Origin of the sequence: Streptomyces viridiviolaceus, from assembly GCF_014650995.1 — a bacterium.
Taxonomy (GTDB): Bacteria; Actinomycetota; Actinomycetes; order Streptomycetales; family Streptomycetaceae; genus Streptomyces; species Streptomyces viridiviolaceus.
This window is the reverse complement of the sequence record NZ_BMWA01000032.1, coordinates 60,688-103,444: the sequence shown is the minus strand read 5'-3', so window position 1 is coordinate 103,444 and position 42,757 is coordinate 60,688. Positions and strand designations below refer to the sequence as shown.

At 71.0% G+C, this 42,757-nt stretch carries 41 protein-coding genes (1 of these 41 cut by a window edge); 14 read left to right on the top strand and 27 right to left on the bottom strand.

Annotated features, from left to right (window positions below):
* Nucleotides 1–76: 76 nt before the first annotated feature.
* A complete protein-coding gene (locus tag IE260_RS34730) occupies nt 77–457 on the bottom strand; it encodes a WhiB family transcriptional regulator (protein WP_189879249.1) in 381 nt (126 codons plus the stop codon).
* Between the two features lie 128 nt (nt 458–585).
* The gene (locus IE260_RS34725) at nt 586–1,287 is read right to left on the bottom strand and encodes a DUF1707 SHOCT-like domain-containing protein (RefSeq protein WP_189879247.1); all 702 of its coding nucleotides are present in this window, start codon (nt 1,285–1,287) and stop codon (nt 586–588) included.
* Between the two features lie 180 nt (nt 1,288–1,467).
* Here IE260_RS34725 and IE260_RS34720 point away from each other — a divergent pair, with 180 nt between their 5' ends.
* The 4 genes from IE260_RS34720 (at nt 1,468) to IE260_RS34705 (ending at nt 7,826) form a co-directional block, all read left to right on the top strand.
* A complete protein-coding gene (locus tag IE260_RS34720; RefSeq protein WP_308434722.1) occupies nt 1,468–3,144 on the top strand; it encodes a fumarate hydratase in 1,677 nt (558 codons plus the stop codon).
* Nucleotides 3,145–3,339: 195 nt separating this feature from the next.
* Nucleotides 3,340–4,725 (top strand): class II fumarate hydratase, encoded by a 1,386-nt coding sequence (locus tag IE260_RS34715; RefSeq protein WP_189879243.1) that lies wholly within the window; start codon nt 3,340–3,342, stop codon nt 4,723–4,725.
* A gap of 46 nt (nt 4,726–4,771) precedes the next feature.
* Entirely contained in the window at nt 4,772–5,482 is a 711-nt protein-coding gene (fomD, locus tag IE260_RS34710; protein ID WP_229881601.1) for a cytidylyl-2-hydroxypropylphosphonate hydrolase, read from the top strand.
* Between the two features lie 280 nt (nt 5,483–5,762).
* Nucleotides 5,763–7,826: a SpoIIE family protein phosphatase gene (locus IE260_RS34705; protein ID WP_189879241.1), complete on the top strand. Its 2,064-nt coding sequence runs from the start codon at nt 5,763–5,765 to the stop codon at nt 7,824–7,826.
* Between the two features lie 60 nt (nt 7,827–7,886).
* Here the strand turns inward: IE260_RS34705 and IE260_RS34700 are convergent, their stop codons facing one another.
* Nucleotides 7,887–10,199 carry a transglycosylase domain-containing protein gene (locus IE260_RS34700; protein WP_189879239.1) on the bottom strand — a complete coding sequence of 771 codons (2,313 nt, stop codon included), beginning with the start codon at nt 10,197–10,199 and terminating at the stop codon, nt 7,887–7,889.
* Between the two features lie 246 nt (nt 10,200–10,445).
* Between IE260_RS34700 and IE260_RS34695 the strand changes: the two genes are divergently transcribed.
* The 5 genes from IE260_RS34695 (at nt 10,446) to IE260_RS34675 (ending at nt 15,350) form a co-directional block, all read left to right on the top strand.
* Entirely contained in the window at nt 10,446–11,384 is a 939-nt protein-coding gene (locus tag IE260_RS34695; RefSeq protein WP_189879237.1) for an SPFH domain-containing protein, read from the top strand.
* Complete coding sequence (locus IE260_RS34690; RefSeq protein ID WP_189879235.1) at nt 11,381–11,635, top strand: type II toxin-antitoxin system antitoxin; 255 nt, start codon at nt 11,381–11,383, stop codon at nt 11,633–11,635. The genes IE260_RS34695 and IE260_RS34690 overlap by 4 nt, the downstream gene beginning before the upstream one ends.
* 168 nt (nt 11,636–11,803) lie before the next feature.
* Nucleotides 11,804–12,331 (top strand): PadR family transcriptional regulator, encoded by a 528-nt coding sequence (locus IE260_RS34685; protein ID WP_188183884.1) that lies wholly within the window; start codon nt 11,804–11,806, stop codon nt 12,329–12,331.
* Nucleotides 12,328–13,017 carry an ABC transporter ATP-binding protein gene (locus tag IE260_RS34680; protein ID WP_189879233.1) on the top strand — a complete coding sequence of 230 codons (690 nt, stop codon included), beginning with the start codon at nt 12,328–12,330 and terminating at the stop codon, nt 13,015–13,017. The genes IE260_RS34685 and IE260_RS34680 overlap by 4 nt, the downstream gene beginning before the upstream one ends.
* A complete protein-coding gene (locus IE260_RS34675; protein WP_189879231.1) occupies nt 13,014–15,350 on the top strand; it encodes an ABC transporter permease in 2,337 nt (778 codons plus the stop codon). Before IE260_RS34680 ends, IE260_RS34675 begins: the two co-directional genes overlap by 4 nt.
* Before the next feature lie 629 nt (nt 15,351–15,979).
* Here IE260_RS34675 and IE260_RS34670 read toward each other — a convergent pair.
* Nucleotides 15,980–16,942, bottom strand: a complete 963-nt coding sequence (locus IE260_RS34670; RefSeq protein WP_229881598.1) for a LysR substrate-binding domain-containing protein — start codon at nt 16,940–16,942, stop codon at nt 15,980–15,982.
* Nucleotides 16,943–17,098: 156 nt separating this feature from the next.
* On the opposite strand from IE260_RS34670, the gene IE260_RS34665 reads away from it, so the two are divergent.
* Complete coding sequence (locus IE260_RS34665; protein WP_189879229.1) at nt 17,099–17,653, top strand: peroxiredoxin; 555 nt, start codon at nt 17,099–17,101, stop codon at nt 17,651–17,653.
* Between the two features lie 5 nt (nt 17,654–17,658).
* On the top strand, nt 17,659–18,192 hold the full coding sequence (locus tag IE260_RS34660) for an alkyl hydroperoxide reductase (RefSeq protein WP_189879227.1): 534 nt from the start codon (nt 17,659–17,661) through the stop codon (nt 18,190–18,192).
* A 57-nt stretch (nt 18,193–18,249) separates the two neighbouring features.
* Here the strand turns inward: IE260_RS34660 and IE260_RS34655 are convergent, their stop codons facing one another.
* The 3 genes from IE260_RS34655 to phoH2 all read right to left on the bottom strand — a co-directional run bounded on the left by IE260_RS34655 (nt 18,250) and on the right by phoH2 (nt 22,257).
* Nucleotides 18,250–19,671: an AI-2E family transporter gene (locus tag IE260_RS34655; protein ID WP_189879225.1), complete on the bottom strand. Its 1,422-nt coding sequence runs from the start codon at nt 19,669–19,671 to the stop codon at nt 18,250–18,252.
* A 141-nt stretch (nt 19,672–19,812) separates the two neighbouring features.
* Nucleotides 19,813–20,514, bottom strand: a complete 702-nt coding sequence (locus IE260_RS34650) for an aggregation-promoting factor C-terminal-like domain-containing protein (protein ID WP_229881596.1) — start codon at nt 20,512–20,514, stop codon at nt 19,813–19,815.
* A gap of 417 nt (nt 20,515–20,931) precedes the next feature.
* Nucleotides 20,932–22,257 (bottom strand): RNA 5'-3' helicase PhoH2, encoded by a 1,326-nt coding sequence (gene phoH2 / locus IE260_RS34645; RefSeq protein ID WP_189879222.1) that lies wholly within the window; start codon nt 22,255–22,257, stop codon nt 20,932–20,934.
* 998 nt (nt 22,258–23,255) lie between these two features.
* Between phoH2 and IE260_RS34640 the strand changes: the two genes are divergently transcribed.
* A complete protein-coding gene (locus IE260_RS34640) occupies nt 23,256–24,461 on the top strand; it encodes a winged helix DNA-binding domain-containing protein (protein WP_189879220.1) in 1,206 nt (401 codons plus the stop codon).
* Between the two features lie 19 nt (nt 24,462–24,480).
* Here IE260_RS34640 and IE260_RS34635 read toward each other — a convergent pair whose 3' ends face one another.
* From IE260_RS34635 to IE260_RS34610, 6 genes are all read right to left on the bottom strand, one after another.
* A complete protein-coding gene (locus tag IE260_RS34635; protein WP_189879218.1) occupies nt 24,481–25,269 on the bottom strand; it encodes a class I SAM-dependent methyltransferase in 789 nt (262 codons plus the stop codon).
* A gap of 53 nt (nt 25,270–25,322) precedes the next feature.
* Complete coding sequence (locus IE260_RS34630) at nt 25,323–26,195, bottom strand: LLM class flavin-dependent oxidoreductase (RefSeq protein ID WP_189879216.1); 873 nt, start codon at nt 26,193–26,195, stop codon at nt 25,323–25,325.
* 41 nt (nt 26,196–26,236) lie between these two features.
* Nucleotides 26,237–26,911: a hypothetical protein gene (locus IE260_RS34625; protein WP_189879214.1), complete on the bottom strand. Its 675-nt coding sequence runs from the start codon at nt 26,909–26,911 to the stop codon at nt 26,237–26,239.
* Between the two features lie 20 nt (nt 26,912–26,931).
* Nucleotides 26,932–27,525 (bottom strand): hypothetical protein, encoded by a 594-nt coding sequence (locus IE260_RS34620; protein ID WP_229881595.1) that lies wholly within the window; start codon nt 27,523–27,525, stop codon nt 26,932–26,934.
* A gap of 91 nt (nt 27,526–27,616) precedes the next feature.
* Nucleotides 27,617–28,975 carry a putative T7SS-secreted protein gene (locus tag IE260_RS34615; RefSeq protein ID WP_189879210.1) on the bottom strand — a complete coding sequence of 453 codons (1,359 nt, stop codon included), beginning with the start codon at nt 28,973–28,975 and terminating at the stop codon, nt 27,617–27,619.
* Nucleotides 28,972–29,289: a hypothetical protein gene (locus IE260_RS34610; RefSeq protein WP_189879208.1), complete on the bottom strand. Its 318-nt coding sequence runs from the start codon at nt 29,287–29,289 to the stop codon at nt 28,972–28,974. Before IE260_RS34610 ends, IE260_RS34615 begins: the two co-directional genes overlap by 4 nt.
* Before the next feature lie 234 nt (nt 29,290–29,523).
* On the opposite strand from IE260_RS34610, the gene IE260_RS34605 reads away from it, so the two are divergent.
* A complete protein-coding gene (locus tag IE260_RS34605) occupies nt 29,524–29,937 on the top strand; it encodes a DUF192 domain-containing protein (RefSeq protein ID WP_189879206.1) in 414 nt (137 codons plus the stop codon).
* Nucleotides 29,938–30,046: 109 nt separating this feature from the next.
* On the opposite strand, the gene IE260_RS34600 is transcribed toward IE260_RS34605, so the two are convergent.
* The 14 genes from IE260_RS34600 to IE260_RS34535 form a co-directional block, all read right to left on the bottom strand.
* Nucleotides 30,047–30,670 (bottom strand): OmpA family protein, encoded by a 624-nt coding sequence (locus tag IE260_RS34600; protein ID WP_189879204.1) that lies wholly within the window; start codon nt 30,668–30,670, stop codon nt 30,047–30,049.
* An 8-nt stretch (nt 30,671–30,678) separates the two neighbouring features.
* Entirely contained in the window at nt 30,679–31,254 is a 576-nt protein-coding gene (locus IE260_RS34595) for a hypothetical protein (protein ID WP_189879202.1), read from the bottom strand.
* A 34-nt stretch (nt 31,255–31,288) separates the two neighbouring features.
* Nucleotides 31,289–31,888: a pilus assembly protein TadG-related protein gene (locus IE260_RS34590; RefSeq protein WP_189879264.1), complete on the bottom strand. Its 600-nt coding sequence runs from the start codon at nt 31,886–31,888 to the stop codon at nt 31,289–31,291.
* Nucleotides 31,885–32,082: a Flp family type IVb pilin gene (locus tag IE260_RS34585; protein ID WP_189879200.1), complete on the bottom strand. Its 198-nt coding sequence runs from the start codon at nt 32,080–32,082 to the stop codon at nt 31,885–31,887. The genes IE260_RS34590 and IE260_RS34585 overlap by 4 nt, the downstream gene beginning before the upstream one ends.
* 121 nt (nt 32,083–32,203) lie before the next feature.
* Nucleotides 32,204–33,061 carry a response regulator gene (locus IE260_RS34580; protein WP_189879198.1) on the bottom strand — a complete coding sequence of 286 codons (858 nt, stop codon included), beginning with the start codon at nt 33,059–33,061 and terminating at the stop codon, nt 32,204–32,206.
* Nucleotides 33,062–33,108: 47 nt separating this feature from the next.
* A complete protein-coding gene (locus IE260_RS34575; protein ID WP_229881593.1) occupies nt 33,109–34,593 on the bottom strand; it encodes a sensor histidine kinase in 1,485 nt (494 codons plus the stop codon).
* A gap of 11 nt (nt 34,594–34,604) precedes the next feature.
* Nucleotides 34,605–35,492: a DUF5936 domain-containing protein gene (locus tag IE260_RS34570; protein WP_189879196.1), complete on the bottom strand. Its 888-nt coding sequence runs from the start codon at nt 35,490–35,492 to the stop codon at nt 34,605–34,607.
* A 15-nt stretch (nt 35,493–35,507) separates the two neighbouring features.
* The gene (locus IE260_RS34565) at nt 35,508–36,452 is read right to left on the bottom strand and encodes a type II secretion system F family protein (RefSeq protein ID WP_189879194.1); all 945 of its coding nucleotides are present in this window, start codon (nt 36,450–36,452) and stop codon (nt 35,508–35,510) included.
* 11 nt (nt 36,453–36,463) lie between these two features.
* Nucleotides 36,464–37,801, bottom strand: coding sequence for a TadA family conjugal transfer-associated ATPase (locus IE260_RS34560; protein ID WP_189879192.1), 1,338 nt, complete (start codon nt 37,799–37,801; stop codon nt 36,464–36,466).
* A 25-nt stretch (nt 37,802–37,826) separates the two neighbouring features.
* A complete protein-coding gene (locus tag IE260_RS34555; RefSeq protein ID WP_189879190.1) occupies nt 37,827–38,198 on the bottom strand; it encodes a TadE/TadG family type IV pilus assembly protein in 372 nt (123 codons plus the stop codon).
* Nucleotide 38,199: 1 nt separating this feature from the next.
* On the bottom strand, nt 38,200–38,595 hold the full coding sequence (locus IE260_RS34550) for a pilus assembly protein (protein WP_189879187.1): 396 nt from the start codon (nt 38,593–38,595) through the stop codon (nt 38,200–38,202).
* Complete coding sequence (locus IE260_RS34545) at nt 38,592–39,845, bottom strand: CpaE/TadZ family protein (RefSeq protein WP_189879185.1); 1,254 nt, start codon at nt 39,843–39,845, stop codon at nt 38,592–38,594. Before IE260_RS34545 ends, IE260_RS34550 begins: the two co-directional genes overlap by 4 nt.
* A 9-nt stretch (nt 39,846–39,854) precedes the next feature.
* Complete coding sequence (gene cpaB, locus IE260_RS34540; protein ID WP_189879183.1) at nt 39,855–40,562, bottom strand: Flp pilus assembly protein CpaB; 708 nt, start codon at nt 40,560–40,562, stop codon at nt 39,855–39,857.
* A 66-nt stretch (nt 40,563–40,628) separates the two neighbouring features.
* The gene (locus IE260_RS34535; protein ID WP_189879180.1) at nt 40,629–41,507 is read right to left on the bottom strand and encodes a hypothetical protein; all 879 of its coding nucleotides are present in this window, start codon (nt 41,505–41,507) and stop codon (nt 40,629–40,631) included.
* Nucleotides 41,508–41,867: 360 nt separating this feature from the next.
* Between IE260_RS34535 and IE260_RS34530 the strand changes: the two genes are divergently transcribed.
* Nucleotides 41,868–42,757 carry the 5' portion of a chitinase gene (locus IE260_RS34530; RefSeq protein ID WP_189879178.1) on the top strand. It continues 811 nt past the right edge of the window, so 890 of the gene's 1,701 nt are visible here — the first part of the coding sequence; its start codon is at nt 41,868–41,870; the stop codon falls past the right edge of the window.

Below are 42,757 nucleotides of genomic sequence, written 5' to 3'. Positions count from 1 at the left end.
GGTCCCCGCGGCCCTCGCGCCGCCGAAGGGGCACCCCCCTGCGCACAGGGGGGTGCCCCTTCGGCGTCGCTGCCTGCTAGCCGGCCGCCACTATGCGTCCCGCCGCCGCGCGGGCCGTCTTCTTCAGTTCCATCTCGCGGCGGCGGCGACGGGCCAGGACCACGCGGCGCTCGGCGGCGGTGAGTCCGCCCCAGACGCCGTACGGCTCGGGCTGCAGGAGTGCGTGCTCACGACACTCGACCATGACCGGACAGCGGGCGCAGACGCGCTTGGCCGCCTCCTCCCGGGAGAGCCGGGCGGCGGTGGGCTCCTTCGAGGGCGCGAAGAACAGCCCGGCCTCGTCGCGCCGGCACACCGCCTCGGTGTGCCAGGGAGCATCCTGGTCCCTGTCACGTCCGGGCACCCGCTGGGCCGGAACGGCAGCTACCTGCAGGGACGAATGCGGCGGTTGCAGCACGGTCTACTCCTGACGACGGCTTCGCGAGCGAGAGACGATGCGTCAAGGCCTACCCGCTGTGCGCGTGCCTATGCACTGAGTTCCGAACCGCCGCTTTCGCCGCACGATCCACCCGGAATTCACATCGGTCAACGCTCCAGATGCCGGCGCAAACCCTTGTCGACCTTGCGCTGCACCCGGTCGAGGATGTCGGCGACGAGCTTGCCGCGCCTGGGCCGCGCCTCGACGCTGCCCAGGACGGCCCAGCCGTCCACGTAGACCACGGGGGCGTCGGCCTCGCCCGAGTCGAGCGTGCTCACCTCGAAGTTGCCGAGCACGCCGCCGCCCGTGCCGCGCAGCGACACGTTCTCCGGGACGCGGACCTCGACGCTGCCGAAGACCGAGATCGCCTTGACCACGACCTGCTGGTACTCGAAGAGCGCCTCGCTGAGGTCTATCTCGACGCTGCCGAAGATCGCGTACGCATGGATGCGACGGCCGGCGCGCCAGCGGCCCTTGCGGACGGCGCTGCTGAACACCGCCACCACGTTGTCGTCGGGGTCCGAGGGGATCGCGCCGGCGGTGGGACGGTTGGGCGCGGGAGCGGAGGCCGGGGCGGTGCGCGCGGCGTGCCCGGCGGGCAGGTCCCGCACGAACACGTCCAGCTCGCCGACCGTCTTGGCGGCCAGCACGCCCTCGACGCGCTCGGCGTGCTCGTCGGCGGTCAGGCGACCCTCGGCGAGGGCTTCGCGCAGCATGTCGGCGATGCGGTCACGGTCGGCGTCCGAGGCGCGCAGCTCGGACAACGCCGGTGCCGTGCCCTGCCGTTCGGCGTGCTTCTGAAGGTCCACGACAGCAGCGTACCGAAACGCGATAGATCGCGACTAGGGCTGTGGACGACCTCGCGTCCCCCAACTGAGCCTTACCTCACAAGCTCGCCGTCTGTGTCAGGTTTTACGCTGGTGGACGCTGCCAATGGAGGCCAGCCGTCGTTGCTGAGGAATCCAGCCGCGCGTGATGTCGAGTGAGGAATGGGCGAGATGCCTGAGTTCGCGTACACCGATCTGCTCCCCCAGGGCGAGGACACCACTCCGTACCGGCTGGTGACCTCCGAGGGTGTCTCCACCTTCGAGGCCGACGGGCGGACGTTCCTCAAGGTGGAGCCGGAGGCGCTGCGCAAGCTGGCCGAGGAGGCCATCCACGACATCCAGCACTACCTGCGCCCCGAGCACCTGGCCCAGCTGCGCCGGATCATCGACGACCCCGAGGCGTCGAGCAACGACAAGTTCGTGGCGCTGGACCTGCTGAAGAACGCGAACATCGCGGCGGCGGGCGTGCTGCCGATGTGCCAGGACACGGGCACGGCGATCGTGATGGGCAAGCGCGGCCAGAACGTCCTGACGTCGGGCGGCGACGAGGAGGCGCTCAGCCGGGGCATCTACGACGCCTACACCAAGCTCAACCTGCGCTACTCGCAGATGGCTCCGCTCACCATGTGGGAGGAGAAGAACACCGGCTCCAACCTCCCGGCGCAGATCGAGCTCTACGCGACCGACGGCGGCGCCTACAAGTTCCTGTTCATGGCGAAGGGCGGCGGCTCGGCCAACAAGTCCTTCCTCTACCAGGAGACGAAGGCCGTCCTGAACGAGGCCTCCATGATGAAGTTCCTGGAGGAGAAGATCCGTTCGCTGGGCACGGCCGCCTGCCCGCCGTACCACCTGGCGATCGTCGTCGGCGGCACCTCGGCGGAGTACGCGCTGAAGACCGCGAAGTACGCCTCCGCGCACTACCTGGACAACGTGCCGACCGAGGGCTCGCCGCTCGGCCACGGCTTCCGGGACAAGGAGCTGGAGGAGAAGGTCTTCGAGCTGACGCAGAAGATCGGTATCGGGGCGCAGTTCGGCGGCAAGTACTTCTGCCACGACGTGCGCGTGGTGCGGCTGCCGCGGCACGGTGCGTCCTGCCCGGTAGCCATCGCGGTGTCGTGCTCCGCGGACCGGCAGGCCGTCGCGAAGATCACCGCCGAGGGCGTCTTCCTGGAGCAGCTGGAGACCGACCCGGCGCGCTTCCTGCCGGAGACGACCGACGAGCAGCTCGACGAGGCCGGCGACCTCGTCAAGATCGACCTGAACCAGCCGATGGACGACATCCTGGCCGAGCTCACGAAGTACCCGGTCAAGACCCGGCTGTCGCTGACCGGTCCGCTGGTCGTGGCCCGCGACATCGCGCACGCCAAGATCAAGGAGCGGCTGGACGCGGGCGAGGAGATGCCGCAGTACCTGAAGGACCACCCCGTGTACTACGCCGGCCCGGCGAAGACGCCCGAGGGTTACGCGTCCGGCTCCTTCGGCCCGACCACGGCCGGCCGCATGGACTCCTACGTGGAGCAGTTCCAGGCGGCGGGCGGCTCCAAGGTGATGCTGGCCAAGGGCAACCGGAGCAAGCAGGTCACGGACGCGTGCGGGACGCACGGCGGCTTCTACCTCGGCTCCATCGGCGGACCCGCCGCCCGGCTCGCCCAGGACTGCATCAAGAAGGTCGAGGTCGTCGAGTACGAGGAGCTCGGCATGGAGGCCGTCTGGAAGATCGAGGTGGAGGACTTCCCGGCGTTCATCGTGGTGGACGACAAGGGCAACGACTTCTTCCAGGACCCGGCGCCGCAGCCGACGTTCACGTCCATTCCGGTGCGGGGGCCGGGGCTGGCGTAGCCCTTCGGTGCGGCGGGAGCGGTCCTTCGCCCCCGCCGCCCTCACCGGTTCCTTCCCCCCGGGGGCTCCGCCCCCGGACGCCCGCTCCTCGAACGCCGGAGGGGCTGTGCTCCAACCGGCGGACGGACTGAGTTTCCCACCGCCGGACGGGCCGAGAGGCGGAACATCCGCCACCCCTGCCGCGCTGTACCCGGTATGAGCGAATACCGCATCGAGCACGACTCCATGGGCGAGGTCCGGGTCCCCGCCGAGGCCAAGTGGCGGGCGCAGACCCAGCGGGCCGTCGAGAACTTCCCCGTCTCCGGGCAGCGGATCGAGCGGGCGCACATCGAGGCGCTCGCCCGTATCAAGGGGGCGGCCGCGAAGGTGAACGCGCGGCTGGGGGTGCTCGACAAGGACGTCGCCGAGGCGATCCAGGAGGCGGCCGGGGAGGTCGCCGAGGGGAAGTGGGACGAGCACTTCCCCGTGGACGTGTTCCAGACGGGGTCGGGGACCTCGTCCAACATGAACACCAACGAGGTCATCGCCACCCTCGCCACCGAGCGGCTCGGCCGGGACGTCCACCCCAACGACCACGTCAACGCCTCCCAGTCGTCCAACGACGTCTTCCCGTCGTCGATCCACATCGCCGCCACCGCCGCCGTCACCCGTGACCTGATCCCGGCCCTCGACCACCTCGCCGCCTCCCTGACCCGCAAGTCCGAGGAGTTCGCCGATGTCGTGAAGTCCGGGCGCACGCACCTCATGGACGCCACCCCCGTCACGCTGGGGCAGGAGTTCGGCGGGTACGCGGCCCAGGTGCGGTACGGCATCGAGCGGTTGAACGCCTCCCTGCCCCGGCTCGCCGAACTGCCGCTCGGCGGCACCGCCGTCGGCACCGGCATCAACACGCCGCCCGGTTTCTCCGCCGCCGTCATCGAGGAGGTCGCCCGCACGACCGGGCTGCCGCTCACCGAGGCGCGCGACCACTTCGAGGCCCAGGGGGCGCGGGACGGCATCGTCGAGACCAGCGGGCAGCTGCGGACCATCGCCGTCGGACTGACGAAGATCGCCAACGATCTGCGCTGGATGTCCTCCGGACCGCGGACCGGGCTCGCGGAGATCTCCCTGCCCGACCTCCAGCCGGGGTCGTCCATCATGCCGGGCAAGGTCAACCCGGTCATTCCGGAGGCCGTGCTCATGGTCGCCGCCCAGGTCGTCGGCAACGACGCCACCGTCGCCACCGCCGGCGCCGCGGGCAACTTCGAGCTCAACGTCATGCTGCCGGTCATCGCCAAGAACGTGCTGGAGTCCGTCCGGCTGCTCGCCAACGTGTCGCGGCTGCTCGCCGACCGGACCGTCGACGGCATCGTCGCCCACCGGGAACGGGCCCGTGAGTACGCCGAGTCCTCGCCCTCCGTGGTCACCCCGCTCAACAAGTACATCGGATACGAGGAGGCCGCCAAGGTGGCCAAGAAGGCGCTGGCCGAGCGGAAGACGATCCGTCAGGTCGTGCTCGAGGGCGGCTACGTCGAGCGCGGCGACCTGACGGACGAGCAGCTGGACGAGGCCCTCGACGTGCTGCGCATGACCCGTCCGTGACACCGTCGCCACGGCGACCCGTGCGCACGGCACCTAATATCTGTCCATGGCAGACGGTGAAGCGGTGAGCACGACGGCGGACACGGACGGAACAACGGCCCCGGCGTCGCCGGTCTTCTGGGCGCCGGGGAGCCACATACTGTGGCGGTACCGGGAGAACGGCGGCCGGGGCTTCCACATCGCGCGTCCCGTCACCGTCGTACGGGACGACGCCGAACTGCTCGCCGTGTGGCTGGCGCCCGGCACCGAGTGCGTGAAGCCGGTGCTCGCCGACGGCACGCCCGTGCACCTGGAACCCCTGGAGTCGCGCTACACCAAGCCCAGGACCGTGCAGCGCGACCGGTGGTTCGGCACGGGCGTGCTGAAGCTGGCGCGGCCCGGTGAACCCTGGTCGGTGTGGCTGTTCTGGGAGCCGGGCTGGCGTTTCAAGAACTGGTACGTGAACCTGGAGGAGCCGCTCGCCCGCTGGGAGGGCGGGGTCGACTCCGAGGACCACTTCCTGGACCTGTCCGTCCACCCGGACCGCAGTTGGCACTGGCGGGACGAGGACGAGTTCGCCCAGGCGCAGCGGGACGGGCTGATGGACGCCCGGCTCGCCGAGCGGGTGCGCGAGGCCGGGCGCGCCGCGGTGGAGGTGATCCGCGCCTGGGGGCCGCCGTTCCCGGACGGCTGGGAGGACTGGCGTCCGGATCCCGCCTGGACGGTGCCTTCTCTGCCCGGCGACTGGGATCGCACGCCCGCGCATGTGTCCTCATGAGACCCTTGATGTGCCCCCCGGCAAGAAACGTAGGATCGTCCTCCGCAAGGGCGCGCGGTGGCAACTGCCGGGGCGCGCGCTGAGCTTGACCGATCGTCACCGAGGGGCGGCAGGACGTGAGCGAGGGGTACGAGGGCAACACCGGTACGGGCCGCGGTCGGCCCCCCGGTCGCACAGGAACAGCCTCTGACCACGTGGGAATTCCGTTCCTCGGGCGCGAGTACCGGGTATCGGGACTTCTGCGGGACGAACTGCACGCGCGGCGCGCAGTCGCGGACGGATGGATTCGACACGCGTGACGGAGCAGCCGACCTCCTTCGAACGCCCCCAGGCGGGCGCCGACCCCGCGGATCCCCGCGGGGCGCTCCTGCGTTCCCCCGGAGCCGCGTTACCGGCACAGGGGCGCGCCGGAGAGCCGCCGGGCACGAACCCCGTGGGTGTCTCCGAGCACTCCCAGCCGGGCGCCGAGCAGTCGGCCGAGCCCGACACGCACCGGCCCCGGCCCGCGGCCGAGGGCGTACCCCTCCAGCCGGGCGGCGAGCCCGCCGGGTCCGGCGGGGCGCCGGCGCCGCAGAACCGCCGGGCGGACCAGGACCGCCGTACCGGGCAGAACCCCGCGCCCGGGCGGCCCACACCCATGCGCCGGGACGGGGACCGGCTGCGGTTCGTGGGGGCCGCGACCCGGCGGATCGCGCGGGGCATGGACCTCGACGAGATCGTGATGGGGCTGTGCCGGGCCACGGTGCCGACCTTCGCGGACGCCATCCTGGTCTATCTGCGCGAGCCGCTGCCGGTCGGCGACGAGCGGCCCACCGGCCCGCTGGTGCTGCGGCTGCGGCGCACCGACCGGATCCCGGCCGAGCGTGACACCGAGAGCGGATTCATGCCCGCGGTCCAGCCGGAGCCCTCCGAGCTGGAGACGGTCGGTTCCGAGCTGTGCGAGGTGCGGCCCGGCAGTGCGCTCGCCGAGGTGCTGCGCGGGGTGCGTCCGGTCTTCACCGACGCGCCCGCCGCCCGCGCCGCGCTGCCCGAGCTGATCGGCGAGGGCGGCGAGTTCGCCGTGCCCGGCGGCCAGCGGGCGATCCTCGCGCCGCTGCGCGGCCGGCGCCGGGTGATCGGGGCCGCCCTGTTCCTGCGCCTCCCCGAGCGCATCGCCTTCGAGGCCGACGACCTGCTCGTGGCCGCCCAGCTCGCCACGCACAGCGCGCTCGGCATCGACAAGGCGGTGCTGTACGGGCGTGAGGCGTACATCGCGGACGAGCTGCAGCGCACCATGCTGCCGGAGAACCTGCCGCGCTGCACCGGCGTGCGGCTGGCCTCCCGCTACCTCCCCGCCGCCGAGACCGCGCGGGTCGGCGGCGACTGGTACGACGCCATCCCGCTGCCCGGCAGCCGGGTCGCGCTGGTCGTCGGGGACGTCATGGGCCACTCCATGACCTCAGCCGCGATCATGGGCCAGCTGCGCACCACCGCGCAGACCCTGGCCGGGCTGGACCTGCCCCCGCAGGAGGTGCTGCACCACCTGGACGAACAGGCCCAGCGCCTCGGCACCGACCGCATGGCGACGTGTCTGTACGCCGTGTACGACCCGGTGTCGCACCGCATCACCATCGCCAACGCGGGCCACCCGCCGCCGGTCCTGTTGCACCTGGGCGGCCGGGCCGAGGTGCTGCCGGTGCCGGCGGGCGCCCCGATCGGCGTCGGCGGGGTGGACTTCGAGGCCGTGGAGCTGGACGCCCCGGCGGGCGCGACCCTGCTGCTCTACACCGACGGGCTGGTCGAGTCCCGGCTGCGGGACGTGTGGACCGGCATAGAACAGCTGCGGGAGAAGCTCGCCGCGACCGCGCAGCTGACCGGGCCCGACCACCCGCCGCCGCTGGAGGCGCTGTGCGACGAGGTGCTGGACATGCTGGGGCCGGGCGACCGGGACGACGACATCGCGCTGCTCGCCGCCCGTTTCGACGGGATCGCGCCGAGCGACGTGGCGTACTGGTTCCTGGAGCCGGAGGACGCGGCGCCCGGCCGGGCCCGGCGGCTCGCCCGGCGCGCGCTCGCCCGCTGGGGCCTGGAGGAGCTGTCCGACTCCGTCGAGCTGCTGGTCAGTGAAGTCGTGACCAATGCGGTCCGCTACGCCTCCCGGCCGGTCACCCTGCGGCTGCTGCGCACCGACGTGCTGCGCTGCGAGGTCGGCGACGACGTGCCGCAGCTGCCCCGGCTGCGGCAGGCGCGCGCCACGGACGAGGGCGGGCGCGGGCTGTACCTGGTGAACCGGCTGGCCCGGCGCTGGGGCGCGACGCGGCTGAGCACGGGGAAGGTGGTCTGGTTCGAGCTGAACCGGGGATGAGCCGCGTACGCGAAGGGGGCGCCCGGTGCTCACCGGGCGCCCCCTTCGCGTTCCTGTCGGCTACTGCCGCTGCCGGTCGTCGTCGCCCGGGAACAGCGGGTCCTCCGGCTCCGTGGTCTCCCCACCCGTCGGCGGTTCGGTCGACGGGCTGTTGGACGGGGACGTCGTCGGCGGCGGGGGCGGCTCCTCGGTCGTCGGCTCCTCGGACGGCGGCTCCTCGGTCGTCGGCTCGTCCGACGGCGACTCCTCGGTCGTCGGCTCGTCCGACGGCGACTGGGACGGCGACTGTGTGACCGGCGGCGTGGTGCTCGGCTTCACCGCCGCGCCCTGCTTGGTCTCCAGGTCGAACTCGGTGACCTCGTCCATGACGCCGAAGGTGTACGCTGCCCAGATCTCCGCCGGGAAGCCACCGCCGTTGACGCGGTAGTCGACGCCGCCCGCCTTGTACATCGGGACCTGCGGGTGCGGTTCCTTGTCGTCCTCGCCGAACAGGCCGACGGAGGTGACCAGGCCGGGTGTGAAGCCGGTGAACCAGGCGGACTTGTTGTTGTCGGACGTACCCGTCTTGCCGGCGACCTGCTGGCCGCCGCGCAGCGGGTTCTCCCGCACGGACTTCTTGGCCGTACCGTCGTCGACCACACCGGTCAGTACGGACGTCACGGTGTCGGCGGCCTCCCGGCTGATGACCTGCTCGCCGATCGGGTCGGGGAACTCGACCTTGCGGGAGTTGTGCTCGACCGACTTCACGACGGCCGGGGTGACCTTCTTGCCGTGGTTGTCGAAGGTGGCGTAGACGCCGGCCATCTCCAGGGGGCTCGCGCCCATACTGCCCAGCGTCTGCGCGGGCACGGCCTCCATGCCCTCGGTCTCCATGCCCAGTTCGCCCGCGACCTTCACGACCTCGGGCATGCCGACGTCGATGCCCATCTGCGCGAAGACGGAGTTGACGGACTTGTTCATCGCCTCCTGGACGGTGATGTCCCCGTAGTCCACGTCGTCCTCGTTGGGAGGCGCGAAGCCGACCTCGCGGTCGCCGTCCATCACGGGGCGCTTGCTCGTGCCGTCGTAGATGGTGTTGGCCGTGATCGGCACGCCGTCCTGCGTCTCGGCGTCCTGGTCCACGGCCGCGGCCAGGATCACCGGCTTGAAGGTGGAGGCGGGCTGGTAGTCGTCGCGGGTGGCGTTGTTGACGTAGTGCTTCACGTAGTCCACGCCGCCGTACATCGCCACGACCGCGCCCGTCTTGGGGTCGACGGACACGGCGCCCGCCTGGACGTCGGCGTCGACGTCGCGCTCACCGGGGTCGAGCTTGCTGGTCAGCTGGGTCTTGACCGCCTTCTCCAGTGCCGCCTGCTTCTTCTTGTCGATGTTGAGCGTGAGGGTCCAGCCGCCGGCGTCCACCATGGCGTCGGCCTGCTTCATGTCCTCGGCGGTGCCGTCGGCGACGAGCTGCTGCTTGAGGGAGGCGTTGGCCGCGCTCACCAGGTACCCGGTCTGGCCCTGAAGACCGGGGGCGGCCTTGGGCTCCTCGGGCACCGGGAACTTCATGCCCTTGCGGTCGGCCGCGTCCAGCCACTTCATCTCGACCATGTTGTCCAGGACGTAGTTCCAGCGTTCCTGGACGAGCTTCTTGCCGGTGTCGCTGGCGATCGCCCAGTCGTACTGGTTCGGCGCCTGGAGCAGCGCGGCCAGGTAGGCGCCCTGTTCGACCGTCAGGTCCTCGGCGTCGACGCGGTAGTAGGCCTGGGCGGCGGCCTGGATGCCGTAGGAGCTGCGGCCGTAGAAGCTGGTGTTGATGTACCCGGCGAGGATGTAGTCCTTGGACTTCTCCCGGTCGAGCTTGAGGGAGATGACCAGCTCCTTGAGCTTGCGGGAGACGGTCTGGTCCTGGGTCAGGTAATAGTTCTTGACGTACTGCTGGGTGATCGTCGAACCGCCCTGCGCGCCCTTGCCGGAGAGCGTGTTGAGCACGCCGCGCGCGGTGCCCTTGAGGTCGACGCCGGCGTCCTTGTAGAAGGTCTTGTTCTCCGCGGCGACGAAGGTGTGCTGGACGTCCTTGGGGACCTTGGCCAGGTCGACGATCTCCCGGTTGTAGCCCTGGCGGGCCATGATCGAGCCGTCGCTGTACTTGTAGACGTTGCCCTGCGAATCGGCGTCCTCGTTGCCCACGGCCGGGATGTCGATCACCAGGTACAGGACGATGAAGCCGCCCATGCCGAGCAGGCACAGGCCGAAGAACGTGCCGAGGATCTTCTTCCAGGTGAACAGCCGGCGTATGCCGGTCTTCCCGCCCGCGCCCGACGGACGGCGGCGTCCCGGCGCCGCGCGGCGGCCACCGCGCTGTCGCGCTCTTCTCTCTTCCGCTCGTCCCATGGGTCCGATCCGCTCCGATTCGGTCGTGTGTGCTCATCCGTCACACAGGTTCGCCGCTCAGGTCAGCTCAGAAAGCTAACACCGGGAGATATGACAAACGGCTGCGGATCCGGCCTTGTACGGACGTGAGAATCAGCACCCGTTCCATGGGAACCGACGTACGAGAGGGGTTCAGGGTTGCCGTGCACGGGTAAAGTGATATCACTTAGATAGATCAGAGTTAGTTCGGAAGAACGGGGACCCCTCATGTCCGCACACGACGCACCGCAGGTCACCGCCGATGTGCCCGAGATGCCGGCCCCACGGGTCCGGGAGGTCACGGCGCACAGCATCGGCGGCGGGTTCGCGCTGCTGCTGGGCCTGCTCGGCCTGCTGGCCGGCGCCGGCCTGATCGCCGCCGCGACGGCGGCCTCGGCGACCGGCGCCAAGGCGGCGCTGATCATCGGGGGCATCCTCGTCGCGCTGGCCGCGTTCCTCGCCATGTGCGGGCTGAACATGGTGGCGCCGGGCGAGGCACGGGTGGTGCAGCTCTTCGGGCGGTACCGGGGGACGATCCGGCAGGACGGGCTGCGCTGGGTGAACCCCCTGACGTCGCGCACCAAGATCTCGACGCGGGTGCGCAACCACGAGACGGCCGTCCTGAAGGTGAACGACGCCTACGGCAACCCGATCGAGCTGGCCGCCGTGGTGGTGTGGCGGGTCGAGGACACCGCCCAGGCCACCTTCGAGGTGGACGACTACGTCGAGTTCGTCTCCACCCAGACCGAGGCGGCCGTGCGGCACATCGCCATCGAGTACCCCTACGACGCCCATGACGAGGACGGCCTGTCGCTGCGTGGCAACGCCGAGGAGATCACCGAGAAGCTCGCCGTCGAGCTGCACGCGCGCGTGGAGGCGGCCGGCGTGCAGATCATCGAGTCCCGCTTCACCCACCTCGCGTACGCCCCGGAGATCGCCTCCGCGATGCTCCAGCGGCAGCAGGCCGGCGCGGTGGTCGCGGCGCGGCGGCAGATCGTGGACGGTGCGGTCGGGATGGTCGAGGCGGCGCTGGCCCGGATCACCGAGCAGGACATCGTGGAGCTCGACGGCGAACGCAAGGCGGCGATGGTGTCCAACCTGATGGTCGTGCTGTGCGGGGACCGCTCCGCGCAGCCGGTCCTGAACACGGGGACGCTCTACCAGTGACGGCTTCCTCCGAGGGCTCCGCCCCGAAGCGCCGGCCGCAGCAGCGCAAGCAGGTGCTGCTGCGGCTGGACCCGCATGTCTACGAGGCCCTGGCCCGCTGGGCGGGCGACGAGCTGCGGTCCGCCAACGCGCAGATCGAGTTCCTGCTCCGCCGGGCGCTCGCGGAGGCCGGACGCCTGCCCGGCGAGGCGGGCCCCCTGCCGCGCCGCGGCCGGCCCCCGGGGAGCACGCCCCCCGGGCCGCCGGCGTAGCGGAGCACCCGCCGAGCGCGCCCCGAGCGGACCGAGGTGACGGAGCCCGGGATTCCGCTGTAGCGGAACTGTGACAACCGGCCCCGACCAGGAGCCCCGCACACCCGGCCACGAACTCCGCACTCGGTGTATACATGCCGCGTATACACCGTGTGTAGAGTGCGGTGCATGTCCATCGGTCACACCCTCCTGGGACTCCTGGAGTCCGGGCCACGCCACGGCTACGACCTGAAGCGTGCCTTCGACGAGAAGTTCGGTCACGACCGGCCGCTGCACTACGGCCAGGTCTACTCGACGATGTCCCGCCTGCTGAAGAACGGCCTCGTCGTGGTCGACGGCATCGAGGCGGGCGGCGGTCCCGAGCGAAAGCGGTACGCGATCACCGACGCCGGGATCACCGACGTGGCGCAGTGGCTCGCCACGCCGGAGAAGCCGGAGCCGTACCTGCAGTCGACCCTGTACACGAAGGTCGTCCTCGCCCTGCTCACCCACCGCGACGCGGCCGACATCCTCGACACCCAGCGCTCGGAGCACCTGCGCTCCATGCGCATCCTCACCGACCGCAAGCGCAAGGGCGACCTCGCCGACCAGCTCATCTGCGACCACGCCCTGTTCCACCTGGAGGCCGACCTGCGCTGGCTGGAGCTGACCGCGGCACGTCTCGACAAGCTCCGTGAGGCGGTGGCCGCACAGTGACCGCCCCCGCCGGTTCGCTGCTCGCCGCCGAGCGGCTGCGCAAGGCATACGGCCCGACCCTCGCCCTGGACGGCGCCGAGTTCTCCATACACCCCGGCGAGGTCGTGGCCGTCATGGGCCCGTCCGGGTCCGGCAAGTCGACGCTGCTGCACTGCCTCGCCGGGATCGTGACGCCCGACTCGGGGACGATCACGTACGACGGGCGGGAGCTGTCCGCCATGAGCGACGCCCGGCGCAGCGCGCTCAGGAGGAGCGAGTTCGGGTTCGTGTTCCAGTTCGGGCAACTCGTCCCGGAGCTGACCTGCGTGGAGAACGTCGCCCTGCCGCTGCGCCTCAACGGCACGCCCCGCAAGGAGGCCGAGCGGGCCGCGCTGACCTGGATGGAACGGCTGGAGGTCGACGACCTGCGCAGGAAGCGGCCCGGCGAGGTCTCCGGCGGCCAGGGGCAGCGCGTCGCGGTGGCACGGTCGCTGGTGACCGGCCCGCGCGTGCTGTTCGCCGACGAGCCGACGGGCGCGCTGGACTCCCTCAACGGCGAGCGCGTGATGGAGCTGCTCACGGACGCCGCCCGGTCCACCAACGCCGCCGTCGTGCTGGTCACGCACGAGGCGCGGGTGGCCGCGTACTCCGACCGCGAGATCGTCGTACGGGACGGCAGGTCCCGGGACATGGAGCGCGTCGTATGAGCGTGCGGCGGTGGGCCGCCGATCTGGCCATGGGCGTCCGCTTCGCCTTCGCCGGCGGGCGCGAGGGGTGGACCCGGGCCGTGCTGACGGCCGTCGGCGTCGGGCTCGGGGTGGCGCTGCTGCTGCTGACCACCGCGATCCCGAACGCCCTCGCCGTCCGGCACGAGCGGGAGGCCGCGCGCACGGACATCACCTTCGTCGACTCCGGGCAGCTGCCGAGCGGGAGCAACACGCTGGTGGTCGCGAACGTCGGTACGGATTTCCGCGACGACACCGTCCGGGGCCGCGCGCTGGAGCCCGAGGGGCCGCGGGCCCCGCTGCCGCCGGGGGTGGAGAAGTTCCCGGCGGTGGGCGAGATGGTGGTCTCCCCCGCGCTGAAGAGGCTGCTGGAGTCGGACTCCGGCGAGCTGCTGCGGAAGCGGCTGCCGGACCGGATCGTCGGCACCATCGGCGAGAGCGGGCTGGTCGGCTCGGCCGAACTCGCCTTCTACCGCGGCGCCGAGGGGCTCGCCCCGCACATCGACGGCGGCAGGGTGACCCGTATCGACCACTTCGGCGAGACCGACCCGTCGTCGGAGCGGATGGATCCGGTACTGCTGCTCCTCGTCCTCGTCGTCTTCGTGGCGCTGCTGACGCCGGTCGCCGTGTTCATCGCCGCGGCCGTGCGGTTCGGCGGCGAGCGGCGCGACCGGCGGCTCGCGGCGCTCCGGCTGGTGGGCTCCGACAGCCGCATGACCCGGCGGATCGCGGCCGGCGAGGCGCTGGCGGGCGCGCTGCTCGGGCTGGTCTTCGGTGCCGTGTTCTTCCTGGCCGGCCGTCAGCTCGCGGGGACGGCCGAGGTGTTCCACGTCAGTGTCTTCCCGAGCTATCTGGACCCCTCGCCCGTACTGGCCCTGCTGGTGGCGGTGACGGTCCCGGCGGCGGCGGTGCTGGTGACGCTGTTCGCGCTGCGCGGGGTGGTCATCGAGCCGCTCGGCGTGGTGCGCACGGCGAGGCCCGCACGGCGCCGGCTGTGGTGGCGGCTGCTGCTGCCGCTGGGCGGCCTCGCGATGCTCTACCCGATGGTCGGCCAGGGCCGCGCCAACGGGGACTTCAACCAGTACCTGGTGGTCGGCGGCGTCATCCTGCTGCTGGTCGGCGTGACCGCGCTGCTCCCGTGGGTCGTGGAGACGGTCGTCTCCCGGCTCGGTGCCGGCGGCGTGTCCTGGCAACTGGCCGTACGCCGTCTGCAGGTCGGCAGCGGCACGGCGGCCCGCATGGTCAACGGCATCGCGGTGGCCGTCGCCGGGGCGATCGCGCTGCAGATGCTGTTCGCGGGCGTGGACGGCGACTACACCGAGGACACCGGGTACGACGTCATGCGGGCGCAGATGCAGGTGTCCGTGCCGAGCGAGGTCCCGGTCGCGGTGGCGGCCGGGAAGTTCCGGCGCACGGAGGGCGTGGAGGGCGTCCACGTCTACTCCGAGGGCTACCTCGGCGACCGCCGCAGGGACCCGGAGAAGAGCACGCCGCTGACCGTCGGCGACTGCGCGGCGCTGCGCGAGATCGCCAGGCTGGCCTCCTGCCGGGACGGCGACGTGTTCGCCGTGCGGGGGGCCGAGTACGACACCGACCTGGGGAGCCTGTCGAAGCCGGGGCGCACGCTGTACCTCGACCCGACGTACGCGCCCGGCCCGAAGAGCCGGGAGATCCCCTGGACGGTGCCGCGGGATCTGAAGGACGCCCGGCCGCGCATCGGCATGACCGGGGGCGAGCAGGGCGGCTTCCTCGTCACGCCGAAGGCGCTGGCGGCCTCCGCCGTGCCGGGCCTGAGCGGGGAGCTCTACCTCCGGATCGACCGGTCGGCGCCGGACGTGCAGGAGAACGTCCGGAACACCGCGGCGGCCGTCGACCCGCTCGCGTACCCCATGACGTGGGCGGCCACCGAGAAGTCCGGCCGGTTCACGGCCATCCGCACCGGGCTGTTCGCCGGCGCGGCGTGCGTGCTCGCGCTGATCGGCGCGAGCCTGCTCGTCGCGCAGCTGGAGCAGCTGCGCGAGCGCAGGAAGCTGCTGTCGTCCCTCGTCGCCTTCGGCACCCGGCGCCGGACCCTCGGCCTGTCCGTGCTGTGGCAGACGGCGGTCCCGATCGCGCTGGGGCTGCTGCTGGCGTCCGTCGTGGGCCTGACGCTGGGCGCGGTGCTGCTGAAGATGGCGGACACCGCTGTCCGCGTCGACTGGGCGAGCGTGCTGTCGATGACCGGCATCGGCGCGGCGGTCGTCCTGGTGGTGACCCTGCTCAGCCTGCCGCCCCTGCTGCGTCTGATGCGCCCGGACGGCCTGCGCACGGAGTAGCCCCTCGCCTGCCCGGCCGACCCGCCCCCCGTCGGCCGGGCAGCGCCCCGTCGGGCCGACGCCCGCGACGCCCCGCAGACCGCCACCCGCGCCGTCGGCTCACCAAGCGGCTCCCGGCACCACCCGCGGGGCCCACAGCACCCCACCCGACCGAAACGGCGGCACGTCCGCACCGTGTCAGCCCCACACCCCCACGAACCCACCCCGCCGCCCACCCACATCGACCCACCAGGGCCTCACAGGCACCGCCAACGGCCCCCACACCACCCCACCCGACCGAAACGGCGGCACGTCCGCACCGTGTCAGTCCCGCACCCCCACGAACCCACCCCGCCGCCCACCCACATCGACCCACCAGGGCCTCGCAGGCACCGCCAACGGCCCCCACAGCACCCCACCCGACCGGGGCGGCGGCACGTTCGCATCCCGCCCGCGTCACCTCGACGGCCCCTTGCCCCCTCGACCGGCCGGCCGGCAGCGGGACGCGCAGCGGAGGCCGCCCGCCGGGACCCGGTGTCAGTGGGGCGAAGCCGCAAGGAGCGGTGGGCTCCCGACCGAAGCGGTGACACGCGAGCGGCGAGGTCACCTCCGTGCGCGGGCGACGTCGCCGGGAGCCGCCGCGCGAGCGCTCAGCCGTGGACCGTCCGTACGGGCAGCTCCCCCATCGCCTCCCGCAGTGCCGCCGCCAGTTCCTCGTACTCCGCGGAGCGCGCCGCTCCCGTGCGCATGGCGAGGGCGATGCGGCGGGTGGGGGCGGGGTCGGCGAAGAAGCCGGTGAGCAGCTGGCTGGAGCGCGACGTCTCCACCCGGACCGCGGTGCGCGGCAGCAGCGTCACGCCCAGGCCGCCCGCCACCAGCTGCACCAGCGTCGCCAGACCCGCCGCCGTCGTGGTCGCGGGGACGTCCGCGCGGCCCGCCTCCCGGCAGATGTCGAGCGCCTGGTCGCGCAGGCAGTGGCCCTCGTCGAGCAGGAGCAGGTTCAGCTCGCGCAGCGCCGCGCGCGGAATGCCCTCCCGGCCGCCGAGTTCGTGGTCGAGCGGGGTGACGAGCACGAAGTCCTCGTCGAAGAGCGGCAGCTCGCTGACGCCGGGCACACCGAGCGGCACCGCGAGGAGCAGCAGGTCGAGCCGGCCGGAGGTGAGGCCCTCCAGGAGGCTCGCGGTCTGCTCCTCGTGGACCTGCAGGTCGAGGTCCGGATAGCGGTCGTGGACGAGGCGCAGCACCGTGGGCAGCAGATACGGCGCCACGGTCGGGATGACGCCGAGCCGCAGCGCCCCGGTGAACGGCGCCCGTACCGCCTCCGCCTCCTCCATCAGCGCCCCGACCTCCGCGAGCACCGCCTTGGCCCGCACCGCGAGTCGCTCCCCCGCCGTTGAGAGCAGCACCTTGCGCGTCGTACGCTCCACGAGAGTGACACCGAGTGCCTCCTCCAGCGCGGAGACGGCGCCCGACAGCGCCGGCTGGCTCATGCCGATCGCGGCGGCGGCGTCCCGGAAGTGCAGATGCTCGGCGACGGCGGCGAAGGCGCGGAGCTGCGCCAGGCTGGGCTGTCGTTTCTTGCCCGCGACCGCCCCGCTCATCCCCATGCTCATGCCCTCGACTCACTCCCGGTCACTGATAGACACACCCGATCAACCTGACCGAGTGTAGCTATTTCACTAATCAATGCACCCTATGCCAACATCAACACCGTCCAACCCATGGGAAACGCTCGCAATCCGGGCGTTTCTTCGCTGCAAGGAGAGCGTGTGCTCACTGTCGGTGACAAGTTCCCCGAGTTCGAACTGACCGCCTGCGTCTCGCTGGAGAAGGGCAAGGAGTTCGAGACGATCGACCACAAGACCTACGAGGGCAAGTGGAAGGTCATCTTCGCCTGGCCCAAGGACTTCACCTTCGTGTGCCCGACCGAGATCGCCGCCTTCGGCAAGCTGAACGACGAGTTCGCCGACCGCGACGCCCAGGTCCTCGGCTTCTCCGGCGACTCCGAGTTCGTCCACCACGCCTGGCGCAAGGACCACGACGACCTGCGTGACCTGCCGTTCCCGATGATGGCCGACTCCAAGCACGAGCTGATGCGCGACCTCGGCATCGAGGGCGAGGACGGCTTCGCCAAGCGTGCGGTCTTCATCGTCGACCAGAACAACGAGATCCAGTTCTCCATGGTGACCGCCGGCTCCGTCGGCCGTAACCCCAAGGAGGTCCTGCGGGTCCTGGACGCCCTGCAGACCGACGAGCTCTGCCCCTGCAACTGGAGCAAGGGCGACGAGACGCTGGACCCGGTCGCGCTGCTGGCCGGGGAGTGATCGAGATGTCCCTCGACTCCCTGAAGTCCGCCGTACCGGACTACGCCAAGGACCTGAAGCTCAACCTGGGCTCGGTCATCGGCAACTCCGACCTCCCGGCGCAGCAGCTGTGGGGCACCGTGCTGGCGACCGCCATCGCCTCGCGCTCCCCCATCGTGCTGCGTGAGCTGGAGCCGGAGGCGAAGGCGAACCTCACGCCCGAGGCGTACACGGCCGCCAAGTCGGCCGCCGCCATCATGGCGATGAACAACGTCTTCTACCGCACCCGGCACCTGCTGTCGGACCACGAGTACGGCACCCTGCGCGCCGGACTGCGGATGAACGTCATCGGCAACCCCGGCGTCGACAAGGTCGACTTCGAGCTGTGGTCCTTCGCGGTGTCCGCGATCAACGGCTGCGGCATGTGCCTGGACTCGCACGAGCAGGTCCTGCGCAAGGCGGGCCTGGACCGTGACACGATCCAGGAGGCCTTCAAGATCGCGGCCGTGATCCAGGCCGTGGGCGCCACGCTGGACGCCGAAGCGGTCCTCGCCGAGTAGCCGGACGTACGACTGTACGACGGGGCCCCGCTCACCTCACGGTGGGCGGGGCCTTCGCTATGCCGGAGAGTCGTCCGGCGGGGGCGGCTGCGGCGATTCCGGCGGGGGCGGCGGCGCCACCGCCGGGGCGGCGTCCGTCGACGTCGCGCCACGTGGCCGCCGCGGCGCCACCGCCGGGGCGGCGTCCGTCGACGTCGCGCCACGTGGCCGCGGGGCCTGCTTCAGGGCGGCCTCACGGGAGTGCGCCCGCAGATATCCCACGACCGTGTTCGTCACCGCCACCAGCGGTACGGCGACCACCGCGCCGCCGATGCCGGCCACCATGCCGCCGGTGGCCACCGAGAGCACCACGGCCAGCGGATGGACGCGCACCGCGCGCCCCAGGATGAACGGCTGCAGGATGTGACCCTCGATCTGCTGCACCGCCAGGACGACGACGAGCGTCATCACCGCCGTGAACACGCCCTGGGTCACCAGCGCGACCACGACCGCCAGCGCTCCGGACACCACCGCACCGACCAGCGGGATGAACGCGAACAGGAAGATGAACACGGCCAGCGGCACGGCCATCGGCACATCCAGGAAGTAGATGCCGAGGCCGATGAAGATGGCGTCGATCAACGCCACTATCACCGTGCCGCGCACGTACGCGGTCAGCGTCCGCCACGCACGCGGACCGGCGCCGGCCACACCCGGCCGGGCCGCCGCGGGCACCAGCTTCAGCGTCCATTCCCAGATGCGCTTGCCGTCGTAGAGCAGGAACAGCGTCGAGAAGACCGCCAGCAGAATGCCGGTCAGCGTCTCGACGACGACCGTCACGCCCTCCAGGCCGGCCGAGGTTATCTGGTCGGTGTTGGCGCCGACGGCCTCGCGCAGGTTCTTGGCGATCTCGTTGATCTGTTTGTCGGTGACGTGGAAGGGGCTGTTCAGCAGCCAGTTGCGCAGCTCGTCGATGCCGTCCTGGACCTGGTCCGAGAGGTCGTCGATGTTCTCCATGACCTGCCAGGTCACGAACCAGCCGATCAGGCCCATCACCACGAACCCGAGGATCGCGGTCAGGGCGGTGGCCAGCCCGCGCGGAACCCCGTGCCGCCGCAGCCGCGCCACCGTGGGCTGCAGCACCGCCGTCATCAGCAGGGCGATCACGAAGGCGAGCACGACCAGTTGGACGGCGCTGATGACGCGCATCAGCACCCATACCGTGCCCGCGAGGACCAGCAGCCGCCACCCGGCCTCCGCCGCGACCCGCACGCCCCACGGCACCGCCTGCGCGGGGTCGGGGCGGGCCTGGACGACGAGTTGATGCGTCTCCGGCGCGTGGTCCGGGGGCGGCGGTACGTGGTCGGGGGGCGGTGCCCCTTCGGCGTCGGCGGTGTCGGCGTCCTCCCGCTCCACCTCGGCCCGACGCTGGTCCAACCGCCTGCTCATCCGGGTCAGTCCGGCGCCGAGCCGACCGAGCCACCCTGGCACTCGCGACATGATCCGTCCTCTTCCCCCGTCTCTCCCCACCACTCCCCCCTGGAGTCGCCGCTCCGACCGTACATGGGGCAAGCCCCCCACCGTAGGACGGTGAGGGGCTGTGCGGGGTTGAGCGGCGCTGGTGCCGGGGGGCTCAGCGGCTCAGTACCAGTGGTTGGTCTGCCAGAAGGACCAGGCCTCGCACGGGCTGCCGTAGCGGCTGTCCATGTAGTTGAGGCCCCACTTGATCTGCGTGGCCGGGTTGGTCTGCCAGTCGGCGCCGACCGAGGACATCTTGGAGCCGGGCAGGGCCTGGAAGAGACCGTAGGCGCCGGAGGAGGGGTTGACCGCCTTGTAGTTCCAGCTGGACTCGTGGTCCACGATGTTGCTGAAGCACTGCCACTGGCCGCTCGGCACCATCTGACGGGCCATCGCCTGGATCTGCGAGACGGTGTAGGAGCTCTGGACGGCGAAGGTGGTGGACTCGCGCGCGGCGTCGCGGCTGGCCCTCTCCTTCTTCTCCTCCTCGGCCCGCTTCTTGGCCTCTTCGGCTGCCTGCTGCGCCTTCTCCTTCTTGGCGACGGCGGTCTCGGCGGCTGCCTTGCGGGCCGCCTCCTCGGCGTCCTTCTTGGCGCTCGCGTCCGCGGCGATGGCCTGCGCGTCGGCCTGCTGCGTCAGGGACGCGGTCTGCACCTGGGCCTGCTGGCCCGCGGGGATGTCCGCGAGCAGCGTCGTGCCCGTGGCCGTCGCTTCGGCGTCGTTGTTCTGCGCGGTGCTGCCCGAGGCAACCCCGACGACGCTTCCGACAGCGGTGACCGCCGTGGCCGAGGCCACTGCGAATCCCCGGACCGAGATCCGGCTCACACGGTTTCCTTCCAGCATCGCCCGCTTCGGTGACCCTCGCGGACGCAATCGTGCCCCTGGCACTGGCCTCCCCAACTACGGGTCACGGGAGGCACGGGCCCGTGGGCAACTCCCGCGTGGGGAGTGCCGCGTGGTACTCGGGCGGCATACGACGCTGCTATGGAGTTGAAACTGGTGCTTCTGTGGTGCCGTACCGCTGGGGGTACAGGTGTGTCGTATGCGGGGCCTGACAGGAGTGAGACTCTGCCGTAACCCGACGGGGCAAGGCAATTCCCCGTTGCGTGTGAAAGCTCACATCCCGTTTGGCCCAGGGGTTTCACAGAAACCCCCACATGCGAAGGCGCCGTCCGGCTAGGCTCTTCGCCTTTCCGGACGGCGCCGACCGACGCGCAACCGGCCCTTGTCAGGGCTGAATTCTCAGATGTGCCCGTCCTCCAGCATTTCGGTCACAAGCGCCGCGATCTGGGACCTCTCGGACCGAGTCAGGGTGACGTGGGCGAAGAGCGGATGCCCCTTCAGCTTCTCGACGACGGCGACGACACCGTCGTACCGCCCTACCCGCAGGTTGTCCCGCTGCGCCACGTCGTGCGTGAGCACGACCCGCGAGTTGGCCCCGACCCGGGACAGAACGGTCAGCAGGACGTTCCGCTCCAGCGACTGGGCCTCGTCCACGATGACGAACGCGTCGTGCAGCGACCGGCCGCGGATGTGGGTGAGCGGGAGCACCTCCAGCATGCCGCGGGCGGTGACCTCCTCGATGACCTCCCGGCTGGTGACCGCCGAGAGCGTGTCGAAGACCGCCTGCGCCCAGGGGCTCATCTTCTCCGCCTCGGTGCCGGGCAGGTAGCCGAGCTCCTGCCCGCCCACCGCGTACAGCGGACGGAAGACCATCACCTTCTGGTGCTGCCGGCGCTCCAGCACCGCCTCCAGCCCCGCGCACAGCGCCAGCGCCGACTTGCCGGTGCCGGCCCGGCCGCCCATCGAGACGATCCCGACGTCCGGGTCGAGGAGCAGGTCGAGTGCGATCCGCTGCTCGGCGCTGCGTCCCTTGATGCCGAACGCCTCCCGGTCGCCGCGCACCAGCCGGACGTTGCCCTCCGCGGTGACGCGGCCGAGCGCCTTCCCTCGCTCCGACTGGATGGTGAGGCCGGTGTGCACGGGCAGGCCGGCGGCTTCGGGGACGTAGACGTGTCCCTCCTCGAAGAGGACGTCCACCTGCTCGCCGGGCAGGGTCAGCTCGGACATCCCGGTCCAGCCGGAGGCGTCCGTGATGGCCAGCTCGGCGCGGTACTCCTCGGCGAGCAGGCCGACGGAGGACGCCTTGATCCTCAGCGGGAGGTCCTTCGACACGACGGTGACGTCGAACCCCTCGGCCTGCAGGTTGCGGGCGACCGCGAGGATGCGGGAGTCGTTGTCCCCCAGGCGGTAGCCGGTGGGCAGCACGCTGGGGTCCGAGTGGTTGAGCTCGACACGCACGGTCCCGCCGAGATCCCCGGTCGGGATGGGGGCGTCGAGGCGGCCGTACCGCACCCGGAACTCGTCGAGCAGGCGCAGGGCCTGCCGGGCGAAGTAGCCGAGTTCGGGATGGTGCCGCTTGGCCTCCAGCTCCGTGACCACGACGATCGGGAGCACGACCTCGTGCTCGTCGAAGCGGTTCAGGGCGTTCGGGTCGGCCAGCAGGACGCTGGTGTCGAGAACATAGGTGCGCCGATCTGGCTTGTGGCGCTTTGTGCTGGTCACCACGGAAGGACGTACCCCCTCGGATGAGGTCGGGGAGCGACGGAGTGGACGCTGGGCCGGGAAGGCGGGAGCGAGCCGGCCGGTCGACGGCCGCCATGCACTGGCACGGGCCGGCAACCGGCCCTCCGCTGCTTCTTCCGTGCCGTGACCGCACGGTCGGGCTGGTGCAAAGGGCCTCCCGGGCGGGCAGCTCCGTGCCGCCCGCTGAGATCCGACACCCGTGGTTCGGGCGTCGACCTGCTTGCCTTATGCCCTCGAACAAGCGCAGCCATGCCACGACACAGGACGGCGCACCGGTGAACTCCTCGTTACGTCAGCCCCGTCCGCGGTACCCGGGCGGGTCTCGCCGAGGTGCGGAGAGTGCGGGGCGCCGAGGGCAGAAAAAACGGGCCGGTCCGTGGGGGGGAGACGGACCGGCCCGAGGGGGGGTTTCCACCATAACCCTTCGTAAGTGATGCTGCGTGCATCGGCGTGCCACAACTACTCTCCGAAGTCGTCCGGCGACGCCGCGGTGGTCGCGGAACCTCTCATTCCGCCCTGAATCATGGCCAAAACGCAATGGAATCCCAGGGGAACCGGGTGACAGACGCGCCTTTCCGGAGGGTCGGTGCGCCTCGGAATCCGGACGGCCCGATGCCCTCGCATCCCCCCACCGGGTGAACCTCGCGGCGAACGCCGACTTGACTCCGGCACCGCGCAGCCCCCTCCACTGCGCGGTACCGCCCGCGCAGCTTTGCTTACGCGAATTACCTTGGTCCGAACTTACGCGATCAAGCGCTACCGACGCGACCCCAGCGGGACGTCGACGGATAACGATGTGGAAACCCTGTGAGGATCGGCGGGCGATTCCGCACGCCCCCTCCAACGGCGCGAATGTTTGCGAAGGTACGTCCTTTACGCACCGAAGGTCCGATCTTCGGCGCCCCCGCGACTAGGAACGCCTCCCGCCCCGCACGAGCACGAGGCCAATACCTGTCCTACTGCCGCCCTACCGTCCCCCCATGACGACGACCGCGAGGATCACGTGGGGCGCGGCGAGCGCCCGACGGCTCCAACGACAGTTCCTGGCCAGTTCCGCCCGAACGGGCACGCCGGTCGCCGACGTGGTCGGCGCGATGCTCGCCGCCCACGCGCAAGTGCTGTCGGCGGCCGAGGTGTCGGTCGGCATTCGGTCGGCCGAAGGGGTGACACGGGCGGACGTACGCGCGGCGCTGTGGCCGGGCACCGCGGGCGCGGCGGGTCCGCCGGCCGCTCCGGGCTCTTCGCCCGCGACACTCGTGAAGACCTACGGCCCGCGCGGGACCGTCCATCTCCTCCCGGCCCACGACCTGCCCCTGTGGAGCGCCGCGCTGACCGCGGTCCCCGCCGGGACCAGCCCCTTCCCGCCCGCCGCACAGCTCACCGAGGAGCAGGCCCGGCAGGTCGTGGCGGCGATCGGCGACGCCCTCGACGGCACCTTCCTGACCATCGACGAACTGGGCGAGGAGGTCGTCGCCCGCACCGGGCCGTGGGCCGGCGACCTGGTCATGCCGGCCTTCCAGGACATGTGGCCGCGCTGGCGTCAGGTGGTGCACCGGGCGGGTCACGCGGGCGCCCTGTGCTTCGGCCCGAACCGTGGCCGCAAGGTGACGTACACCCGCCCGCCGCACTTCACGCCCGTGACCGCGCGGGAGGGGCTGCGGGCTCTCGTACGCCGCTACCTGCACGCCTACGGCCCGGCCACCCCGCAGCACTTCGCCAAGTGGCTGGCCGCACCGGCCGGCTGGGCGGTACGGCTGTACACCGAGCTGTCCGCGGCGGGGGAGATCGAGGAGGTCGACTTCGAGGGCGCGCCGGCCTGGGTGGCGGCGGGCGACACGGTCTTCCCGGACGAACCGGCCCGCGGGGTGCGGCTGCTGCCGTACTTCGACGCGTACGTCATCGCCGCCCAGCCGCGCGAACTGCTGTTCCCCGGGGCCGCCCACCGCCGGGCGCTGGCGGGCGGGCAGGCGGGCAACTTCCCCGTCCTGCTGGTGGACGGTGTGGCGGCCGGCGTCTGGCACCAGCGGCGCCGGGGGCGGCGTACGACGATCACGGTGGAGCCGCTGGGGCGCCTGACGGCACGGCAGGAACGGCAGCTCGCCGCGCAGGCGGACCGTGTGGCAGCGGTACTGGAGGCGGAGGCGGAGCTGGTGGTGGGCGAGGTCACGGTGGGCCCGCACGCGTGACCCCCGCGGCCTGTGCGGCCTACTTCCGCGGCTTGCGGGCCTCGAAGAGCTGCCGCGCGCTGTGGGCGACGAAGGGGCCCTCGGCCTCGATCCTCTCGTGCAGGGCGCGCAGCCGGGGCTCGTACTCCTCGACCGTGAATCCCGGGACCATCCACACCACCTTGCGCAGGAAGTGAACGACGGCTCCGATGTCGTGGAGCTCCATCCGCAACCGCTCCGCGCGCAGGTCGACGACCTCCAGGCCGGCGGCCTCGGCGTCGGCCCGCTCACGGTCGGGGTGGCGGGCGTTGCGGTTCTCCTCCGGCTGGGGCCCGAGGAAGTACTCGACGAGCTCGAAGACGCTGCTCGGCCCGACGTGCTGGGCGAAGTACGTCCCGCCGGGCGCGAGCACGCGGGCGATCTCCGTCCAGTGGGGGACGACGGGATGCCGGCTCACGACGAGATCGAAGGCCCCGTCGGCGAAGGGGAACGGCGCGTCCTCGGGCGAGGCGACCACCGCGACTCCACGCGGGCGGAGCAGGGCGGTGGCCTTGGCGACGTTCGGCGGCCAGCCCTCCGTGGCGACGACGAGCCGGGGCGGGCGGGAGGCGGCCCCGAGCGCGAAGTCCAGCACCTCGCCCCCGCCTGTCTGCACGTCCAGTACGGCGGTGGCCGCGGCCAGCCGGCCGGCCATGGACCGCGCGTACCCCCAGGACGGGCGGTCCTCGCTCGCCCTCCCCTCGAACCAGGAGAAGTCCCATCCCTCGGTGGGCACGGACGCGCCTTCCGCCACGAGGTCCTCGAAGGTGCGGGGGTGCGGTTGTGCCATGGGTGGTGCTTCTTCCGGTCAACGCGATGGGGGGCAGGGGGTGGGGCACGGGGCTAGGCCACGAGGGGCCGGACCTCCTCGGCGGCGAACCGCACGAAGCCCTCCGGGTCGGGTTCGTCCCCGGTCGGCTGGAGGACCACGGTGTCGGCCCCGGCCTCGGCCAGTCGCCGTACGGCCTTGGCGACGGCGCCCGCGTCCCCGGCGACCCCGAGTTCCGGAACGGCGTCGACTCCCTCGGCGACCAGTTCGGCGCGCAGCCGCTCGGCGGCACCGGGTCCGGTGGCCGTCAGGAGGTAGACGACCACCTTGTGCGGCTCCGTGCGCCCGGCCGTGGCCCGCCCCTCCTCGATGAGCAGCCGGGCCCGCCGCACCCCGTCGGGAGGAGTGGACGCGGTGAGAACCGTCCCGTCGGCGGCCTCCCCGGCGAGCCGCAGCGAACGGGGCCCGGTGGCGCCGGCCAGCACCCCGACACCGGCGTCCGGCGGCCAGTCGAGCGCCACGTCGTCGAGCCGGACGTACCGCCCCTGGGTCGTCACCCGCTCCCCGCGCAGCAGCGCCCGCAGCGCCAGCAGGTGCTCCCGCAACAACGTGACCGGCGACTCGACCCGCGCCCCGACCTGCCCCATCCAGTCCTGCACACCGTGCCCGACGGCCAGGATCGCGCGACCGGGGAACATGCGGTGCAGCGTGGCGGCCTCCATCGCGGTGATGGCGACGTTCCTGAGCGGCACGGGCAACAGCCCGACCCCGACCCGCACGCGTCCGGTCCAGGCGAGCGCGGCAGCGGCCGTGGAGATCCCGCCCTCGCGGAAACAGTCCTCCCAGAGCCACAGCTCTTCGAGCCCGGCCTCATCGGCGACACGGCAGACGGCGTGCAGCTGCTCGGGGGCGAGCTGCGGGCGGAACACGGCGCCGAGGTCGGTCATGGGTTGTTCCTACCCCCGGCCCGGGTCCTTGGGCAACGAGATTACGGGCCGGTGCTCAGGGGATTCTGGAAGCTGACCGTTTCGACGATCTGCCGGAGCATCGCCCGGTACTCCGCCCTGCGCGCCATGGCCGTGGTGCTGATGGTGAGGACGGCCAGGCGCTTGCAGTCGGGGTGCGGGAGATGGGCGTGGATCTGCAGCACCGGATGCGGAGGCAGGCCACTGCCCGCTGCCGGGCGGCGGACCGACTCGCTGATGGCCAGTGGGCCGCTCGCCCGTTCGAGGTACTCGATGTGGGAGTGGTCCGTCGCTCTGGTCACCACCCGAGCCACGGTCGCCGCTCGCGGGGCCACCGCGGTGGCACACCAGGAGACGGTGAACAGGGAGAGCAGGGGCTGGGCGTTGCCGCCGGCCACCCCGCCGACGTCGTCGCGGTGCAGACCGACCGCGCAGTGGACGATCCCGAACTCACCCAGGGCCCTGAGCATCCGCTGTCCCGAGGCAAGAAGCGCGATGAACTCCTGCCTCGCCATCTCGTCGGGTGCCGATTCGAGCAACACGGCCGCTGCCGCGCGCAGACCGTCGGCGTGCGGCGCATCCGGCTCGGCGAGCAGCGCCTCCAAAGGCAGAGCCGTGAAGCCGGCGGGTTCGGCGAACCAGAGTTCCGCGTGGGGGTCGTGAACGGATTCGTGGAGAACGATCGCAGGGGCACTCACAGCACATCTCTCACTTCGGCTCAGGGACGGACCGGGTGGACGCCTGCACGACGTCCGCGCTCGATGTCGTCGGGAGTCGCGCCCCAGTCGGCGAAACGCCAGCCGCTTCGCGCATCGATCCGCTGCTCCACGACATGCATGCGACGCGGGGCCGTTCCTCGCCGGCTGGGGGCGGCAACAAGCCCGATGAATCGCGGGTCGCCGGCGAACCAGATGGTTTCGATGTCGGCCTTCAAGTGGGGTTTGGCTCTTGGGGCCATTCGGCGGGCCCACCATTCCCGGCGGAGGTGCCGGGAGAAAACAAGCGGCAGCCGCTGATCCTGGCAAGCAGGATTGGAGAACTCGAACCAACCGTACTGCTTTCCCGTGACTTCGGGCCGCTTGGTCAGCCCTCGCGGAACGTTCCGCATAATTTGCCAAGGATACGTTCGCAGAACACGCAGCATCAAGAATGCTGCTGGGAAATACTTCAGCTGAGTCAGCACTCGGTAAGGCGCGTAGATGAAGTACGGCATGAAGGCCCATGCCACCCAATTGGGCCTGTAGGTGGAAATTCCCAGCAACGCGACCCATCCACCGGCCCAGCCGATCAGCCCGGCGACGTTCATAACCATGTGCGAGGCCCACGCCAACCGCGTCGGGGGATGATCCCAAGCCGTTGGACACGTGCGAGGGTTCACGGTTCTTCACTCCTCCTTTGCGGTGTCAGAAGACATGACGAACGAGGCCGACGATCCCGCCGTTGTCGAGGACGAGCCGGGAGCCGTCGATTCCTGCGACAGTGCCGTCCTTGATTCCGTCGTCATCGGCGTCCACAGCCTTGTTGTACAGGCCGTAGCCACCAGTGGCGACACCGGTCAACCCCGAAGCTGCGGATACTGCCTTTGCGGCCTTCTCCGGGTCACTGAAGCCGCGCACAGCTCGCGCAATCAGCTGATTTTCCAGCCCAATGATGCGCCCTGCCTCCTCCAGAGACTTCGAACCGTAGGTGGCTGCCTTCTGCCAGAAGTCAAGTGAATGTGCACCTGCCCGAGTAACGTCCATGGCCTCGATACTCCCCTTCAGAACAGCACCCACCCCTGGCAATGCCCCCGCAAAGTCCGCACCCACTGACACCGCGTTGCTCCAGAAGTCGGCGTCGAGTTCTCCCTTGGTGAGCCCGTCCAGGAGGGACGCCCGTACCTCCGGGTCGGTGAGCCGCAGCATGAGCGCGGTCGCGCTCAGTCCCGACGCCGTGAGCATCATCGCCGCCATCACTGCGAGACTCAGTCCCAGCGGTCCGGCGAGGAGAAGCGCTGTCACCCCGATGAGACCCGCCGTGAAGCTGAGGATGTCCGGCAGGTTGTCGGTCAGCCAGTCGAGGGCCTCGTCGAACCATCCCGGCTCGTGCGGTACCAGCTTCTTCGTGGCGTCGCGGATTTTGTCCGCCCGGTGCCTGGCCTTGCTCTCATGCTCCTCGGCCAACCGCTTCGCCCTGCCGATGATCCTGTCGAGCTCGGCCTGCGCCTCTTCAACGGCGGTGTTCGCGCGGGTCAGCGCCTTCTGCGCGGTGTCGTAGTCGGTCCCCTTCTTCTGCAGGTCCGGATCACCGCCCGCCTCACTCGCTCGCCCCTTGGCCCGATCCACGGCTGCCTGGGCTTCCTCGGCGTCCTTCTCGAGCTTTCTGGCCCGCCGTTGGAAGTCGTCGAGTTCGCCTTCCCAGCGGTCCAGTTGCCTGGCCGCCTTGCGGATGGAGTGGGCCGCGTTCTTCAGATTCAGGGGCAGCGGGCCGCCGTCGAGTTGTTCACGGAAGGCGACCGCGGCATCGCCCTTCCAGTAGCTGCCGTCCAGGAGCTTGGTGACCAGATCGAGGGCTTCCTGGAGGACCTCGGCGCAGCCGCTGAGCTTCTTCCGCAAGCCCCTCACCGTCTCGGTGTCGCCCGGTACCGGGTTGAAGCCGAGGTGCGGGTAGCCGGGGTTCGGGATGTGCGGGGCCGACTTGAGCCCCTGCGGCTTGCCCAGGTCCGCCCGCGACTGCGGGTCGAGGGCCGCGCCGCGCTGCTCGGTGCCAGGAGTGACGGTCACCTCTTGTCGCCGTTCTTGCTCTCCCGCGACCGCTTCACCGCTTCCTCGAGCGCCTTGTCGACCTCGAGGTAGCTGTCCTTGCTCTTCCCGATGATCTCGGCCAGATCCTCCGTCTGCTTGCCGATCTCCTCCGACCCGTACGTCCAGTCCTCCTGGAAGTCCTCGCACGCCGAGTCGAGGTCGTCCGTGCCGAGGCCGGTGATCGTCGCGTCCGACAGCGCCTTCCGCACGCCCCTGAGCGAACTCGACGACTTCCTCAGCGACTTCATGAACCGCCCGAGCTCATCACCGTCGACCGCAAGCCGCTCCGCCATCTGCCCCGCCCCATAGTCGGTCCACCTGCACCGATGGAAGGAACGACGGCGTCCGCCTTTCGTGACGCCCGCATCCGCCTTCCCCTCCCAGGGGGTGCACCTTGACGCCCCGAGGGCTGTCGTTCCCGATCAGTGGTTGACGGTCGTGGCATAGGTCCCTGGGCCCGTGTGGCGCCCCGGTTCCTGTGGGTACGTTCGGTCGGGACACCGACGGCACGAAGGGAGGGGCCGGCCATGCAGCGGCTTCGGCTGGACAGGCGGGGGACCTTGGTCGTGCCGGGGGAAGGAGCGGCGGCGGACGTCCGGGTGCCCCTGGAGATCGCCGCCTCTTATCGGGCCCGCACCAAGGGGCTGCTGGGGCGGGACGCCGTCGACGGCGCGATCCTCCTGTCACCCGCCAACAGCGTGCACACCGTCCGCATGCGCATGCCCATCGACGTCGCCTACCTCGACCGGCGGCTCACCGTCATCGCCGTACGCACCATGCCGCCGGGACGGCTGGGGCTGCCCCGGCTCCGCTCCCGGCATGTGCTGGAGGCGGAGGCCGGGGCGATGGCGGGGTGGGGGGTGCGGGTGGGGGTGCGCGTGGAGGTCGTGGAGGGCTGGTCGCCGGGCTCTTCGGACAAGGCCCCAGGCCCTCTGGGCTGAGCGTGGTGATGTGGCCACGGCCCGCCGCAGGCCGTCACGGGCGGCCAGGTGCAGATAGGGGTGCGGGGCGGGATGCCAGCTACCCGGCTCGCGAGCATCCCGCCCAGGGTCAATTTTCGGAGCGGGGGAAGGAGACCTCGACCCTGCGGTTCTTCTTGCGGCCGGCCTCCGTCGAGTTGTCTGCGATGGGGTACTGCTCGCCGTAGCCGCGGACCTCGTAGGTGATGCCGGCGTCGTTCAGTTCCTGCACCAGGAGTTCCTGTACGGCGTTGGCCCGCTTCTTCGACAGGACGTCGCCGTGGGCGGAGGAGCCGAGGTCGTCGGTGAAGCCGAAGACGCGGACCTTGGTGGCGTTCTGGGTCTTGATCTCCTCGGCGATACCGGCGATACGGGACTTCGCCTCCGCGCCCAGTTTCGCGCTGTCCTTGCCGAACAGCACCTCGGCCTGCAGGGCGAACTTCACGTCCGAGTTGGTGTCCTCCCGGCGTTCGTCACCGCTCTGGTCCTCCACGACCGACTTGATGTCCAACACCTTGGCCTGGGCGAGCGTGGCACCGTCCGGGAGCTTCAGGTCGGGGTCGTTGGGGTCCAGTTCCACAGGGGCGGAGGCGGAGGCTTCGCTTCCTGGGGGGACGTTCGGGTCGTCGTCGGCGTGGGCCAGCGTCGCTCCCACGACGTTCGTGGCAAAGAAGAGCGAAGTAGTGAGGAGCACGGTGAGACGGGTCTGGGTCATTGGTGACCTCACCCGGAGATCTGGATAGTAGCGGCAGCGAACGTCGGCAACTGGAAGGTGACTTCGTTCGTGTTCGATGGCGGCGCCGGGAACTGCATGAACACAGGAATAGCAGCACCTGCCTTGATCCTCGGCATGTTCGTCGTTGTGAGGGGCCGACCGTCCGTGTCGCGGAGCACGTAATAGCGCTTCTTCCCTGCTGAATCCACAAGGGTCGCTCCGCCGAGCGAGGACCCATGCCGGATGATCTCGGTCTCATCACCTGCCGTCCGTACAGAAACACGAGCGGGCTCGTCACCGTCGTTCTTCAATTCGCCGCTGACGGTGACGAATCCTCCGGAGTCCCTTACGGCCGAACTGATCTTGAGGACTAGCCCGTCCTCTCCTTTCAGCTCGGCCAGAGGCTCGTCCGTTCCTTCTTGAGTACTCGGGTTGGACCCACTTTCCTGGGAAGCAGTTGCCGAAGCCTCCGGCTTTTTGTCGTCGCTGCCCCCGCCACAGCCGGCCACGCCCAGGGCCAGTCCGGCTGCAACGGTCACTGCGGCCATTCCCCTGCGGGCCTTCGTAGTGAACCGAATGCTCATGCCCCTGCTTCCTTCATCACTCGTCGTTGGCTTGTCAGTCGGCCAGATGGACTTCGAACAGGTCTTCGGCTTTCGGGAGATCGCCCAGGTCCTTCACATCCAGATCCCAGTGCTCGCCCTTGCAGGTCAACCTCGGCAGCACATCGTCCCCTGCGTCGCCTCCGGGAAGCTCGAACGTGCAGCGCGGTTCGATGACAGCCTTCGCGGACGCGCGCGCGTACTTGTTCTCCGTGCCCGGGACAATGCTGTCTCCGACCGGCTCCCCTGCCGTGACCTCGACCGTGTGCTCAAGCGGTCCGTCCGGTGCGCAGGCGTCGAGCCGCGCCTCGTTCTGAGCCGCGAGCTGCTCCGCTCTCCAGCACGAGGGGCCGAGGCCGGCCACAAGTCCGTCGAAGATGTCCTGCCATGAGTCCGGGTCACGCACCTTCTTGACCCACTCGTCAGCGAGTTGGTCACGTGTTTCCTGTGCCGCTGCGAGCGCCGCCGCATCTGCGGCTGTCTGAGCGCTGTTCCGATTCGCCCCGGCCTGGCCGACCGCGAAGTACGCGAGCGCGAGAAAGAGCAGGCCTCCCACCACCGTGATGTAGATGGGGAAGGCCTGCCCTGCGTCGCCGTGTCTGCGGCCGCGCGTCAGCCGCCGGTAACCTCGTCGATCTTGTCCACGATCGCGTCGTAGATCGACTGCCCGATGTCCGTCCCCGTAATGGCCAGCACGATCGCCACCACCACCGCGATGATCCCCAGATACTCCACAGCCGTCTGCCCCTTGTCGTCGCGGGCGGCGTGGGTCTGCAGGTAGGTGGCGGTGGTGTGGAGCCAGTTGGTCATCGTGTTCCCCTCCCGGGTGGCCGGTGCCGCGTTCGGCGTCTGGAACGTACGGGGGGACACGTCGTCCGGCGGAGGGTCCCTGGGCCCATTTCCGGGCCCAATCAGCGGCGGTCATCGCAGATCACCCCAGTTCCCGCGGGGAGTCCGGCGCCGTGCCGAGCCACTTCGCGGCGGCCTCGGAGCGGCTGGAGCTGTGGAGCTTGGCGAAGATGCGGTTGATGTGGTTCTTGACCGTCTTCTCGCTGATGAAGCAGGCGGCGGCGATCTGCTGGTTGTTCATGCCGGACGCGATGAGGTCCATGATCTCCGCCTCTCTGGCACTCAGCCGGAACCTCGACCTGTCGAGAGCACCGGACGACGACTGTGCCACAGCTGGTTGCAATTGCGAAAGAGGGGGAGCAGAGAATGGGCTACTTAGCTCAGCTGCAAGAGGGTTGGACTCATACGCCTCGTGTGCAGTCGCACTCCCATCGGCGTTCACGGCGTCCCGGCGCTCCTCCTCCCTCAGTTGCGCCAGCAGCGCTCCCGCCGCCGTCGGCGTGAAGTGGGCCCTGCCCTGTGTGACGTCCCGGACCGCCGTCACCAGCTGGTCGGCCGTGAACTCGCCGTGGACCAGGTAGCCGCCGGCGCCACGGCGCAGGGCCTCCTGGACGATCTCCGACTCCCCGCTGTAGGTCAGCATCATCACCGGTGCGATGCCCACCAGGTACGGGAGGGCCGAGATGCCGTCCACGCCCGGCATGCGGACGTCCAGGAGGACGACGTCGGGGCGGTGTCGGTCGGCCGCCTCGCAGGCCGCTCTGCCGTCGGCGGCCTCGGCGACGACCGTGATGTCCTCCCGGCCGGAGAGCAGGGCGGTGAGGCCGGCGCGGACCACCGGGTTGTCGTCCGCCACGATCACCCGTAGCGGGGGCGTCGGGGTGGGGACCGGGAGCGGGTGGTGGAGTGGGCCCCGGTTCCGGGGCGGGTCGTCCGGCATCGGGTTCCTCCTCTCCTGTCGTGGGGGGTCGGGTGCGTACGGCGTGCTCATGTCCGGAGCGGCAGGGCGGCCAGCGGGAGGTCCAGGCGTACTTCCGTGCCCGTGGGGTGCTCGCCCCTGCCGATGCGGATGCGGGCGCCCACCGAGGCGGCCCGCTCCACCATGCCGACGAGACCGAAGTGGCCGGCCCGGCTCAGTTCTTCGAGGGTCGTGCCCGGCGGGAGGCCGCCGCCGTCGTCGTACACGCTGATGCGCAGCAGATCGCCGTGGACGCCCGCGCGGACGTGGACGTGGGTGGGTGCGGCGTGGCGGTGGGCGTTCTCCATCGCCTCCGAGGCGATGGTGAGGAGCTGGCGGGCCACGGCCGGGGGGACCGCGGGCACGGCCTGGTCCGCGGTGGGGTGGTGGTACGTGGCGGGTACCCCGGTGCGGGTGGTGAAGTCGTGTGTGCGCGCCGCGAGTTCTCTGGTCACGTCCGTGCCGTGGGACGGGTCGGCCTCGCGGCGCAGGTCGGTGAGCAGTTCGCGGGATTCGGCCGCGGCCCGGCGGGCCGAGCGGGCGATGAGGTCCGCCTGTTGCCTGATCAGCGCCGGGTCCGTGCGGTCCCGGCCGGCGGTGGCGGCCAGACCGTCGGCGGCCAGGGCCACGCCGTGCAGTGTCTTGGCCACGGAGTCGTGCAGCTCACGGGCCAGCCGTGCGCGTTCCGCGCTGACCGCCTCCGTGACGGCCAGGCGGGCCTGCACGGCGGTCAGTGCCTGGGTGGCGGCGCCGAAGCGGAGGAGCAGGTTGCGCAGGCTGGAGCCGACGGCCCCGGCGATGACGCAGAGGCCGGGCAGCAGGAACGACTCCGCCGGACCCGGGTGCGGGTCCTTCATCGTCGCGTGGACCAGCAGCAGGATCAGGGACTGCAGGGAGGCGAAGACGGCGGCGCCCCGCCAGCCGTAGACCAGGCCGGCGAGGAGGGGGGTGCAGACGCTGACGTAGGCGAGCGTGGTGTCGGGGCCCGCCGAGATCAGCAGCAGGGAGCCGAAGAGGGTGTCCACCGCCAGGAGGGTGGGGTGGCGCAGGAGGAGGGGGCCGAAGCGTTCCCAGTCCCGGAAGAGGACGTACGAGCCCATGAAGGTGACGACCACGGCGGCGCCGACCAGGCGTGCGCCCAGGCCCGGGTTGGCGTTGAGGAGGGCGGCGGGGGCGGCCACGGCGATCATGGCCAGGCGGAAGCCGAAGACCTGCCGGCACAGGGCTTGCAGGGCGTTGATCTGGAGGGGGATGGCCGGCGCGGGTGCCGGTTCGGGGCCGGGAGAGGGTGCGGGTGCGGTCGGGTGCCGTGAGGGGCCGTCTCCGTCGGCGGCCACGGATCCGTGTCCCTGCACCGTCCATGCCGGCCGCCCGTTCGGCGCCCCCTCCGCGGGTTCCCACCCCCGTGGCAGCGCCGGCGTCCTCGGGGCGCGGCGGCGCGGGACCCGGGTGGGGGGCGTCCCCAGGGGCTCCCGATCCGACTGGTCCCTGGTCCGCGGGTTCGTGATCGACATGTCGTCCTCCCCTACTCACCCGTGATCGACCCGAAGTCCGTGCCGGACCCGAGGATCAGTCCCGCGCCGAGGAGGATCATCGTGGCCGGGACCATGAACGTCGTGATCATCATCGTGGCCTTGGGCACCGCGCGGGCCGCCTTGCGGCGGGCGTTCTGGGCGTCCGTACGGCGCATGTCCCTGGCCAGGGACACCAGCGTGTCGACGATGGGGGCGCCCAGTTCCTCGCCCTGCTGGAGCGCCGTGACGAACATCGCCACCTGTTCCGAGTCGTTGCGGCGGCGCAGCTCCGCGAACGCCTGGCGGCGGCTCATCCCCAGGTCCATCTGACGCAGGGTGATGCGCAGTTCGTCCGCCCACGGGCCTTCGTAGCGCGTCGCGACGCGGTCCAGGGCCTGGCGGAACCCCAGCCCCGCGCTCACCACGACCGCCAGTACGTCGAGGAAGTCGGGGAGGGTGCGTTCGATCTCGTCCTTGCGGATGCGGATGGCCGACCAGATGCCGACCTCCGTCCAGAACGCCCCGAAGGCCAGCAGGAGCAGGGCGACCAGGAACTGGCCGCGCATCAGGAAGACCAGGAACCCGACGGCGCCCAGGAAGCCGTAGACCGCGCGGCGTGCGGCGTAGCGGTCGATGGTCAGGCCGCCGGGGTTGCCCGCCAGGTCGATCTTGCGGCGGTACTTGGCCACCAGGCTCGGGCCCATCAGGCGCAGCACGGTGGGGGCGTACCGCATGCCGAGGCGGTCGACGAGGGAGTCGACGGCGCCGGTGCGGGTGGAGCCGACCTCCAGGGCGAGGGCGAGGTCGCCGGGGAGTTTCGCCTCGGCCCGGTACATGCGGATGCCGGCGAAGACGCCCCAGACGCTGAGGCCCATGACCAGTGCGAGCAGCAGTTCCACGAGGTCTCCTCCGTCCTACACGTCGATGCGCGACAGGCGGCGGATGAGGACGAAGCCGACGGCGTAGAGCGCGAAGGCGATGATGACCGCCGCCTGGCCGGCCGGTGAGCCGGTCATGCGTTCCAGGGCGCCGTCCTTCACCCCGTTCATCAGGAACAGGGAGCCGACGCCCAGTACGGGGACGGCGTACGACGTCATGTTCACCTGGGAGAGCTGCGTGCGGACTTCCCGCCGGGTCTCCTTGCGCTCCTCCAGCGTCTCCGTCAGGTTGCGCAGGGCGCCGACGACCTGGCCGCCCGCCCGGTTGGACAGGACGAGGGTGGTGACCAGGACGACCAGTTCGCGGGAGGGGAGGCGGTCCGCCAGTTCACCGAGGGCGTCGTCCATCGAGGCGCCGAGCGCCAGCTGGTCGGCCACCTTGCCGAGTTCCTCGCCGGCCGGGGCCTCCAGTTCCTCCGCCGCCATGCCGATGGCGGTGCGCAGGGCGAGACCGGCCTGGGTGGCGTTGGCGAGGATGCGGGCGAGTTCGGGAAGCTGGTTGATGAACTTCTCGATGCGTTTCTGACGTTGCCAGTTGAGGAACTGCACGGCCACACCGATGCCGAGCAGCCCGGCGAGCGGGCCGAAGAACGGGGCCAGGGACGCCTGCCCGATCAGCCACAGGCCGGCGACCGTGGTGAGCATGTAGACGAAGAACTCGCCCGGGGTGATGTCCAGGCCGGTGGCGGCCAGGCGCAGTTCCAGCTTCCTGCCCGGCTTGGTACGGCGCAGGCGGCGGTCCAGGTTGCCGAAGCGGTGCCGGCGGCCCGCGGAGGGCATCCGGCCGGTGGCCGTGAGACGGTCGACGAGGGCCTGGCGCTGCGCCTTGCCCGAGGCGTACGAGTGCACGCCCATGACCGCCAGGGCGCAGGTCAGCAGGGTGACGCCGGTGGTGAGCGTGACGAGGGTCTGCAGTTCCATCGGGACGGTTCCTACCTGGCTTCTCGGGTGGCGAGCTGGTCTGCGGTCACGGCGACGCCGAAGGCCTGCGGAACGGGCTGGCCCGCCATGTAGAGGCGGTCGGCGGTGCGGCGCGGGAGGGGATAGTGCTCGAAGGCGCCGTAGATGCGGCCGTCGGCGGTCATCGGCCGGGCGTTGAAGCGGGCCACGGTGGCCAGGCGGTAGGGCTCGCCGCCGTGGCTGGCCAGCAGGGCGATCTCGGTGATGCGGCGGGCGCCGTCGGCGAAGCGGGTGAGCTGGACGATGACGTCGACGGCGCTGTTGATCTGGTCGTGCAGGGCCACGAAGGGGATCTCCACGTCGGACATGGAGGCGAGCGTCTGCAGGCGCATCAGGGCGTCCTCCGCGCTGTTGGCGTGGACGGTGGCGAGCGAGCCGTCGTGGCCGGTGGACATCGCCTGGAGCATGTCGAGGGACTCGCCGCCGCGGACCTCACCGACGACGATGCGGTCGGGGCGCATGCGCAGGGAGTTGCGGACGAGGTCGCGGATGGTGACGCGGCCCTTGCCCTCGACGTTGGGCGGGCGCGACTCCAGGCGGATCACGTGCGCCTGCTGGAGCTGGAGTTCCGCGGAGTCCTCGATGGTGATGATGCGTTCGGTCTCCGGGATCAGGCCGGACAGGGCGTTGAGCAGCGTGGTCTTTCCGGTGCCCGTGGCGCCCGAGACGATGATGTTGAACCTGGCCTGCACCAGGCCGGCCAGCAGGTACAGCATGTGCTCGTCCAGCGAGCCCAGGCCGATCAGCTCGTGCAGGGTGAAGGAGCGCGGGAAGCGGCGGATGGTGAGCGTGGCGCCGGTCAGGGACAGCGGCGGGATGATGACGTTGACGCGCTCGCCGGAGGGGAGGCGGGCGTCGACCATGGGATTGGACTCGTCCACGCGGCGGTTGACCGTGGAGACGATCCGCTCGATGGTCTGCATGAGCTGGTCGTTGGAGGCGAAGCGGAGCGGCAGTTGCTCCACCCGGCCGCCGCGCTCGACGAAGATCGCGTCGGGGCCGTTGACCATGATCTCCGTGATGGAGGCGTCCTCCAGCAAAGGCTCCAGGATGCCGAGGCCGAGGGCCTCGTCCACCACCCGGCGGATCAGCTGCGAGCGTTCGACGGTCGACAGGACCGGGCCCTCGCGGCTGATGATGTGCCCGAGCACCCGCTCCAGCCGGGCCCGGCGCTCGGCCGTGGCCAGCGAGCTCATCTCCGCGAGGTCGATCTCCTCCAGGAGCTTGGCCCGGTAGGAGGCGACCAGGTGTCCGTCCTCGCCCCGGCTGCCGTGCTCCTCGGGGGCGTGGATGCGTGCGCGCAGGCTCATGCGTCCGGTGCTCCTTGCTCCTCGGTCAGTGGTCGAGCGGCATGGTCGCCGTCCTGGTCGCGTCCCCGAAGTCCCAGCCGGGGACGATCGAGGGGATGTCGACGGTCGCGGTGACCGTCACCTCGTCGGCGGCGTACGACGGCGGGCAGTCGGTGCCGTCGGCCAGCCAGCCGCTCACCGCCGCGGTGCACGCCTCCTGGGCGCTGCGGTCGAGCGAGGCCCCGCGCGCGCCGGCCCGCGCCGCGGTGCCGGCCTGCTGCGCGGTGTAGGCGATCAGGCCGAGTTGTACGGCGGCCATGGCGACGATGATCAGAACGGGCAGGAAGCCGAGGTACTCGATGGCCACCTGGCCCCGGTCACGGTGCCTTCCGCGCTGCCTTCCGGCGAGGTACGGCATCTCAGTCGTCCTCCTCCTCGACGGCCCCGGCGTGGCCCCGCACGTCGAACGGGAACCCGATCGTGCCCGGGAAGAGGACGGGGACCCTGAGCCGCACGTCGGCCGTGACGAAACCGCCCCCGGTGCCGCAGTCCACGTCGGCGTCCCCCTCCCACGCGCCCGGCAGCTTGTCCACGCCTGCCTCCTGGCAGGCGCCCGCCCGCTCCCCCGGACTCGCCGCGGTCCCCGCCCGTACCGCCTCGTCGGCAGCATTCCCCGCGAGCGTGAACGTGTACCCCACCAGCACGAGCTGCCACAGCACCACCAGCGTCACGATGATCGTCGGCGTCATGCCGAGGAACTCGATGGTGACCTGGCCCCGGTCCCGTTGCGCGTTCCGGCCGCGTAACGCGCTCATCCGCCGCCCTCCCTGCGGCGCCGGAAGCTCACCGACCCCTTGTCGCCCCGGAACCGGCCGCCCCTCCGGTCCCCTTCGGGTGCCTTGACCAGCCCCAGCTCGCCCGCGAGGCCCCACAGGGCCTGTTTGACGGTGCTGCGGCTGTCCAGTTCGTGGATGCGTCCGGCGTCCACGGCACCCTGGAGTTCCTTGAACGCCGCGGGGACCGCGGTGGCCGCGACGCCCGTGCCGGTGATCCGCTGGATCAGCGCGGGCTGGATCTCCGTACCGCGCGTGTGCCGGTTGACGACGACGGTGGTCTCCTCCGCCTTGCGGATCTGCAGCCGGTCCCACATGCGCACCGCCCGCTTGGCGCCGCGCACCGCGACCACGTCGGGGGTGGTCACCAGCAGTGCCTTGTCGGCCATCTCCACAGCCGCCGCGCCCGCGCCGCCGAGCTGGGCGCCGCAGTCGATGACGACGACCTCGTAGCGGGAGCGCAGGGCGCTGACGATCTGGCGGGTGGCGCGGTCGGTGACGTCCTCGCCGCGTTCGCCCTCGCCGGGGGCGAGCAGCAGCGCCACGCCGGTGTCGTGGCGGAAGACCGCGTCGGCCAGGACGCGCGGGGAGATGTCGTTGACGGCGGCCAGGTCGACGACCGAGCGGCGGAACTGGACGTCCAGGTAGGAGGCGACGTCGCCGGTCTGGAGGTCCATGTCGACCAGGGCGGTGCCGCGGCCGGACGCCTGGGCGGCGAGGGCGAGCTGGATGGCCGTCACGGTCGCGCCCACGCCGCCCTTGGCGCCGCTGACCGTGACGACGGTGCCGCCGGCCCCGGTGAACACGTCGCCGCCGCTGCCCAGGTGACGGCGTACGCCTACCGACCACTGGGCCACCGCCTGGACGCGGCTGGCGAGTTCCTCGTAGCTCAGGGGCAGGGCGACCAGGCCGCGGGCGCCGTAGTCCATGGCGGCCTGGAAGAGGCCGGGGCCCGCGTCGGAGGTGACGAGGATGACGCCGACGGCCGGGAAGCGCAGGGCGACCTCGCGGATCAGTTCCAGCGCGGGGACCGGTCCGATCCGCTCGTGCACGACGACGACCTCGGGGAGTTCGTCGACGGATTCGGCGGCCAGCCGGGCGAGGGTGTCCACGAGTTGGGTGGAGTCGACGACCGGGGCCACCGGTTCGGCGTCCGGGAGCTGGCTGAGCAGGGTCGTGATGGACCGTACGGCGTCCGGGTCGCCGACTGCCGGGAGAATCCTCGTGGGCATGCGGGCCTCTCACTTGTCCTTCGCGAGTTCGTACGTCCGGTCCTTGTCCGGCACCGTGGTGTCGCCGCCCGGTGCCACGAGCGCGAGCCGGACCCGCTGGGCGAACGACTCGGCGTAGGTGATGCGCTGGGCGTCGATCGTGGACAGGGCGAAGGTGATGGGGACGGCGTCGGTGGGCTGCCGGTCGCGGCTGTTCTCGTCGGGTTCCAGTGAGGTGAGTTCGCCGACGTCGATGACCTTGGCGTTGGTCACGATGATCTTGGATTGGGCGGGGTCGCCCTCACGCTCTGCCTCGAAGGTGGCGTACACGTTGACGGTGGAGCCCGGCGTGATCTTGCCGGCCACTCCGGTCGCCGCGTCGATCATGATGGCGACCTCCTGCTGCCCGGGCTGCAGGGCGGGCTGGTCGACGATCATGTCGCTCTGCAGCAACGAGCCCTTCTTCAGGGTCGTCACGGCGATCTTGCCGCGGATCCGGTCGAGATCGGTGACCGCGTTCTGCGAGAGCCAGCGCTCGGGCATCCGGATCTTCTCGAACTGGCCCGCGCTGAGCGTCGTGTAGGGCGCCACATCTGATGTGAGCCGGTAGGCGGTGACCTCGGGGCCGACCTTGGACTGCACGTCACGGACGACGGACAGCACGCCGGCGAAGGCGCCGAGGGCGCAGACGACGGACAGGATCAGCAGGATGATGCCGCGGCGCTGACGGGAGTTCATGAGCCGTGCAACCTCATTGGGGGTTCGGTCGGACCGGATCGGATGACGGGGCGGTGCGGGTGCGGCTCACCCGGTGAGCATGCGGGTGCCGCCACGGACGCCGGGCCGGCCGTCCGGCCGGGCGTCGTGGACCGGGGGCGTCGCGGAGCAGAACACGCAGCGGTCCCCGATGACGTCGATGCCGCACCAGTGGCACCTGCTCTGCCGTACGGACGTGACCAGCTGGTACAGGACCGACAGGTCGGGCAGGTAGGCGCAGAACTCGGTCAGCCTGCCGGTCCCCCACCAGCCAGGGGACTCGGCCGGGAGCGGGGTCTCGCGCAGCCCGAGCACGCTCCAGGACGGGGCCAGCGTGCCGGTGACCCAGTCGGACGGGAGCTGGCCCTTGGCGACCAGCAGCCAGGTGCCGAACTCCGGTCCGGCGAGGGCGGCCCCGGGTGTGATCCTGACGAGCTGCGGCTCGGGGTGGGCGACGACGCCGAACTGGCTGCCCGGCATCCAGGACTTGGCGTGCGACTTCAGGCCCACGGGGACGCGGTCGAGCCGGGCGACGGAGCCGAGGAGCGCGCCGGAGTGGATGTAGTGGGTGAGCAGGCGGCCGGCCGAGGCGAGGACGCCGGGGCCGAGGTCGCAGGAGGCCAGCTGCCGCAACTGGCGGGCCAGGACCGCGAGCCCGAGCGGGGGCAGGGGCGGCCGGAACAGGGCGATCCGGTCGGTCTCCAGCAGGGAGCGGATGGTGTGCAGCCGCCGCTCCACGCCGGCGGGGGCGGCCTGTGAGCACACCACGATCACATGCCCGTGCTGGTCGACCAGCGACTGCAGGTCGGTCAGGGCCTGCTCCAGCGGACGCCGGTCGACGTCCTGGAGCACGACCGCGGGCAGGGTCCGTTCGTCCTGCGGCGGCAGTGCCAAGTCGGCACTGGTCACGGCAATGGCAGTTGGCACGCGCGGCTCCCCGTCTCCCCATGCCCGTCGGTCTGCCGGTGTTACTCCGGCACACCCGGATGACTTCACTGCGTGACTACCTGAGCACTGTATCCACGCGTCTGTGACCGGAGAACAGCGTTTCTGTAGCTGTGGAACAACTTGTGTTGCACAAGTTGCGGCAAACCGGGGCAGGTTGAACATTCCCCGGTCACATGTCAGGCCCCGCACACGCTCGCCCCGGGACCGCCGCAAGTCCGCGACGGGGCGACACAGTTGGTCCGTACCTACCTCTTGACACCCTCAATTGGTCTGGACCACCTTGTACTTCAGCGGTGGCCACCGTCCCCATCCCTCCCCACTCCCCCACCGGAGGCTCCAGTGGACCCCGTACGCAGACGGCGCAGACGACGGCTCGGTACCTGGTCGGGTGCCGTCACCGCCGCCCTGGCCCTCGCGGTCACGGCCGTCGGCCCCGCATCCGCCGCAGACGTCAACAACGCCAGGAACGCCGGCTTCGAGGCCGGTCTGACCGACTGGAGCTGCTCGGCGAACAGCGGCACGACCGTCGCGTCCCCGGCGCACGCGGGCTCCGCCGCGCTGAAGGCGACGCCGGCGGGGCAGGACAACGCCCGGTGCTCGCAGCGCGTCGCGGTGAAGCCCGGCTCCACGTACACGCTGAGCGCCTGGGTGCAGGGCGGGTACTCCTACCTGGGCGTGACGGGGACGGGCACGACGGACGTTTCGACCTGGTCGCCGGGCTCCGACGCGTGGAGGCAGCTGACGACGAGCTTCACCACCGGCTCGTCGACGACGTCGGTCACGGTCTACACGCACGGCTGGTACGGGCAGTCGGCCTACTACGCCGACGACGTCTCCGTCTACGGCCCGGACGGAGGCGGTGGCGGCGGACCGGAGCCGACGGTCCCGGCCACCCCGGCCGGACTGAGCGTCTCCGGCACGACGTCCTCCTCGGTGTCGCTGGCCTGGAACGCGGTCTCGGGCGCGACCGGCTACAGCATCTACCGCGACGGCACGAAGATCACGGCGGTGACCGGCACGTCGGCGACGGTGACCGGCCTCGCGGCCTCGACGTCGTACTCCTTCCAGGTCGCGGCGACGAACGCGGCCGGTGAGTCGGCGAAGTCGGCGGCGGTGACGGCCCGTACGGCGGAGCAGGGCGGCGGGGGCGGCGACCTGCCCGAGCACGCCGTGACCGGCTACTGGCAGAACTTCGACAACGGGGCGACGGTCCAGAGGCTCTCGGACGT

Excerpts from the sequence above, each read along its gene's own strand:
- IE260_RS34720 (WP_308434722.1), top strand. The coding sequence starts at position 1,468 with ATGGGCGAGATGCCTGAGTTCGCGTACACCGATCTGCTCCCCCAGGGC.
- IE260_RS34715 (WP_189879243.1), top strand. The coding sequence starts at position 3,340 with ATGAGCGAATACCGCATCGAGCACGACTCCATGGGCGAGGTCCGGGTC.
- fomD (WP_229881601.1), top strand. The coding sequence starts at position 4,772 with ATGGCAGACGGTGAAGCGGTGAGCACGACGGCGGACACGGACGGAACA.
- IE260_RS34705 (WP_189879241.1), top strand. The coding sequence starts at position 5,763 with ATGGATTCGACACGCGTGACGGAGCAGCCGACCTCCTTCGAACGCCCC.
- IE260_RS34700 (WP_189879239.1), bottom strand. The coding sequence starts at position 10,199 with ATGGGACGAGCGGAAGAGAGAAGAGCGCGACAGCGCGGTGGCCGCCGC.
- IE260_RS34695 (WP_189879237.1), top strand. The coding sequence starts at position 10,446 with ATGTCCGCACACGACGCACCGCAGGTCACCGCCGATGTGCCCGAGATG.
- IE260_RS34685 (WP_188183884.1), top strand. The coding sequence starts at position 11,804 with ATGTCCATCGGTCACACCCTCCTGGGACTCCTGGAGTCCGGGCCACGC.
- IE260_RS34675 (WP_189879231.1), top strand. The coding sequence starts at position 13,014 with ATGAGCGTGCGGCGGTGGGCCGCCGATCTGGCCATGGGCGTCCGCTTC.
- IE260_RS34670 (WP_229881598.1), bottom strand. The coding sequence starts at position 16,942 with ATGAGCATGGGGATGAGCGGGGCGGTCGCGGGCAAGAAACGACAGCCC.
- IE260_RS34660 (WP_189879227.1), top strand. The coding sequence starts at position 17,659 with ATGTCCCTCGACTCCCTGAAGTCCGCCGTACCGGACTACGCCAAGGAC.
- IE260_RS34655 (WP_189879225.1), bottom strand. The coding sequence starts at position 19,671 with ATGTCGCGAGTGCCAGGGTGGCTCGGTCGGCTCGGCGCCGGACTGACC.
- IE260_RS34640 (WP_189879220.1), top strand. The coding sequence starts at position 23,256 with ATGACGACGACCGCGAGGATCACGTGGGGCGCGGCGAGCGCCCGACGG.
- IE260_RS34635 (WP_189879218.1), bottom strand. The coding sequence starts at position 25,269 with ATGGCACAACCGCACCCCCGCACCTTCGAGGACCTCGTGGCGGAAGGC.
- IE260_RS34630 (WP_189879216.1), bottom strand. The coding sequence starts at position 26,195 with ATGACCGACCTCGGCGCCGTGTTCCGCCCGCAGCTCGCCCCCGAGCAG.
- IE260_RS34620 (WP_229881595.1), bottom strand. The coding sequence starts at position 27,525 with ATGGTTATGAACGTCGCCGGGCTGATCGGCTGGGCCGGTGGATGGGTC.
- IE260_RS34610 (WP_189879208.1), bottom strand. The coding sequence starts at position 29,289 with ATGGCGGAGCGGCTTGCGGTCGACGGTGATGAGCTCGGGCGGTTCATG.
- IE260_RS34605 (WP_189879206.1), top strand. The coding sequence starts at position 29,524 with ATGCAGCGGCTTCGGCTGGACAGGCGGGGGACCTTGGTCGTGCCGGGG.
- IE260_RS34600 (WP_189879204.1), bottom strand. The coding sequence starts at position 30,670 with ATGACCCAGACCCGTCTCACCGTGCTCCTCACTACTTCGCTCTTCTTT.
- IE260_RS34595 (WP_189879202.1), bottom strand. The coding sequence starts at position 31,254 with ATGAGCATTCGGTTCACTACGAAGGCCCGCAGGGGAATGGCCGCAGTG.
- IE260_RS34585 (WP_189879200.1), bottom strand. The coding sequence starts at position 32,082 with ATGACCAACTGGCTCCACACCACCGCCACCTACCTGCAGACCCACGCC.
- IE260_RS34580 (WP_189879198.1), bottom strand. The coding sequence starts at position 33,061 with ATGCCGGACGACCCGCCCCGGAACCGGGGCCCACTCCACCACCCGCTC.
- IE260_RS34575 (WP_229881593.1), bottom strand. The coding sequence starts at position 34,593 with ATGTCGATCACGAACCCGCGGACCAGGGACCAGTCGGATCGGGAGCCC.
- IE260_RS34565 (WP_189879194.1), bottom strand. The coding sequence starts at position 36,452 with ATGGAACTGCAGACCCTCGTCACGCTCACCACCGGCGTCACCCTGCTG.
- IE260_RS34560 (WP_189879192.1), bottom strand. The coding sequence starts at position 37,801 with ATGAGCCTGCGCGCACGCATCCACGCCCCCGAGGAGCACGGCAGCCGG.
- IE260_RS34555 (WP_189879190.1), bottom strand. The coding sequence starts at position 38,198 with ATGCCGTACCTCGCCGGAAGGCAGCGCGGAAGGCACCGTGACCGGGGC.
- IE260_RS34550 (WP_189879187.1), bottom strand. The coding sequence starts at position 38,595 with ATGAGCGCGTTACGCGGCCGGAACGCGCAACGGGACCGGGGCCAGGTC.
- IE260_RS34545 (WP_189879185.1), bottom strand. The coding sequence starts at position 39,845 with ATGCCCACGAGGATTCTCCCGGCAGTCGGCGACCCGGACGCCGTACGG.
- cpaB (WP_189879183.1), bottom strand. The coding sequence starts at position 40,562 with ATGAACTCCCGTCAGCGCCGCGGCATCATCCTGCTGATCCTGTCCGTC.